The organism is Bacillus sp. FSL R10-2201 (assembly GCF_038008665.1).
Lineage (GTDB): Bacteria > Bacillota > Bacilli > Bacillales > Bacillaceae_G > Bacillus_A > Bacillus_A mycoides.
The window spans coordinates 32,501-80,000 of the sequence record NZ_JBBOZP010000001.1; the positions used below are offsets into that span (position 1 = coordinate 32,501).

At 36.6% G+C, this 47,500-nt stretch carries 49 protein-coding genes, 2 tRNA genes and 2 rRNA genes (2 of these 53 cut by a window edge); 52 read left to right on the forward strand and 1 reads right to left on the reverse strand.

The features are described from left to right. From NSQ69_RS00165 to rsmI, 11 genes are all read left to right on the forward strand, one after another. Window positions 1–1,101, forward strand: a 23S ribosomal RNA gene (locus tag NSQ69_RS00165) (it extends 1,821 nt beyond the left edge of the window). A gap of 49 nt (window positions 1,102–1,150) precedes the next feature. Then, a 5S ribosomal RNA gene (gene rrf, locus NSQ69_RS00170) occupies window positions 1,151–1,266 on the forward strand. Between the two features lie 199 nt (window positions 1,267–1,465). Further along, on the forward strand, window positions 1,466–1,645 hold the full coding sequence (locus NSQ69_RS00175; protein ID WP_002130199.1) for a sigma factor G inhibitor Gin: 180 nt from the start codon (window positions 1,466–1,468) through the stop codon (window positions 1,643–1,645). A gap of 79 nt (window positions 1,646–1,724) precedes the next feature. Beyond that, window positions 1,725–3,146, forward strand: a complete 1,422-nt coding sequence (locus tag NSQ69_RS00180) for an aminotransferase class I/II-fold pyridoxal phosphate-dependent enzyme (RefSeq protein WP_063225903.1) — start codon at window positions 1,725–1,727, stop codon at window positions 3,144–3,146. Window position 3,147: 1 nt separating this feature from the next. Next, window positions 3,148–3,774 carry a dTMP kinase gene (tmk, locus tag NSQ69_RS00185; RefSeq protein ID WP_341098859.1) on the forward strand — a complete coding sequence of 209 codons (627 nt, stop codon included), beginning with the start codon at window positions 3,148–3,150 and terminating at the stop codon, window positions 3,772–3,774. A gap of 35 nt (window positions 3,775–3,809) precedes the next feature. Beyond that, window positions 3,810–4,793 (forward strand): DNA polymerase III subunit delta', encoded by a 984-nt coding sequence (gene holB, locus NSQ69_RS00190; RefSeq protein WP_002009636.1) that lies wholly within the window; start codon window positions 3,810–3,812, stop codon window positions 4,791–4,793. A gap of 5 nt (window positions 4,794–4,798) precedes the next feature. Then, the gene (locus NSQ69_RS00195) at window positions 4,799–5,626 is read left to right on the forward strand and encodes a PSP1 domain-containing protein (RefSeq protein WP_002009637.1); all 828 of its coding nucleotides are present in this window, start codon (window positions 4,799–4,801) and stop codon (window positions 5,624–5,626) included. Between the two features lie 14 nt (window positions 5,627–5,640). Continuing rightward, complete coding sequence (gene yabA, locus NSQ69_RS00200) at window positions 5,641–5,991, forward strand: DNA replication initiation control protein YabA (RefSeq protein WP_002009639.1); 351 nt, start codon at window positions 5,641–5,643, stop codon at window positions 5,989–5,991. A 120-nt stretch (window positions 5,992–6,111) separates the two neighbouring features. Next, complete coding sequence (locus NSQ69_RS00205; protein WP_002130206.1) at window positions 6,112–6,852, forward strand: tRNA1(Val) (adenine(37)-N6)-methyltransferase; 741 nt, start codon at window positions 6,112–6,114, stop codon at window positions 6,850–6,852. Next, entirely contained in the window at window positions 6,839–7,129 is a 291-nt protein-coding gene (locus NSQ69_RS00210; protein WP_002130207.1) for a GIY-YIG nuclease family protein, read from the forward strand. Before NSQ69_RS00205 ends, NSQ69_RS00210 begins: the two co-directional genes overlap by 14 nt. Continuing rightward, a complete protein-coding gene (gene rsmI / locus NSQ69_RS00215; protein WP_002130208.1) occupies window positions 7,098–7,973 on the forward strand; it encodes a 16S rRNA (cytidine(1402)-2'-O)-methyltransferase in 876 nt (291 codons plus the stop codon). The genes NSQ69_RS00210 and rsmI overlap by 32 nt, the downstream gene beginning before the upstream one ends. Window positions 7,974–7,993: 20 nt before the next feature. On the opposite strand, the gene NSQ69_RS00220 is transcribed toward rsmI, so the two are convergent. Continuing rightward, window positions 7,994–8,278 (reverse strand): AbrB/MazE/SpoVT family DNA-binding domain-containing protein, encoded by a 285-nt coding sequence (locus NSQ69_RS00220; RefSeq protein ID WP_000843037.1) that lies wholly within the window; start codon window positions 8,276–8,278, stop codon window positions 7,994–7,996. Between the two features lie 519 nt (window positions 8,279–8,797). Here NSQ69_RS00220 and metG point away from each other — a divergent pair. From metG to dusB, 41 genes are all read left to right on the forward strand, one after another. Beyond that, window positions 8,798–10,780, forward strand: a complete 1,983-nt coding sequence (metG, locus tag NSQ69_RS00225) for a methionine--tRNA ligase (protein ID WP_033728750.1) — start codon at window positions 8,798–8,800, stop codon at window positions 10,778–10,780. Window positions 10,781–10,945: 165 nt separating this feature from the next. Continuing rightward, entirely contained in the window at window positions 10,946–11,713 is a 768-nt protein-coding gene (locus tag NSQ69_RS00230) for a TatD family hydrolase (protein WP_002009645.1), read from the forward strand. Between the two features lie 260 nt (window positions 11,714–11,973). Next, a complete protein-coding gene (gene rnmV / locus NSQ69_RS00235; protein ID WP_002029323.1) occupies window positions 11,974–12,531 on the forward strand; it encodes a ribonuclease M5 in 558 nt (185 codons plus the stop codon). Next, window positions 12,528–13,406 carry a 16S rRNA (adenine(1518)-N(6)/adenine(1519)-N(6))-dimethyltransferase RsmA gene (gene rsmA / locus NSQ69_RS00240; protein WP_002091590.1) on the forward strand — a complete coding sequence of 293 codons (879 nt, stop codon included), beginning with the start codon at window positions 12,528–12,530 and terminating at the stop codon, window positions 13,404–13,406. The genes rnmV and rsmA overlap by 4 nt, the downstream gene beginning before the upstream one ends. Window positions 13,407–13,523: 117 nt before the next feature. Continuing rightward, on the forward strand, window positions 13,524–14,387 hold the full coding sequence (gene yabG / locus NSQ69_RS00245; protein ID WP_002009651.1) for a sporulation peptidase YabG: 864 nt from the start codon (window positions 13,524–13,526) through the stop codon (window positions 14,385–14,387). A 238-nt stretch (window positions 14,388–14,625) separates the two neighbouring features. Beyond that, complete coding sequence (veg, locus tag NSQ69_RS00250) at window positions 14,626–14,889, forward strand: biofilm formation stimulator Veg (protein ID WP_002009653.1); 264 nt, start codon at window positions 14,626–14,628, stop codon at window positions 14,887–14,889. A gap of 91 nt (window positions 14,890–14,980) precedes the next feature. Next, entirely contained in the window at window positions 14,981–15,160 is a 180-nt protein-coding gene (gene sspF, locus NSQ69_RS00255; protein WP_002094215.1) for an acid-soluble spore protein SspF, read from the forward strand. Between the two features lie 196 nt (window positions 15,161–15,356). Continuing rightward, the gene (gene ispE / locus NSQ69_RS00260) at window positions 15,357–16,226 is read left to right on the forward strand and encodes a 4-(cytidine 5'-diphospho)-2-C-methyl-D-erythritol kinase (RefSeq protein ID WP_012260164.1); all 870 of its coding nucleotides are present in this window, start codon (window positions 15,357–15,359) and stop codon (window positions 16,224–16,226) included. 54 nt (window positions 16,227–16,280) lie between these two features. Beyond that, on the forward strand, window positions 16,281–17,129 hold the full coding sequence (gene purR, locus NSQ69_RS00265; RefSeq protein WP_002091587.1) for a pur operon repressor: 849 nt from the start codon (window positions 16,281–16,283) through the stop codon (window positions 17,127–17,129). A gap of 123 nt (window positions 17,130–17,252) precedes the next feature. After that, entirely contained in the window at window positions 17,253–17,627 is a 375-nt protein-coding gene (locus tag NSQ69_RS00270) for a RidA family protein (RefSeq protein WP_000869819.1), read from the forward strand. 152 nt (window positions 17,628–17,779) lie between these two features. Beyond that, complete coding sequence (gene spoVG / locus NSQ69_RS00275) at window positions 17,780–18,073, forward strand: septation regulator SpoVG (protein WP_341098860.1); 294 nt, start codon at window positions 17,780–17,782, stop codon at window positions 18,071–18,073. Window positions 18,074–18,402: 329 nt separating this feature from the next. Next, on the forward strand, window positions 18,403–19,782 hold the full coding sequence (gene glmU, locus NSQ69_RS00280; protein ID WP_002091584.1) for a bifunctional UDP-N-acetylglucosamine diphosphorylase/glucosamine-1-phosphate N-acetyltransferase GlmU: 1,380 nt from the start codon (window positions 18,403–18,405) through the stop codon (window positions 19,780–19,782). 18 nt (window positions 19,783–19,800) lie between these two features. Next, on the forward strand, window positions 19,801–20,754 hold the full coding sequence (locus NSQ69_RS00285) for a ribose-phosphate diphosphokinase (protein ID WP_002091580.1): 954 nt from the start codon (window positions 19,801–19,803) through the stop codon (window positions 20,752–20,754). Window positions 20,755–20,826: 72 nt separating this feature from the next. Then, window positions 20,827–21,387, forward strand: coding sequence for an aminoacyl-tRNA hydrolase (gene pth / locus NSQ69_RS00290; protein ID WP_087943057.1), 561 nt, complete (start codon window positions 20,827–20,829; stop codon window positions 21,385–21,387). Between the two features lie 70 nt (window positions 21,388–21,457). Beyond that, window positions 21,458–21,682 (forward strand): anti-sigma-F factor Fin family protein, encoded by a 225-nt coding sequence (locus NSQ69_RS00295; protein WP_002091576.1) that lies wholly within the window; start codon window positions 21,458–21,460, stop codon window positions 21,680–21,682. A 105-nt stretch (window positions 21,683–21,787) separates the two neighbouring features. Continuing rightward, complete coding sequence (mfd, locus tag NSQ69_RS00300; RefSeq protein WP_002130216.1) at window positions 21,788–25,318, forward strand: transcription-repair coupling factor; 3,531 nt, start codon at window positions 21,788–21,790, stop codon at window positions 25,316–25,318. A 135-nt stretch (window positions 25,319–25,453) separates the two neighbouring features. Next, window positions 25,454–25,990: a stage V sporulation protein T gene (gene spoVT, locus NSQ69_RS00305; protein ID WP_002009670.1), complete on the forward strand. Its 537-nt coding sequence runs from the start codon at window positions 25,454–25,456 to the stop codon at window positions 25,988–25,990. Window positions 25,991–26,221: 231 nt separating this feature from the next. Then, window positions 26,222–27,823 (forward strand): putative polysaccharide biosynthesis protein, encoded by a 1,602-nt coding sequence (locus NSQ69_RS00310; protein ID WP_002130218.1) that lies wholly within the window; start codon window positions 26,222–26,224, stop codon window positions 27,821–27,823. Window positions 27,824–27,835: 12 nt separating this feature from the next. Then, window positions 27,836–29,296 (forward strand): nucleoside triphosphate pyrophosphohydrolase, encoded by a 1,461-nt coding sequence (gene mazG / locus NSQ69_RS00315; protein ID WP_002009675.1) that lies wholly within the window; start codon window positions 27,836–27,838, stop codon window positions 29,294–29,296. A 14-nt stretch (window positions 29,297–29,310) separates the two neighbouring features. Continuing rightward, window positions 29,311–29,586 (forward strand): RNA-binding S4 domain-containing protein, encoded by a 276-nt coding sequence (locus tag NSQ69_RS00320; protein WP_002009677.1) that lies wholly within the window; start codon window positions 29,311–29,313, stop codon window positions 29,584–29,586. Window positions 29,587–29,665: 79 nt separating this feature from the next. Further along, window positions 29,666–29,953: a sporulation protein YabP gene (yabP, locus tag NSQ69_RS00325; protein ID WP_003186823.1), complete on the forward strand. Its 288-nt coding sequence runs from the start codon at window positions 29,666–29,668 to the stop codon at window positions 29,951–29,953. Next, window positions 29,950–30,603, forward strand: coding sequence for a spore cortex biosynthesis protein YabQ (gene yabQ, locus NSQ69_RS00330; RefSeq protein ID WP_002091573.1), 654 nt, complete (start codon window positions 29,950–29,952; stop codon window positions 30,601–30,603). The genes yabP and yabQ overlap by 4 nt, the downstream gene beginning before the upstream one ends. Then, window positions 30,600–30,959, forward strand: coding sequence for a cell division protein DivIC (gene divIC / locus NSQ69_RS00335; protein WP_002091572.1), 360 nt, complete (start codon window positions 30,600–30,602; stop codon window positions 30,957–30,959). The genes yabQ and divIC overlap by 4 nt, the downstream gene beginning before the upstream one ends. Window positions 30,960–31,046: 87 nt before the next feature. After that, window positions 31,047–31,532, forward strand: coding sequence for a S1 domain-containing RNA-binding protein (locus tag NSQ69_RS00340; protein WP_002009683.1), 486 nt, complete (start codon window positions 31,047–31,049; stop codon window positions 31,530–31,532). 159 nt (window positions 31,533–31,691) lie between these two features. Continuing rightward, window positions 31,692–31,765, forward strand: a tRNA-Met gene (locus NSQ69_RS00345). A 13-nt stretch (window positions 31,766–31,778) separates the two neighbouring features. Next, a tRNA-Glu gene (locus tag NSQ69_RS00350) sits at window positions 31,779–31,850 on the forward strand. 261 nt (window positions 31,851–32,111) lie between these two features. After that, window positions 32,112–34,583 carry a stage II sporulation protein E gene (gene spoIIE, locus NSQ69_RS00355; RefSeq protein ID WP_002091571.1) on the forward strand — a complete coding sequence of 824 codons (2,472 nt, stop codon included), beginning with the start codon at window positions 32,112–32,114 and terminating at the stop codon, window positions 34,581–34,583. 203 nt (window positions 34,584–34,786) lie between these two features. Further along, on the forward strand, window positions 34,787–36,217 hold the full coding sequence (gene tilS, locus NSQ69_RS00360; RefSeq protein WP_002107305.1) for a tRNA lysidine(34) synthetase TilS: 1,431 nt from the start codon (window positions 34,787–34,789) through the stop codon (window positions 36,215–36,217). Next, complete coding sequence (gene hpt / locus NSQ69_RS00365) at window positions 36,214–36,756, forward strand: hypoxanthine phosphoribosyltransferase (protein ID WP_002124550.1); 543 nt, start codon at window positions 36,214–36,216, stop codon at window positions 36,754–36,756. Before tilS ends, hpt begins: the two co-directional genes overlap by 4 nt. Window positions 36,757–36,841: 85 nt before the next feature. Further along, window positions 36,842–38,743 carry an ATP-dependent zinc metalloprotease FtsH gene (ftsH, locus tag NSQ69_RS00370; RefSeq protein ID WP_002091565.1) on the forward strand — a complete coding sequence of 634 codons (1,902 nt, stop codon included), beginning with the start codon at window positions 36,842–36,844 and terminating at the stop codon, window positions 38,741–38,743. Window positions 38,744–38,964: 221 nt separating this feature from the next. Continuing rightward, entirely contained in the window at window positions 38,965–39,753 is a 789-nt protein-coding gene (locus tag NSQ69_RS00375; RefSeq protein WP_002009692.1) for a type III pantothenate kinase, read from the forward strand. Between the two features lie 6 nt (window positions 39,754–39,759). Then, window positions 39,760–40,635 (forward strand): redox-regulated molecular chaperone HslO, encoded by an 876-nt coding sequence (gene hslO, locus NSQ69_RS00380; protein ID WP_341098861.1) that lies wholly within the window; start codon window positions 39,760–39,762, stop codon window positions 40,633–40,635. Window positions 40,636–40,752: 117 nt separating this feature from the next. Then, the gene (gene cysK / locus NSQ69_RS00385; RefSeq protein WP_341098862.1) at window positions 40,753–41,676 is read left to right on the forward strand and encodes a cysteine synthase A; all 924 of its coding nucleotides are present in this window, start codon (window positions 40,753–40,755) and stop codon (window positions 41,674–41,676) included. A gap of 223 nt (window positions 41,677–41,899) precedes the next feature. Then, the gene (gene trpE / locus NSQ69_RS00390) at window positions 41,900–43,297 is read left to right on the forward strand and encodes an anthranilate synthase component I (protein WP_341098863.1); all 1,398 of its coding nucleotides are present in this window, start codon (window positions 41,900–41,902) and stop codon (window positions 43,295–43,297) included. 5 nt (window positions 43,298–43,302) lie between these two features. Beyond that, window positions 43,303–43,890 carry an aminodeoxychorismate/anthranilate synthase component II gene (gene pabA, locus NSQ69_RS00395; protein WP_002130225.1) on the forward strand — a complete coding sequence of 196 codons (588 nt, stop codon included), beginning with the start codon at window positions 43,303–43,305 and terminating at the stop codon, window positions 43,888–43,890. Then, a complete protein-coding gene (gene pabC, locus NSQ69_RS00400) occupies window positions 43,884–44,756 on the forward strand; it encodes an aminodeoxychorismate lyase (protein WP_340950902.1) in 873 nt (290 codons plus the stop codon). The genes pabA and pabC overlap by 7 nt, the downstream gene beginning before the upstream one ends. Continuing rightward, window positions 44,731–45,591, forward strand: a complete 861-nt coding sequence (folP, locus tag NSQ69_RS00405; RefSeq protein ID WP_341098864.1) for a dihydropteroate synthase — start codon at window positions 44,731–44,733, stop codon at window positions 45,589–45,591. The genes pabC and folP overlap by 26 nt, the downstream gene beginning before the upstream one ends. Beyond that, window positions 45,592–45,954: a dihydroneopterin aldolase gene (folB, locus tag NSQ69_RS00410; RefSeq protein ID WP_002130228.1), complete on the forward strand. Its 363-nt coding sequence runs from the start codon at window positions 45,592–45,594 to the stop codon at window positions 45,952–45,954. It begins immediately after the preceding gene. Beyond that, the gene (folK, locus tag NSQ69_RS00415) at window positions 45,951–46,466 is read left to right on the forward strand and encodes a 2-amino-4-hydroxy-6-hydroxymethyldihydropteridine diphosphokinase (protein ID WP_002130229.1); all 516 of its coding nucleotides are present in this window, start codon (window positions 45,951–45,953) and stop codon (window positions 46,464–46,466) included. The genes folB and folK overlap by 4 nt, the downstream gene beginning before the upstream one ends. After that, window positions 46,418–46,621 (forward strand): helix-turn-helix domain-containing protein, encoded by a 204-nt coding sequence (locus tag NSQ69_RS00420; RefSeq protein WP_002009706.1) that lies wholly within the window; start codon window positions 46,418–46,420, stop codon window positions 46,619–46,621. Before folK ends, NSQ69_RS00420 begins: the two co-directional genes overlap by 49 nt. Before the next feature lie 23 nt (window positions 46,622–46,644). Then, window positions 46,645–47,500, forward strand: the 5' portion of a protein-coding gene (gene dusB, locus NSQ69_RS00425) for a tRNA dihydrouridine synthase DusB (protein ID WP_002009708.1). It continues 143 nt past the right edge of the window; 856 of the gene's 999 nt are visible here — the first part of the coding sequence; its start codon is at window positions 46,645–46,647; its stop codon lies off the right edge, out of view.

Consider the following 47,500-nt stretch of genomic DNA (forward strand, 5'->3'; position numbering starts at 1 on the left):
GCGAAGCCGTAAGGCGAAGTATAGGGGCTGACACCTGCCCGGTGCTGGAAGGTTAAGGAGAGGGGTTAGCGTAAGCGAAGCTCTGAACTGAAGCCCCAGTAAACGGCGGCCGTAACTATAACGGTCCTAAGGTAGCGAAATTCCTTGTCGGGTAAGTTCCGACCCGCACGAAAGGTGTAACGATTTGGGCACTGTCTCAACCAGAGACTCGGTGAAATTATAGTACCTGTGAAGATGCAGGTTACCCGCGACAGGACGGAAAGACCCCGTGGAGCTTTACTGTAGCCTGATATTGAATTTTGGTACAGTTTGTACAGGATAGGCGGGAGCCATTGAAACCGGAGCGCTAGCTTCGGTGGAGGCGCTGGTGGGATACCGCCCTGACTGTATTGAAATTCTAACCTACGGGTCTTATCGACCCGGGAGACAGTGTCAGGTGGGCAGTTTGACTGGGGCGGTCGCCTCCTAAAGTGTAACGGAGGCGCCCAAAGGTTCCCTCAGAATGGTTGGAAATCATTCGTAGAGTGCAAAGGCATAAGGGAGCTTGACTGCGAGACCTACAAGTCGAGCAGGGACGAAAGTCGGGCTTAGTGATCCGGTGGTTCCGCATGGAAGGGCCATCGCTCAACGGATAAAAGCTACCCCGGGGATAACAGGCTTATCTCCCCCAAGAGTCCACATCGACGGGGAGGTTTGGCACCTCGATGTCGGCTCATCGCATCCTGGGGCTGTAGTCGGTCCCAAGGGTTGGGCTGTTCGCCCATTAAAGCGGTACGCGAGCTGGGTTCAGAACGTCGTGAGACAGTTCGGTCCCTATCCGTCGTGGGCGCAGGAAATTTGAGAGGAGCTGTCCTTAGTACGAGAGGACCGGGATGGACGCACCGCTGGTGTACCAGTTGTTCTGCCAAGGGCATAGCTGGGTAGCTATGTGCGGAAGGGATAAGTGCTGAAAGCATCTAAGCATGAAGCCCCCCTCAAGATGAGATTTCCCATAGCGTAAGCTAGTAAGATCCCTGAAAGATGATCAGGTTGATAGGTTCGAGGTGGAAGCATGGTGACATGTGGAGCTGACGAATACTAATAGATCGAGGACTTAACCATATAATATGAAGCAAATGTTATCTAGTTTTGAAGGAATATACCTTCATAGTTTGGTGATGATGGCAGAGAGGTCACACCCGTTCCCATACCGAACACGGAAGTTAAGCTCTCTAGCGCCGATGGTAGTTGGGACCTTGTCCCTGTGAGAGTAGGACGTCGCCAAGCAAGATAAAAACACAAGTCTTTTGACTTGTGTTTTTTTGTTTTTAAACAGTACATGAAAGAAGTAAAGGGAATACATAAGTAATACAAACACGTTGCCCAAGAATAAATCATATTATATAAAAAATTGATGTATATTTTCCGGAAATTTGTTAAGGAATAGAGGTATAAAATATGTTTATTTAAAAAGGGAGGAAAGATTATGAAATTACCAAGTGAAATTTGCATCGTTTGTGAGACAAAAAGAGGGGAAGGAATATATGTATATAATAATTTAATATGTTACGAGTGCGAAAGAAATCTGGTGAATACTGAGACAACTGACCCGAAGTATATACATTATTTAAAACAACTGCGAAAATTAGAAGTATCATATTTTTAAATAGGCATTATGCCTATTATTTTTTTTGCCCTAATATCTGTATAATAGATACAGAATGAATAATAAGGAAGAGATATATATGAATCAAAATCGTATGCCTTTATATGAGGCGCTAATGGAATTAAAAGAAAGGCGACTACTATCTTTTCATGTTCCGGGTCATAAGAATGGTTTAAACTTCCCTCAGAAAGCTTCAGGGGGGTTTAAGGACATATTATCAATTGATGTAACAGAGTTAACAGGATTAGATGATTTACATAGCCCGTTTGAATGTATAGATGAAGCACAGCAATTATTAGCTGAAGTATATGGCGTGCACAAAAGTTATTTTTTAATTAATGGTTCAACAGTTGGAAATTTAGCAATGATTTTGTCTTGCTGCGGCGAACATGATATTGTCCTCGTACAAAGAAATTGTCATAAATCGATCATTAATGGTTTGAAATTAGCAGGGGCTAATCCGGTCTTTTTAAATCCATGGATTGATGAAGTACATAACGTACCAGTAGGTGTTCATGATGAAATTATTAAGGAGGCAATTACAAAGTATCCAAATGCAAAAGCACTTATTTTAACACATCCTAATTACTATGGTATGGGAATTGATTTAGAGGCAAGTATCGCTTACGCACATGCACATAAAATTCCTGTTCTAGTAGATGAAGCCCATGGGGCGCATTTTTGTATAGGGGACCCCTTCCCGAAGTCAGCATTAGTTTATGGTGCGGATATTGTGGTTCATTCCGCACATAAAACATTACCTGCGATGACAATGGGATCTTATTTACATATAAATAGCCGTTTGGTGAGCGAAGAAAAAGTTTCCTCCTATTTAAGTATGCTACAATCTAGTAGCCCATCGTATCCAATTATGGCTTCTCTTGATATAGCACGTTTTGCAATAGCTGTTATAAAGGAAGAAGGTCATGATGAAATCGTTGAGTTTTTACGCCGATTTAAAGAAGGATTGCGATCTATCCCACAAATAGCTATTTTACAATATCCATCGCAAGATGAATTAAAAGTTACGGTGCAAACTCGCTGTCAGTTATCGGGGTATGAATTACAGTCTGTATTTGAAAAAGTCGGTATATATACGGAAATGGCAGATCCATATAATGTCCTATTTATATTACCGTTACAAGTAAATGAGGGGTATATGAAAGCTATAGAGATCATTCGATTAGCTATGCAGCAATATAAGGTAAAAGACAAGACAGCATCAATTCGTTATACTTATAAAGGGGAGATTTCCCCTTTACCGTATACGTATAAACAATTAGAGAGATATGAAACGAAGTTAGTATCTATAGAAGAAGCCGTTGGTATGATAGCTGCAGAAATGGTGATTCCGTATCCACCTGGAATTCCATTGATCATGTATGGAGAGAGAATTACTCAAGAACATACAAAGCAAATTACTCATTTAGAGAAAACAGGGGCTCGTTTTCAAGGTAGTACGAAATATATGAACGTGTATGATATAGAAAGTAGGTTTTAGGATGAAGGGATTATTTGTAACAATTGAAGGGCCAGAAGGTTCGGGTAAAACAACATTAATTAAAAGTTTATTAACATATTTTGAGCAAAAGGAACAAAAGGTAATGGCGACCAGAGAACCAGGTGGTATTGCAATTTCTGAAGATATTAGAACAATTTTACATAAAAAAGAGTATACGATGATGGAAGCACGTACAGAGGCGCTCTTATATGCTGCTGCACGTAGACAACATTTAGTGGAAAAAGTTATGCCAGCACTTGAGGAAAACTATCTTGTGCTATGTGATCGTTTTATAGATAGCTCTTTAGCATATCAAGGATATGCAAGAGGCTTAGGTATGGATAAAGTATTTGAAATTAATCGTTTCGCAACGGAAGATTGTATGCCTAGTTTAACAATCTATTTAGATATTGAGCCAGAGGTAGGTTTAGCACGAATTGGAAAAGATGCAGGACGTGAAGTAAATCGACTAGATATGGAAGATATCTCTTTCCATAAACGTGTGCGTGAAGGGTATTTACAAGTTGTAGAGCGTTTCTCTAATCGCATTGTATTAGTAAATGCTGATCAACCAATGAAAAAACTTATAGAAGAAGTTGTTCAGATTATAGAAGATAAATTGTTATAATAGAAGGAAAGAATGAAATAAGTGAGGTATGCAGTATGATAAATACGTGGGAGCAGCTTTCTGCTATACAGCCCATCGGTGTCAAAATGTTGATGAATAGCATTGCAAAAGAGCGTATATCCCACGCTTACTTGTTAGAGGGAGGGAAAGGGACTGGGAAGTTCGCCACAGCAATTCAAATGGCAAAAAGTTTTCTCTGTTCACAAAGAAATGGTGTAGAGCCTTGTCATGTATGTACGAATTGTCGCCGAATTGATTCAGGTAACTATCCAAACTTACATATTGTAAAACCAGATGGATTATCTATTAAAAAACAGCAAATTCATGATTTACAAGAAGAGTTTTCAAAAACAGGATTAGAAGCAAATAAAAAAGTATATATTATTGAGCATGCAGATCGTATGACAGCAAATGCAGCGAATACGCTCTTAAAGTTTTTAGAAGAACCAAGTAGTGATACAACAGCTATTTTACTTACTGAACAAAGTCATCAGATTTTAAATACAATCTTATCTCGTTGTCAAGTTGTTACGTTTAGGCCGTTGCCTACAGAATCTTTAATTAAGAGGTTAGAGGAAGAAGGTATTACAGTTTCTTTATCTACACTTGCTGCGCAGCTTACAAATAGTTTTGAAGAAGCTTTATTAATGTGTAATGATGAATGGTTTGCACAAGCGAGAGCTTTAGTGATAAAATTATGTGAAGCGCTCGAAAAAGATAAGGCCTCTATTTTTTTTGTACAAGAAAAATGGGGGAAGCACTTTGGAGAGAAAGAACAATTACAGCAAGGCTTAGATATGTTACTCCTTATTTATAAGGATTTATTATATGTTCAACTTGGAGAAGAAGATCGTCTTGTTTTTCATGAGCAGAAAGAGATGTTTGAATCCTTTTCTTATGCTCAGAAGCGCATTGTATCAGCTCTCTTTAATATATTAGAGGCAAAAAATAGAATCAACGCTAATGTAAATGCGCAGCTTGTGTTCGAACAGTTAGTGTTGCGGTTGCAGGAGGGATGACCGTTTTGTATGATGTAGTAGGTGTTCGCTTTAAGAAGGCCGGAAAGGTATATTACTTTGATCCAAATCAGTTCGATATCTCAGAAAATGAGTTTGTAATTGTAGAAACGGTAAGAGGTATTGAGTATGGAAAAGTAGTTATTACCAAAAAGCAAGTTGATGAAAATGACGTTGTATTACCGCTAAAAAAAGTTATTCGTATTGCAAATGAAAATGATCGTACCATTGTTGAAGAGAATAGGCATGCTGCGAAAGAAGCATATCAAGTTTGTCAACAAAAGGTAGGAGAACATAATCTTGATATGAAGCTTGTAGATGTAGAGTATACGTTCGATCGTAATAAGATTATTTTTTACTTTACTGCGGATGGTCGGATTGATTTCCGGGAACTAGTGAAAGACTTAGCGGCAATTTTTAGGACAAGAATTGAGCTGAGACAGATCGGCGTTCGTGACGAAGCAAAAATGCTTGGTGGTATTGGTCCATGTGGTCGTATGCTTTGTTGTTCTACTTTTTTAGGAGATTTTGAACCTGTATCCATTAAAATGGCAAAAGATCAAAATTTATCATTAAATCCTGCAAAAATCTCTGGTTTATGTGGTCGCTTAATGTGTTGCTTAAAATATGAGAATGATGAATATGAGGCAGCAAAGGAACAACTTCCTGATTTAGATCAACGTATACAAACACCGCACGGTACTGGCCGTGTTATCGGATTAAATATTTTAGAAAGATTAATTCAAGTGGAACTAGTAGACAAGGAACGGATAGTAGAATATACGTTAGATGAATTAATGAATAAAGGGGTCGTTTCGAGTCAAACCACAGATTAATGAGGTGGGTGCTTGTGGAGAAAAAGGATATTTTTGCATCGGTTTCTAGTATGGAAGAGCAAATTGGACATTTATACAAACAGTTGGGAGAATTAAAACAACATCTTGCAGAATTATTGGAAGAAAACCAACATATAAAAATGGAAAATGAAAATTTGCGACATCGTTTTGAAGAAGTGCAGAACAAGGAAAAACAAAAAACTCAAAAACGCAAAGAAATGAAGGCGAAGACAGATATTGGTGAAGGCTACGATAATCTAGCGAGACTATATCAAGAAGGTTTTCATATTTGCAATCTACATTATGGAAGTGTACGTAAAGAGGGAGATTGTTTATTCTGTCTGTCATTTTTAAATAAAAAGTGAGATTACCTTTCCAATATAATTGGAAAGGTAATTTTTTATACATGAGAGTAGAATGAAATTTATTTTTACATTAATAGAAGATGAAATAGGGTAGGTTAAGTGTAAGAAAGGGAGCAATATATGAATTTATATGAAGATGAGCGTTTAGATTACTTATTAGCGCAAGATATGAAGATTGTACAAAGTCCATCAGTATTTAATTTTTCTTTGGATGCTGTTTTACTTGCAGATTTTGCTTGGGTGCCAATTCAAAAAGGTAATTTACTTGATTTGTGTACAGGTAACGCAGTTATCCCTCTTTTATTAAGTACAAGGACAAAAGGGAAAATTACAGGTGTAGAAATTCAAGAGCGCTTATATGATATGGGAATAAGAAGTGTTCAATACAATAATTTAGTAGAAAGAATTCATTTAATCCATGGAGATTTGAAAGATATGCCGGAGAAACTTGGACGTCATCAATATGATGTTGTAACATGTAATCCTCCTTATTTTCAAACACCACAAACTTCTGAGAAGAATATGAATGAACATTTAGCGATAGCTCGTCATGAAATTATGTGCACACTAGAAGATGTTGTATACGCAAGTAGTCAGCTAGTGAAACAGGGTGGGAAAGTAGCATTTGTACATCGTCCAGGTCGTTTGCTCGACATCGTCACATTAATGCGTAAATACAAAATTGAACCGAAACGTGTGCGATTTGTTTATCCTAAGGCTGGTAAAGAAGCGAATACATTGTTAATTGAAGGAATTAAGGATGGGAATGCAGATTTAAAAATCTTACCACCTCTTTTTGTATATGAAGAAAACAATGAATATACAAAGGAGCTTCGTTCAATTTTATATGGAGAAGAATAAGCATTGTTTTTATGTGGTGGAGTGTTCTGATGGAAGTTATTATGCTGGATACACGAATCATATAGAAAAACGGATTCAGACCCATAATAGTGGAAAAGGTGCTAGATATACACGCGCTAGACTTCCAGTTGTTTTAAAATATGTAGAGGATCACGAGGATAAACGAACGGCTATGCAAGCTGAGTATCACTTTAAGCAGTTAACGAGGAAAAAAAAAGAAGAATATATGCAAAAAGGAGAACGCTATGTGGCAGCAAAAAAGCTTTCAGCAAAATGAAAAGGGAGTTTTATATTTAGTACCGACTCCAATCGGAAATTTAGAGGATATGACATTTCGTGCAATCCGAATTTTAAAAGAGGCAGACATTATTGCAGCGGAAGATACAAGGCAAACGAAGAAACTTTGTAATTACTTTGAAATTGAAACACCAGTTATGAGTTATCATGAGCATAATAAAGGAGTAAGTGGACGGAAAATTTTAGATAAGTTAGAAGAAGGTAAGACTGTAGCCATTGTGAGCGATGCTGGTATGCCATGTATTTCAGATCCTGGTTATGATATCGTTGTAGAGGCTGTAGCAGAACAATATCATGTTATCCCGCTTCCTGGGGCAAATGCAGCCCTTACAGCATTGATTGCATCAGGACTTGAGACAAAACATTTTTATTTCTATGGTTTCCTGCAAAGAAATAAAAAGGGACGTAAGCTTGAATTAGAAAAACTACGCTATATTCCAACTACAATGATGTTTTATGAGGCGCCACATCGTTTAGATGATACTTTAATCTCTATGCAAGAAGTATTAGGAAATAGGGAAATCGTATTATGTCGTGAGCTAACGAAAAAATTTGAAGAGTTTATTCGTGGAACAATTGAAGAAGCGATTGAGTGGACGAAGCAAAATGAAGTTCGTGGTGAGTTTTGTATTTTAGTAGCAGGTTCAACAGAAGAACCTACTCCAGAAGAACAATGGTGGGAAGCTATTTCAGTATATAATCATATTGAACATTATATAAATGAAAAAGGTATGAATTCAAAAGAAGCGATAAAAATAGTCGCTAAAGACCGAGATTTGTCGAAACGCGACGTATATCAAATCTATCATGTGGATAAAAAATAAGCTTCTCATAATTGAGAAGCTTATTTTGCTGTTTCGATATAATCTTGAAGTTCGTTTAAGACTTGTTCAGCGCCTTCTTTACTTAAGATAATTTTACCTTCAGCTAAAGATAGGTTACCATCAGATACTTCACCAGTTACTTGGCAAGTCATGTTTGGTTTATATTTCTTTAAGATGATTTTTTCATCATCAACGTAGATTTCAAGAGCATCCTTTTCTGCAATACCTAAAGTACGGCGTAATTCGATTGGAATTACAACACGACCTAATTCATCAACTTTACGAACGATACCAGTAGATTTCATAATTCTTTTCCTCCTAAATAAATAGTTTATAAGTTTCGAGTCTATTTTTTTGATTCGTCATTTTTCGACAAAATACCCTATGGACATATGATACCAATCATTTACATTTCCGTCAATTATTAAATTCTATATTTTTAAAAAAGATTTATAGATTTTTATACTTCTTATATATGATAGAATGTAAGTCATTTCTACAATTGTTTTGTATTATTTTTTGTAATGTTTATACTTTTCGGGAAATATATTGTATATTTTTTTTGAATATGAGTAATAGATGATAAAGATATCGAGCATTAACTCGTTTTTATCCCGCATTAACGAGCAGTAAGACTCCCACTTCAAAATTTAGCCGGAGCAAAGAAGTTAAGTGGGAGTCGGGCTGCTCGTAAAAGCCCGATTGGTTCAACTAATAATCCATGGGGGATGAACCCTCTCCACGGATTAAAGTTTCACTTTATATATGAGTTTTTGATATACTGTTTATAAATACATATGAGGTTATTCGGGAGGTCCAAAACGATGAAAGAGGAAAATAAGTCCTTTTATATTACTACCCCAATTTATTATCCAAGTGGAAAGTTACACATTGGACATGCTTATACGACAGTAGCAGGAGATGCGATGGCACGATATAAGCGTATGCAAGGATACAATGTTCATTATTTAACAGGAACTGATGAGCATGGACAGAAGATCCAAAAGAAAGCAGAAGAACTAAATGTTACACCACAGGCATATGTGGATAACATTGTATCAGGGATTAAAGAACTTTGGGAGAAGATGGATATCTCTTATGATGATTTTATTCGTACAACTGAAGATCGTCATAAAGATGTTGTTGAGAAAATCTTCAAGCAGCTAGTAGATCAAGGCGATATTTATCTTGATGAATATGAAGGTTGGTATTCTGTACAAGATGAAACATTCTATACAGCGCATCAATTAGTAGATCCAATTATGGAAGGTGACAAAGTAGTTGGTGGAAAAAGCCCAGATAGTGGTCACGCTGTAGAACTTGTTCGTGAAGAGTCTTATTTCTTTAGAATGGGTAAATATGTAGACCGACTATTAAAGTTCTATGAAGATAACCCACATTTCATTCAGCCGGAGTCCCGTAAAAATGAAATGATTAATAACTTCATTAAACCAGGATTAGAAGATTTAGCTGTTTCTCGTACTTCATTTGACTGGGGAGTTCGTGTTCCAGGTAACCCAAAACACGTTATTTACGTATGGGTAGATGCGTTGTCTAATTACATTACTGCATTAGGATATGGAACAGAAAATGAAGAGAAGTATAAAAAATTCTGGCCAGCAGATGTCCATTTAGTTGGGAAAGAAATCGTTCGTTTCCACACAATTTATTGGCCAATTATTTTAATGGCTTTAGATTTACCACTTCCGAAGAAAGTCTTTGCTCATGGCTGGATTTTAATGAAGGATGGAAAAATGAGTAAGTCAAAAGGAAACGTAGTAGATCCAGTTACACTAATTGATCGTTACGGATTAGATGCATTGCGTTACTACTTACTTCGCGAAGTTCCATTTGGATCTGATGGAGTATTCACACCAGAAGGATTTGTTGAACGAATCAACTTTGATTTAGCGAATGATTTAGGTAACTTATTAAATCGTACAGTAGCTATGATTGATAAATACTTTAACGGGGAAATCCCTGCATTTAAAGCAAATGTAACTGAGTTCGATGAAACGTTAGTGGCATTTGCCAAAGATACATTGAAAAAAGTAGAAGAGGCAATGGAGAATATGGAATTCTCTGTAGCGCTAAGTTCCATTTGGCAATTAGTTAGCCGTACGAACAAATATATTGATGAAACGCAGCCGTGGGTATTAGCGAAGGATGAGAATGATCGCGAAAAACTTGCGTCTGTAATGGCCCACTTAGCTGAGGTACTTCGTCAAACAGGTATTATGCTTATGCCATTCCTAACAGTAGCACCAAGTAAGATGTTTGCTCAACTTGGACTTACTGAAGAGGCGCATAAATCTTGGGAAAGCCTATCTACAATTGGATGTATTCCAGCTGGAACAAAAGTAGAAAAAGGAAACCCAATCTTCCCTCGTTTGGAAATGGAAGTAGAAGTGGGGTATATTAAAGAACAAATGCAAGGTTCTGCTCCTAAAGTAGAAGAGAAAAAAGCAGAAGAACCAAAGGCAGAAGAAATTACAATTGATGATTTCTTTAAAGTAGAATTACGAGTAGCTGAAGTAATATCCGCTGAACCTGTGAAAAAAGCAGATAAGTTGTTAAAAATTCAACTTGATTTAGGTACAGAGAAGCGCCAAGTGGTTTCTGGGATTGCTAAATTCTATTCCCCAGAAGAACTAAAAGGTAAAAAGGTTATTTGTGTAACGAATTTAAAACCTGTAAAATTACGTGGTGAATTATCACAAGGTATGATTTTAGCAGGTGAAGAGAATGGCGTATTGTCATTAGCATCAATTGACCAGAATTTACCAAATGGTACAAAAATCAAGTAATTGAGACAAGAAAAGAGATGTTTCACGTGTAACATTGGTGAAGCATCTTTTTTCTTTTTACATTCCGTTTTTTGCATTAAAATTGAAGTATTGTTATCGTTAAGTTAGAAAGAGTGTAGTTTTTCTATGAGAGAATTGATTTCAATATAAAAGGAGTTATTTATTATGTTGTTTGATACACATTCACATTTAAATGCAGAGCAATTTGAAGAAGATTTACAAGAAGTTATCGCGAGAATGAAAGAAGCGGGAGTTACATATACAGTTGTTGTTGGATTTGATGAAGTAACGATAAAGAAAGCAATTGAATTAGCAGAGGCTTATGATTTTATTTACGCTGCAGTTGGATGGCATCCTGTTGATGCAATCGATATGAAAGAAGAACATTTAGCTTGGTTAGAAGAATTAGCGGCTCATCCTAAAGTAGTTGCAATTGGGGAAATGGGATTAGATTATCACTGGGATAAGTCTCCAAAAGAAATACAGAAGGAAGTATTCCGTAAACAAATTGCATTAGCGAAAAAGGTGAAATTACCGATTATTATACATAACCGCGATGCAACTCAAGATATTGTTGATATCCTAGAGGAAGAGAATGCAGCTGAAGTAGGGGGCATTATGCATTGCTTTAGCGGTAGTGTAGAAGTAGCGCAGCGATGTGTCGATATGAACTTTTTAATTTCATTAGGTGGGCCAGTAACATTTAAAAATGCCAAGAAACCGAAAGAAGTTGCTATGGAGATTCCGTTAGAAAAATTATTGATAGAGACAGATTGCCCGTATTTAACACCACACCCATTTCGAGGGAAACGAAATGAACCTAGTTATGTAAAACTGGTAGCAGAAGAAATTGCGAATTTAAAAGGAATTTCTTATGACGAAGTAGCGCAAGTAACAACAAAGAATGCCAAATCCTTATTTGGTGTTGAATAAAAAAGAATGGGGAGTCCCATTCTTTTTTTGTTTTTTGAGAAGAGAGATAGTAGAAGTGATAAGAACCCACTATTTACTCATAACATAAGTGTAGAAATATTGCGGATAAATTAAGATGGAGATAGAAGTGTTACAATAAGGATAGTGAACAAAGATTTTTCTCTTCTACTTTTTAAAATGTACGATTGGGAAAATAATAATGGAAAAGTCGTCATTTTTTTGTTTTACTAAGTAGAGATGAAAAGAGTGTGGAGGCAAGCATGAAAATTAAAGAGATTATCGTTGTAGAAGGTAAAGATGATACAGTTGCGATTAAACGTGCTGTTGATGCGGATACAATCGAAACGAACGGTTCAGCAATCGGTGATCACGTTATTGAGCAAGTTAAATTAGCGCAGCAAAAACGAGGCGTTATTATTTTCACAGATCCGGATTATCCTGGAGAGCGTATTCGAAAAATTATTTCTGACAAGGTTCCTGGATGTAAGCATGCTTTTTTAACGAAGGAAGAAGCACTTGCTAAAAGGAAAAAAGGTGTTGGAATCGAACATGCTTCTAATGAGTCGATTCGCCGTGCTTTAGAGAATATACATGAAGAAATGGAAGCTTACACAAGTGAAATTAGTTGGAGTGATCTAGTCGATGCGGGCTTAGTGGGCGGAGAAATGGCAAAGAGTCGCAGAGAAAGAGTGGGTAAGCTATTAAAGATTGGTTATACAAACGCAAAACAGTTACATAAACGTTTACAAATGTTTCAGGTTTCAAAGGAATCATTTGCAGAAGCTTATAAGCAAGTAATACAGGAGGAAAAAAAATGAAGGATATCGCAACACCAAATCGTACGAAAGACATTGTTGAAAAGTATGGATTTTCATTCAAAAAAAGTTTAGGACAAAATTTTTTAATTGATACGAATGTATTAAATCGTATCGTTGATCACGCAGAAATCGGTTCAGAAAGTGGCGCAATTGAAATTGGACCAGGTATCGGTGCGTTAACAGAGCAATTGGCAAAGCGTGCTAAAAAAGTAGTGGCTTTTGAAATTGATCAGAGATTATTACCAATTTTAGACGAGACGTTAGCTCCATATAGCAACGTTACAGTTATAAATAAAGATGTACTAAAAGCAGATGTACATGAAGTGTTTAGTGAGCAATTTGAAGAAGGACAAGATGTAATGGTAGTAGCTAACTTACCATACTATATTACAACGCCAATTTTATTTAAATTGCTCGAAGAAAAATTACCGGTTCGTGGATTTGTTGTTATGATGCAAAAAGAAGTTGGGGATCGTTTAGCTGCTAAACCAGGAACGAAAGAGTATGGTTCTTTATCAATTGCCATTCAGTATTATACAGAGGTAGAAACAGTTATGACTGTACCGCGTACAGTGTTTGTGCCACAACCAAATGTTGATTCTGCGATTATCCGTCTTCTAAAGCGTCCTAAACCAGTTGTAGAAGTGACAGATGAAACTTTCTTCTTTGAAGTAGTACGAGCAAGTTTCGCACAGCGTCGTAAAACTTTAATGAATAATTTATCAAATAATTTAAATGGTTTCCCGAAAGATAAAGAGCTGTTGGATCGAATTTTGACAGAAGTAGGAATTGATCCGAAGCGAAGAGGCGAAACGCTATCTATCGAAGAGTTTGCAACATTAAGTAATGCATTAATTCTTCATAAATTGTCATAAGAATATGAAAGGGACAGTTCAACTTGAGCTGTCCCTTTTGTCACCTTTCCTTTCCTAAATTCATACTTTAAAAACAGGTAAGATGGCCTAACGAGTTTGGAGTTTGGAGGTAGGAGAATGGATTTACATGTTGGAGAATTAGTTGAACGATATTCTCATAATAGGGATATTCTTTTTCGTATTATAGAAATAAAAGGCGATATGGCAATATTATTTGGAGAGGAAATTAGACTTGTGGCGGATGCACCACTTGCAGATTTAGTTAGTATAGATCAACGAGAACATAAAAATAGAGTGAAGCGTGAAAAAGAAACGATGGAGCGTACTTACCGGTTGTTTCAGCAAGATTACGTGTTGATGAAACAAAGACATGAACATAATTCAACTGGTGGATATACAAGTGAAGTGAATTATTTTCAAATGCCAGGACGTGTATTGCATATAGATGGAGATCCTTTATATTTGCGCAAGTGCTTGGATTTATATAATAAAATAGGCGTTCCTGTTCAAGGTATTCATTGTAAGGAAACGGAGATGCATGAAAAGGTAGTAGACTTAATAGATCATTTTCGCCCAGACATTTTAGTTATTACAGGACATGATGCATATACAAAGTCAAAAGGAGTTATGGGAGATTTAGCAGCATATAGACATTCTAGACATTTTGTACAGGCCGTTCGAGAAGTGCGGAAAAAGTATCCATCGTTAGATCAACTCGTTATTTTTGCTGGGGCTTGTCAATCACACTTTGAGGCGTTGATTCGGGCAGGTGCTAATTTTGCTAGTTCACCGTCTAGAATTAATATTCATGCTCTAGATCCTGTATATGTAGTTGGCAAAATTAGTTTCACTTCATTTATGGAAAGAGTAAATGTATGGGACGTTGTGCGTAATACAATTACTGGCGAAAAGGGACTAGGCGGAATTGAAACAAGAGGGATTTTACGAACAGGATTGCCCTTTCAACATTATGACGAATGAGCAAGGTACATACGTATCTTGCTTTTTTATGTGGAAATGATTTAAATGAGTCTGGATAAAAAGCGGCAAGAACGTGCAGACTATACAATGATACTTTTAGAATATAGTATTTCTTCTATCTATTTGAACGCATGATGCTTTTATAATGATATTGTCTGTGAATTGCGGTTAATAATTGGGATAGATATATCGTGTTTTAAGTGTTCAATCTAAATTACAGCGAGGTGTAGCAAAGTATATGTCAAAACGTTTAGATGAAATTAAAAGCGAATTAGATCACCATCTTGGACAGCGACTTATGTTAAAGGCAAATAGTGGGAGAAGAAAAACTGTGGAGCAATCAGGTGTACTTGCAGAAACGTATCGTTCTGTGTTTGTTGTACAATTAGACCAGCAAGAAGATGCATTGCAACGTGTATCTTATAGTTATGCAGATGTTTTAACAGAGACAGTAGAGCTAACATTTTACGATGAATCTCAAAATGAAGTATTTTATAATTAATGTATTTTTCGTTACATATATTCCCATAAATGAAAAGCTATATTATTTTGCATACTAATTATACCGTAGCAAAATAAGGAGGGACTCTGCATTGAGTAGACGAAGAGGAGTCATGTCAAATCAATTTAAAGAAGAGCTTGCAAAAGAGCTTGGCTTTTATGATGTTGTTCAGAAAGAAGGATGGGGCGGAATTCGTGCGAAAGATGCTGGTAATATGGTGAAACGTGCTATAGAAATTGCAGAACAGCAATTAATGAAACGAAACCAGTAGTTGTAAGATACTTTCTATGCTACGGTAGCCGAGGAGAGATTCCTCGGCTTTTTGCACGCTAAAAGGTGCCGTCATTTGACATAAGTAGTTTCATTCTGAATGCTTTTCGATATAATTAGGGAAGTGTCATCGTCTTACTATAAATTTATGGTAAAATAAACGATAAAAGATTGAGTACATAGAGTGGGTGAATAGATTGAAGCTACTAGTGAAAGCACCAGCAAAGATTAATCTGTCGTTAGATGTACTGGGAAAAAGACAAGATGGATATCATGAAGTGAAAATGATTATGACAACAATCGACTTGGCAGATCGTTTAGAGCTAACGGAATTAGCAGAAGACCGTATTGAAATTTTGTCCCATAATCGGTATGTCCCAGACGACCAACGCAATTTAGCTTATCAAGCAGCGAAATTATTAAAAGTGAAGTTTAATGTAAAAAAAGGTGTGTCTATTACTATTGAAAAAACGATTCCAGTAGCCGCTGGATTAGCAGGTGGAAGTAGTGATGCAGCAGCGACATTACGTGGCCTTAATAAGTTATGGAATTTAGGGCTAACAATCGATGAATTAGCAAAGCTTGGCGCAGAAATTGGTTCAGATGTATCGTTCTGTGTATATGGTGGAACTGCTATTGCCACTGGAAGAGGAGAAGAAATTGAACATATAAAGACTCCGCCTTCTTGTTGGGTTGTTTTAGCAAAGCCCCACATTGGTGTATCTACTGCTGACGTGTACGGAAATTTAAAATTAAATCGTGTTACTCATCCAAATGTAGATAAAATGGTTGAAGTCATTAACCATGGCGATTATAAAGGAATTTGTGATACTGTTGGTAACGTTTTAGAAGATGTGACGTTTGCGATGCATCCCGAGGTTGCACGTATTAAATCACAGATGAAACGCTTTGGGGCAGATGCCGTATTAATGAGTGGAAGTGGCCCAACTGTATTTGGTCTTGTACACCATGATTCGCGAATGCACCGCATATATAACGGGTTAAAAGGATTTTGCGAGCAAGTATATGCAGTGCGTTTATTAGGAGAGCGAGAAACGCTTGAATAAAGACGTATAATACGTTATGATTTGTTTAGAATATTCGTGATTTGAGGTGAGAGTATGAAAATTAGACGAAGTACAAGATTGGTCGATCTGACGTATTACTTGTTACAAAATCCTCGTCAGCTAGTTTCTCTCACTTTTTTTGCTGAAAGGTATCAATCGGCTAAATCTTCCATTAGTGAAGATTTAGTTATTATTAAGCAAACGTTTGAACAACAAGGTGTCGGCACATTGCAAACGGTACCAGGAGCAGCAGGAGGAGTGAAATATATTCCTTATATAAGTGAAGAAGAGGCAAATCTAATTATTAACGAGCTTTGTAGCTTATTTGAAAACCCAGACCGTATTTTGCCTGGCGGTTACTTATATATGACGGATCTTTTAAGTAATCCTCGCCAGATTAATGGCGCAGGTCGTTTATTTGCTTCTGTTTTTGCTAGGCAACCAATTGATGCGGTTATGACGGTAGCGACAAAAGGAATTCCGCTTGCTTATGCAGTAGCGAACTACTTAGATGTACCGGTAGTAATTGCGAGAAAAGATAATAAGGTAACAGAAGGACCCACTGTTAGTATTAACTATGTATCAGGTTCCTCTAAGCGAATCCAAACGATGACTTTAGCAAAGCGTAGCCTTCCAGAAGGGTCCAATGTTTTAATTATTGATGACTTTATGAAAGCTGGCGGAACCATTCAAGGTATGATGAGCATGCTAGAAGAGTTTAAAGCTAATGTTGTTGGGATTGGCGTATTAGTAGAGTCTACGGATATTGAAGAAAGACTTATTAATAACTTTGTATCATTAATTCGTCTGTCAGAAGTTGATGTGAAAGAAAAAGCGATTCAAGTGGAAAAGGGGAATTATGCACTTGCACCATTTGATAAAGGGCTTGTAGAGGCTGAGTAAAAAGGTAAAGCAGATAGCTTTACCTTTTTTTATTCCTATTTATAAATTACAAAATAGATGGACAAACTGCCTTTGGTACACTATTTTTAAAGAGTAAAAATAAATAATAAAAGGGTGAAAAGTATGAAAGTTGTTCAAACAAGCAAAGCACCACAGGCAATCGGACCATATTCACAAGGGATTATTGTAAATAATATGTTCTATAGTTCAGGACAAATTCCGTTAACGGCAAGTGGAGAACTTGTAACAGGAGATGTAACAGTACAAACAGAGCAAGTATTTGAAAATTTACAAGCGGTATTAGCAGAAGCAGGTGCTTCATTTGATACAGTGGTAAAAACAACAGTATTCTTGAAGGATATGGATGATTTTAATGCTGTTAATGAAGTATACGGTTCTTATTTCTCTACTCATAAACCAGCGCGTTCTTGTGTACAAGTAGCAAAATTACCGAAAGATGTTTCTGTTGAAATCGAAGTAATTGCCCTAGTTAAGTAACTCTTTGTAAGCGATAACCTCTACTAATCCTTATATTCAACTACAATAAAAATTTTTATCTTAAAAATTTTTAAAAAATTAAAGGGAAAATAGAAATTTTGTGGAATTTATACAAATATATCGCTTATTTAGAAAAGGGTGGTGAACACAAGATGGAAGTGACTGACGTAAGATTACGCCGCGTAAACACAGAAGGCCGCATGAGAGCAATTGCCTCTATTACTCTAGACCATGAATTTGTTGTTCATGATATTCGTTTAATTGATGGTAATAATGGATTATTTGTAGCAATGCCAAGTAAACGTACTCCAGATGGAGAATTCCGTGACATTGCACATCCAATTAATTCTAATACACGCTCTAAAATTCAAGATGCGGTTTTAACAGAGTATCATCGTTTAGGCGAGTTAGAAGAGGTTGAGTTTGAAGAAGCAGGCGCTTCGTAAAATTCGAATGAAAAGGGCTTTTGAAAGAAAGTCTTATAATTTTGTAGCAAACTCCTGTAAGCATTTACAGGAGTTTGTTTTTTTTTTTTTTGAATAATACACGTTTCTAATTATAAAAATTCATATTTTGAAAAAATAAAGATGAAAAACTTCTAATTTTTTCAAAATCATTTAAAATAGTATAGCTTATTCCTTAAAAAAGATACTAAAGAGTAAAACATCTTATAAGAATTATGGTAAAATTTAATAGTTATAATGTGTTTCTTGAAATATATGATGATTTAGGATAATATCGTTAATGGATAAATAGGTTGCGATGGAGGGTCTATATGTCAAACAGATTTGCAGTGATTCTAGCTGCAGGTAAAGGCACACGTATGAAGTCCAAGCTATACAAAGTGCTGCATCCTGTATGTGGAAAACCAATGGTACAACATGTAGTCAATGAAGTATCTCAATTAGGATTGCAGAAACTTGTAACAGTCGTTGGACATGGTGCTGAAAAGGTACAAGAACAGCTAGGAAACGTAAGTGAGTTTGCATTACAAGCAGAACAACTTGGTACAGCTCATGCTGTCGATCAAGCTGCAAGTGTACTTGCAAATGAAGAGGGAACAACTTTAGTTATTTGTGGTGATACACCTCTAATAACTGCTGAAACGATGGAAGCATTGCTTCAGCAACACGAAGAAGCGGGAGCAATGGCGACGGTACTAACAGCGTACATAGAAGAGCCTGCTGGATATGGCCGTATCGTTCGTAATGAGAATGGTCATGTTGAAAAGATTGTTGAGCATAAGGATGCGAATGAAAAAGAATTAGCTATTAAAGAAATCAATACAGGTACGTATTGTTTTGATAATAAAGCTTTATTTGCTTCACTTTCTAAAGTTTCAAATGATAATGTACAGGGCGAATATTACCTTCCGGACGTTATTGAAATTTTAAAAAATGAAGGTCATATTGTATCAGCTTATCAAACAGAGCACTTCGATGAAACGTTAGGTGTTAACGACAGAGTCGCTCTATCGCAAGCGGAAATTATTATGAAAAATCGTATCAACAGAAAGAACATGGTAAATGGTGTTACAATTATTGATCCAAGTAACACATACATTTCTGCGGATGCAATTATTGGTAGTGATACAGTTCTTCACCCAGGAACGGTTATTGAGGGGAACACTGTAATTGGTTCTGATTGTGAAATTGGACCGCATACAGTAATTCGCGATAGTGAAATTGGAGATCGTACGGTAATTCGTCAATCTACTGTACATGACAGCAAACTTGGTACAGAAGTATCAGTTGGTCCATTTGCACATATTCGCCCAGATTCAGTTATTGGAGATGAAGTGCGCGTTGGAAACTTCGTAGAAATCAAAAAAACTGTTTTTGGTAATAGAAGTAAAGCTTCACACTTAAGTTATATCGGGGATGCACAAGTTGGAGAAGACGTGAATCTTGGTTGTGGTTCAATTACGGTGAACTACGACGGCAAGAATAAATTTAAAACTGTAATTGGTAACGGGGTATTTATTGGATGTAATTCAAACCTTGTTGCTCCTGTAACAGTTGAAGATGGTGCTTATGTGGCAGCAGGCTCTACAATAACAGAGAATGTTCCATCAAAAGCATTATCAGTAGCACGTGCACGTCAAGTTAACAAAGAAGACTATGTTGATCAATTGCTGAATAAGAAAAAATCATAATGTGGAGGGTTAATCTAGATGTCGACTCAATATCTAAATTCTAATTTGAAAGTATTCTCTTTAAACTCTAATAAGGAACTTGCTGAGCAAATCGCAAAGCATATTGGAGTAGGACTAGGAAAATGTTCTGTTGATCGTTTTAGTGATGGAGAAGTTCAAATTAACATTGAAGAAAGTATCCGTGGTTGCGATGTATTCATTATTCAATCTACAAGCTTCCCAGTAAACGAACATATCATGGAATTACTTATTATGATTGATGCATTAAAACGTGCATCTGCAAAAACAATTAATATTGTTATTCCTTACTATGGTTATGCGCGTCAAGACCGTAAAGCGCGTTCTCGTGAACCAATTACATCGAAACTTGTAGCAAACTTGCTTGAAACAGCAGGTGCAACTCGTGTAATCACTCTAGATTTACATGCTCCGCAAATTCAAGGATTCTTTGATATCCCGATCGACCACTTAATGGGTGTACCGATTCTTTCAGACTACTTTGAAGCAAAAGGCCTTAAAGATATCGTAATCGTATCTCCTGATCACGGTGGTGTAACGCGTGCTAGAAAAATGGCGGATCGCCTAAAAGCGCCAATCGCTATTATTGATAAGCGTCGTCCTCGTCCGAATGTATCTGAGGTAATGAACATTATCGGTAACATCGAAGGCAAAACAGCAATTTTAATTGATGACATCATTGATACAGCTGGTACAATTACATTAGCGGCAAACGCTCTTGTTGAGAACGGTGCTTCTGAAGTATATGCTTGCTGTACACACCCAGTATTATCTGGTCCAGCAATTGAGCGTATTCAAAATTCGAATATTAAAGAGTTAGTTGTAACGAACTCTATTGTATTACCAGAAGAGAAGAAAATTGATAAAGTACATGAACTTTCAGTTGCTCCATTAATCGGAGAAGCAATCATTCGTGTATACGAAGAAGAATCTGTAAGTGTATTATTCAATTAATTGGATAGAATGAGACGTAACCAAGCTTGGTTACGTCTTTTCGTATCGAAAAAAGAAAGTAGTGGTACAAGAATGAAATTAATAGTAGGACTTGGGAACCCAGGTAGAGAATATGAATTAACAAGGCATAATATTGGATTTATGGCAATCGATGAACTTGCAAAACGTTGGAGTATTTCTTTGAATGAACAAAAGTTTAAAGGGGTATTTGGCGCAGGTTTTGTTAATGGGGAAAAAGTAATCTTACTAAAGCCACTTACATATATGAATTTATCTGGGGAAAGTATCCGTCCACTCATGGATTATTATAAAATTGATGTCGAGGACTTCATTGTTATGTACGATGATTTAGATATTCCTGTAGGTAAATTACGCCTTCGCATGAAAGGTAGTGCGGGTGGACATAATGGTGTGAAATCAACAATTTCACATTTAGGAACACAAGAATTTCAACGTATCCGCATGGGAATCGATCGTCCGAAAAATGGGATAAAAGTAGTGGATTACGTATTAGGACGTTTTACATCTGAAGAAATATCTGGCGTTAATCAATCCATTGAAAATGCAGCAGATGCATGTGAGGAATGGTTAAATAAACCTTTTCTCCAAATCATGAATACTTTTAATAGTTAAGCGCACAATCTGGAATATTTTATTTTGTTTTATCCCATACTAGTAGCAATTGGATATTTAGGAGGCTAGTATGGAAGGTTATTATTACTGTAGACATTGTGGAAGTAATGTGGGCTCCATTATCGCAGAAAAAGTATATAGCGACGTTTTGTTTCAACTAACAGAGCAAGAAGTAGTGGATATGATTCATTTTCATGAGAATGGAAATATATATATAAAAACGATTTGTGAATCGTGTCAAGAAACGCTCGCATCTTATCCTGAGTATTATGAATATGAAAAATTTCTGCAATAAAATGTTGTCGCTTTGGCATGTCCAAAGCATTTTTCTGTTTTCTTTTTCCAAAATATTTGCATAAAATATAGTAACTTGCTCTTTATGTTGAGAGGAGTTTTGAAAATGATAGGTTTATTAGAGCAATTTTATAAAAATGAAGAAATACAATCGGTTATTAATGGGCTAGAAGATGGGTTGAAAGAACAACTTGTATCGGGTATGGCAACATCCTCTCGTTCATTATTAATGGCAGCTTTATATAAAAAGACAAAGCAATCACAACTTATCGTGACGCACAATTTATACCAAGCACAAAAAGTACATGAAGATTTAGTGGCGTTACTTGGTGAAAAAGATGTTTGGCTATATCCGGTAAATGAATTGATAGCATCGGAGGTTGGTGTTGCAAGTCCAGAATTGAAGGCACAGCGTATTGAAGTGTTAAATCGCTTAGCTGCAGGAGAGAATGGGATTATTGTAGCGCCAGTTGCAGGGCTGCGTAGGTTTTTACCAATAAAAGAATTATGGAAGCAAAGGCAAATTGAAATCAATCTAGGGCAAGAGATTGATTTAGATGCACTCTTGCATACTTTACATCATATTGGCTACGAGCGTAAGTCAATGGTAGAAGCTCCAGGAGAGTTCAGTTTACGCGGGGGAATATTAGATATTTACCCATTAACGGAAGAATTACCGTTTCGTATTGAATTCTTCGATACAGAAGTCGATTCTATTCGATTGTTTGATGTGGATGAACAGCGTTCTCAAGATAAAAAGGAAAGTGTTAAGTTCGGTCCAGCAACAGAGTTTTTATTTTCACAGGAAGAATTGAAATCGGGAATTAAGCATCTTGAAGAAGGTTTGACTAAGACGATGCAAAAGCTTTCCGATGATAAATTAAAGACTACTGTGCTTGAGACGGTTAGTCATGAAATTGAAATGTTGAAAAACGGGCAGAGTATAGAACAAATGTTTAAATATTTATCTATTTTCTATAAAGAACCTGCTAGTCTGATAGATTATTTACCAGAAAATGGTGTTGTGATTTTAGATGAGATTTCCCGTATTCAAGAAACAGCATCACATCTTGAAACAGAAGAAGCGGAATGGTATATCTCACTTCTTGGCGAAGGAACAATTATTCAGGATTTATCTTTCTCCCACTCGTTTGAGGAGTTTCTTCATAATAAAAAAAGAAGTTTTGTATATTTAACGTTATTCTTACGCCATATAGCACACACACATCCTCAAAATATTGTAAATGTGACATGTAAAACGATGCAAGATTTCCACGGACAGATGCATTTGTTAAAAACTGAAATTGATAGATGGAATGAAGGTAATTTTACGACCGTTGTGCTTGGAACAGATGATGAACGTGTAAAAAAACTACAACATATTTTAAGTGATTATGATATTGATGCAGACATTGTAGAGGCGACAGATATCTTATTGCCTGGAAGGTTACAAATTGCTGTAGGTGATTTACATGCAGGCTTTGAAATGCCGATGCAAAAGTTTGTTGTCATTACTGAAAAGGAGCTTTTTCATAAGAAGGTTAAAAAATCACAACGTAAGCAAAAGTTATCTAACGCTGAACGTATTAAAAGTTATTCGGAATTAAAAGTTGGAGACCATGTAGTTCATGTAAATCATGGTATAGGTAAATTTTTAGGTATTGAGACATTAGAGATTAATGGTGTTCATAAAGATTATTTAAATATTAAATATCAAGGTAATGATAAGTTATACGTTCCAATTGAACAAATTGATCAAGTGCAAAAATACGTAGGGTCTGAAGGTAAGGAACCAAAAGTTTATAAATTAGGCGGAAATGATTGGAAGAAGGTCAAAACGAAAGTTGAAAAATCTGTACAAGACATTGCAGATGACCTAATTAAATTATATGCCGAGCGTGAAGCTTCGAAAGGTTATGCATATACACCAGATACGGCAGAGCAACAAGAGTTTGAATCTTTATTCCCATATCAAGAGACAGAGGATCAATTACGTTCTATTGAAGAGATTAAGAAAGATATGGAACGCGGACGTCCGATGGATAGGCTTCTTTGTGGTGACGTAGGATATGGAAAGACGGAAGTAGCTATTCGTGCGGCATTTAAAGCAATTATGGATGAAAAACAAGTTGCGATTTTAGTACCAACAACAATCCTTGCACAACAACACTATGAAACAATTCGAGAGCGTTTTCAAGATTACCCGATTAATATAGGGTTACTAAGTAGATTCCGCACACGAAAACAACAAAATGAAACGATTAAAGGTTTAAAAGATGGAACGGTGGATATTGTAATCGGAACGCATCGTATTTTATCTAAAGATGTTACTTATAAAGATTTAGGACTTCTTATTATTGATGAAGAACAAAGATTCGGCGTTACACATAAAGAAAAAATTAAACAATTGAAAGCAAATGTTGACGTGTTAACATTAACGGCAACTCCGATTCCACGTACACTTCATATGTCTATGCTTGGTGTGCGCGATTTATCTGTTATTGAGACACCACCAGAGAATCGTTTCCCAGTACAAACATATGTAGTAGAGTATAATCCAGCGTTAATGCGAGAAGCGATAGAGCGAGAGTTAGCAAGAGGCGGTCAAATTTACTTCCTATATAACCGTGTGGAGGATATTGAAAGAAAAGCAGATGAAATTTCGATGTTAGTTCCAGATGCTCGTGTAACATACGCACATGGGAAAATGAATGAAGGTGAATTAGAGTCTGTTATGCTATCGTTTTTAGAAGGGCAGCATGATGTTCTTGTAAGTACAACAATTATTGAGACGGGTGTAGATATTCCGAATGTAAATACATTAATTGTATTTGATGCAGATCGTATGGGACTATCGCAGTTGTATCAGCTTCGTGGTCGTGTTGGGCGTTCTAATCGCGTCGCGTATGCATACTTTGCATACAAACGTGATAAAGTGTTATCGGAAGTTGCAGAGAGGCGTCTGCAAGCAATTAAAGAGTTTACAGAGCTTGGATCTGGTTTCAAAATTGCGATGAGAGACTTATCAATTCGTGGTGCGGGTAATTTGTTAGGGGCAGAACAACATGGATTTATTGATTCTGTCGGATTTGATCTATATTCTCAAATGTTAAAAGATGCAATTGAGCAACGTAGAGGAACAGACGGAGTTGAAAATACCGTTAATGTTGAAATTGATTTAGAAGTAGATGCGTATTTACCGGATGCGTACATTTCAGATAGTAAACAAAAAATTATGATGTATAAACAATTTAGAGGTATTTCTGCAATTGAAGATATTGAAGAGTTGCAGGAAGAGATGATCGACAGATTTGGTGATTATCCACAAGAAGTTGGTTATTTATTACAAATTGCAAACATTAAAGTGTTGGCGATGAAAGAAAAAATTGAGTTAATTAAGCAAAATAAATTTGAAGTAACATTCCTGTTTTCTGAACAAGCGAGCCAAAATATAGATGGTGGAAAATTATTCATGCTAGGAAGTAGTTTTGGCCGTATGATCGGTCTTGGTATGGAGGGGTCACAATTGAAAATTGTGATGAAAACGAATGGATTAGAGACGTCGAAATGGTTAACAATTGCTGAAAATTTATTAAAAGGCTTGCCAGATGTAAAAAAAGAAGTAATAAATGCCTAATATAAGATAAAAAATACAATTCGACGTGCATAGAAGAACTAATGTGTAAAATACTATGTTTAATAGTTGGTGATTTTTACATGAACAGGTAAATTCACCACTTTGATCATCAGTAGAAAGTGAGGCAGCATTAGAATGAAAGCAACTGGAATCGTACGTCGAATTGATGATTTAGGCAGGGTAGTAATTCCGAAGGAAATTCGTAGAACTTTACGTATTCGTGAGGGAGATCCACTAGAAATATTTGTTGATCGCGATGGAGAAGTGATTTTGAAAAAATATTCTCCAATTAGTGAACTAGGTAATTTTGCAAAGGAATATACGGAAGCTTTATACGATAGCTTAGGACATAATGTGCTTGTATGCGATCGTGATTCTATTATCGCAGTAGCAGGCGCATCTAAAAAAGAATACTTAAATAAAAGTGTTGGCGATTTAATTGAGAAGACAATGGAAGAGCGTAAGTCTGTAATTATGACAGATGAAAGCGAAATTTCAATTATTGATGGAGTAACAGAAAAAGTGAGCTCTTATACAATTGGCTCGATTATTGCAAATGGAGATCCAATCGGAGCTGTCGTTATCTTCTCTAAAGAGGCTATTATAAGTGAAGTAGAGCATAAATCAGTAAATACAGCTGCAAGCTTTTTAGCGAAACAAATGGAGCAGTAGCGAAGTGTAATTTCTATAAGTAGCAATCTTTCCTAATTATGATATTTCTATTTGAGAAATTAACTATTTGGAGATATAAGTATATTGAACGAAGGTAGCGCTTTGCTACCTTTTTTCATTGAATATTTTTGCTGTTGAAAGAAGTCAGTGAATGTAAGGAATATGAAGGAGAGCCAGTTTTTCTTTGTGATATAATACGAGGGGTGAGAATAGAAAAAGGAGTTTTCTTGTATGGAAGCGAAGAAGTACCAAGCCTTTTGGCGTGGGGCTATTATATTAACAATCGCAAGTTTTGTTACGAAGGTATTAAGCGCTTTTTACCGTATTCCATATCAAAATATAGCGGGTGATGTTGGTTTTTATATTTACCAACAAATTTATCCGTTTTATGGATTTTGTTTGATTTTAGCTACTTATGGGTTTCCCATTATTATTTCAAAAATGGTCGCAGAAAGATTAGAACGAGGAAAACAAAAAGAAGCAGAAGAAATTATTTGTGTATCTTTTTGGTTTTTATTAGGAATTGGATTTATAGGGTTTTTTACATTATTCTTTGGGGCCGAAACAATTGCATCGGCTATGGGCGATATACATTTAGATAAATTATTACGTGTTATTTCGTTTTCATTCCTACTAATGCCATTTTTATCTGTAGCGAGAGGATATTTTCAAGGTTTCAATAATATGATGCCGACGGCTGTTTCGCAAGTAATTGAACAAACGATTCGTGTTTCTATTATTGTATTTTTATCACTATTCCTTATTGCTCATGGATTTGATTTATATACAGTTGGTGCGGGTGCCATGCTAGGTTCAATTGCAGGCGGGCTTATTGGGATTATCGTACTTTTACTTTATATGCGTCATGATTTCCATGCTATTTTCTTCAAAAGATGGAAGGGAATTAGAAATAAAAAAGGGATTGTTCGAATCCTTTTTTGGCAGGGATTAGCGATTTGTGTTAGTAATTTAGTCCTTATTTTTATACAAATGGCGGATTCTATTTCCTTGTATACTTTGCTTATTCGTGCGGGAGAGCAAGTTGAAAATGCAAAGGTACTAAAAGGTGTTTATGATAGAAGTATCCCGCTTATGCAATTAGGTACTGTTGTGACAACTTCTTTCTCATTGTCACTTATTCCTATTATTACAGCGGCGAAAGAAAGAGGAGATCTTTCATTTATTCAAGAAAAGGTAAAGTTAGCAATGAAAATAACATTTGTTATTGGATCTGCAGCTGCTATTGGATTAACTTGTATTATTCAACCTACAAATATTATGTTGTTTGAAAATAGTGATGGATCAGATGTGTTATCGATTTTATCTTTATCTATTTTATTTAGTTCATTGTCAATTACAACTGCTTCCATTTTGCAAGGAGTGGGACAAACATTAAAACCAGCAATATTCGTTGTATTTGGAGGTTGTTTGAAGTTAGTTTTAAACTATATATTAATGCCGTATTTTGGTGTAAAGGGAGCTGCAATTGCAACTTTAGTTGCGCTTATTGTAATTGCCTTGCTAAATAGTGTGTTACTTATGCGAGCTGTATCGGAGCCGCTTATTGATAGGCGGAATATGTTAGGTGTAGCTATTAGTGGTATCGGTATGGGGTTTGTATTAATAATCTTTATGCGTATGTTACGAATGTCCGGATTAGTAATTGATACAGGACATAGAGGAATTGCGACGCTTGAAGCGCTGTTAGGTGTAGCTATCGGTGGATTAGCATATATGTTTTTAATTTTAAAATTACGTGTATTTACAAAAGAAGAATTAGGAAACGTTATGAAACAAGAGAAAAAAGAAGGTTCATTGAAGAAGAGTGGATAGAGGTGACTGGTTGTGAGTGGAATCATTACTATTTTAGGATTAGGTGCTGGTGAGTTAGATCAGTTAACAATGGGTGTATATCGAAAGATAAAAGAAGCAGACCATATGTTTGTTAGAACGAAGGAGCACCCAGTTATAGAAGAATTGGAGAAAGAAGCTATAAAGTATACGGCCTTTGATAATGTATATGAGGCACATGATACATTTGAAATCGTATATGAAACAATTGCGAATACATTGCTAGAACAAGCTAAAGGCGCAGAAATTATTTATGCTGTTCCAGGTCATCCGCTTGTAGCAGAAAGAACAGTTCAGCTACTTTTGGAAAAAGGAGAAGCAGCAAATATTGAAGTGCGAATTGAAGGTGGACAAAGTTTCCTTGATCCGATGTTCGCAAGTCTAAAAATTGATCCGATTGAAGGGTTCCAATTAATTGATGCTACATCATTTGAAAGAGGACAATTAGAATTACGTCAACATTTAATCTTTTGCCAGGTGTATGATGCATTCGTTGCTTCAGATGTGAAGCTAACGTTAATGGAGATTTTGCCAGATGATTACGAAGTGTATATCGTAACAGCTGCAGGGACTTCATTCGAGCAAGTGAAAAAGGTATCGTTATACATGTTAGATCACGAAACAGAATTAAATAATTTAACGAGTGTGTATGTACCGCCAGTTAAGGAACGTGCGTCCTTATATCAGCAATTTGATGTGCTTAGAGCAATTATTGCTGATCTTCGTGGACCGAATGGTTGCCCATGGGATAAAAAGCAAACTCATCAATCTTTAAAGAAATACTTAATTGAAGAAGCGTATGAAGTGCTAGAAGCAATTGATGAAGAGGATGATGATCATTTAGTAGAAGAACTAGGTGATATATTATTACAAGTTATGCTTCATGCCCAAATTGGAGAGGATGAAGGTTGGTTCTCTATAGATGATATTATTCGGACTTTAGCTGAGAAAATGGTTCGTCGTCATCCGCATGTGTTTGGGGATACGGATGTAAATAATGCTGATGAAGTGATTGCAAATTGGGAAGAAATTAAAAAACAAGAAAAGGGATTCGTGAAAGAATCTGTTTTAGCGGGTATTCCAAAAAGCTTGCCACAACTAATGCGTGCTTATGAAATTCAGAAGAAAGCTGGAAAGGTTGGATTTGATTGGGTTGATGTGCAGCCGATGATAGAGAAGGCCTTAGAAGAATGGCAAGAATTCCAACAAGAAGTTGTAAACATGGATGAGAAAAAGATGCTAGGTGAATTTGGTGATTTACTATTTGCATTTGTGAATATAGCTCGTCATTATAAATTAGATCCAGAAGAAGCGCTACGTTCAACTAATGAGAAATTTATGGATCGCTTTTTATACATGGAAGCAAAAGTAGCTGAAATGAATAAGGAAATGCAAGATTTATCATTAGAACAGTTAGATATTTTATGGGAAGAGGCAAAACAAACAGAGCGTTAATAGGGGGATTTGATATGCGTCTAGATAAATTTTTGAAAGTATCACGTTTAATTAAAAGAAGAACATTAGCAAAAGAAGTGTCTGACCAAGGAAGAATTTCGATTAATGGCCAAGTGGCAAAAGCGAGTTCAGATGTGAAGGTAGAGGATGAATTAACAATTCGTTTCGGGCAAAAAATAGTAACTGTGAAAGTAAATGAATTGAAAGAAACAACTAAAAAAGAAGATGCAGCAAACATGTATAGTCTCGTTCGTGAGGAAAAGGTGAAAGCGGAAGAAGGCTTGTTCTAAAATAGGTTAGCCCTTCATACATTACTATTAGCTAGTATAAAGCTATGGGGGGATTTTCGTGAATAATGGTTACTCACCTATGTCTTCTAATCAACAAAATGTTTCGGTAGAGCATGATATTATTATGCGTGGCAGGCGTGTAATTGATATTACCGGTGTAAAGCAGGTAGAGAGTTTTGATAGCGAAGAGTTTTTACTCGAGACTGTAATGGGTTTTTTAACAATTCGTGGTCAAAATTTGCAAATGAAGAATTTAGATGTAGAAAAGGGTATTGTATCAATTAAAGGGAAAGTTCATGAAATGCTGTATATTGATGAGAACCAAGGGGAGAAAACTAAAGGCTTCTTTAGTAAGCTATTTAAATGAGCCTAACAATTCAGTTGTATACAATGCTTTCGATGATTGGAATGGGTGCTTGGATTGGTGCTTCTTTAGATACATACCAACGGTTTTTAAAGCGCCAAGAGCGTAAACGTTGGCTTGTATTTATACATGATATACTATTTTGGATTGTCCAAGCATTATTCGTTTTTTATGTATTACTGCGTGTAAATGAAGCCGAACTACGTATATATGTATTTTTGGCGTTACTATGTGGTTTTGCAGCATATCAAAGCTTATTGAAAGCACTATACATGAAGATGTTAAATTTTCTCATCTATATTTTTGTACAAACAACACAATTTTTTGTTCGAATTATACAGCTACTCATGATAAAACCTGTTATTATTATAGCACAGCTATTTATTGCATTTATATTATTCTTATTTCGTATACTGCTTTCAATTGGACATGTGTTATGGAAAATGGTGATTTGGATATTACTTTTCATATGGAAAGTTTTTTTCTCGCCTGTTCGGTTTATTGCTTCGCTCATATGGAAACTTCTCCCTAATCGTGTTAAACTTTTTATAATGAAGCATGTAGGGTTCCTGCAATATGTAGCAAAATTGAAGGGACATATCTTCCAATTATGGGTGCGTATAAAAAAGAAGTTAGGGGGACCTCGGAAATGAGGGAACTGAGACAAAGAACAATCGACAAACAGAGTCCAAATCCTGTTAAAGAACATATAATACAAACGGATGAGAACAGGAAGCGACTTTATCGCCGTTTAGCGGTTTTTCTTGTCTTTGCTTTTACAATTATTGCTAGTATTAGTGTGACGTTTTATCAACAAAACAGTTCCATTAAAGCAAAAGAAGCAAAAGTTAAGGACATGAAAAAAGAACTGGATTCATTAACGAAAAAAGAAAAGAATCTAAAAGATGAAGTTCAAAAGTTGAATGATGAAGAGTACGTTTTAAAGATTGCTAGAAGGGATTATTTCTTCTCCGGAAAAGGGGAGATAATTTTTCCTGTTTCTAAGTAGAGTATGTCTTATTGACACTGTATTTTAGGATTATATATAATAAAGTAAAATTTGACTTTTTAACCACTAAGGAGGAGCATTTTTTTTATGTCAATCGAGGTAGGCAGCAAGTTACAGGGTAAAGTAACAGGTATTACAAATTTTGGGGCTTTTGTGGAGCTGCCAGAAGGCTTAACAGGTCTTGTTCATATTAGTGAAGTTGCTGATAATTATGTGAAAGATATTAACGATCACTTAAAAGTAGGCGACCAAGTAGAAGTAAAAGTTATCAATGTTGAAAAAGATGGCAAAATTGGCCTATCTATTAAGAAAGCGAAAGAACGTGAAAAAACAGAAGGAGATCGTCCACGCGGTGAATACCAACGTGGTGGTGATCAACAACGTTCTGGACGTCCACAACGTAATAATCGTTCTTCCAACAGAGATAACCGCGGTGGCGGTAACGAACGAGCTCCAAAAGAAACATTTGAGCAAAAGATGGCACGCTTTTTAAAAGATAGTGAAGATCGTTTAACTTCTTTAAAGCGTAACACAGAATCTAAACGTGGTGGCCGTGGCGCACGTCGCGGATAATAAGTCCGTTTAATTCTTAACATATAGAGAGGTACCCAGAGTAATTACTCGGGTACTTTTTTATGTGAGAGAATATATTTTTAAAAAAGTTTTTGAGATGTATTGACTTTAAAATATATCTGATGTAATATACTAATTGTCCGTTAAATACGACGACATGGCGGTGTAGCTCAGCTGGCTAGAGCGTACGGTTCATACCCGTGAGGTCGGGGGTTCGATCCCCTCCGCCGCTATATTTAATTTAACGGCCCGTTGGTCAAGTGGTTAAGACACCGCCCTTTCACGGCGGTAACACGGGTTCGAATCCCGTACGGGTCATCTAAAAAGATCATGCAAATTTGCATGGTCTTTTTTTGTTAAATATAAATTAAGACGTACAATACTTCTACAAAATCACCCTATATTTTCTGAACATTCTTTCAACTCTCTTTAAATAAATTAAATACTATGTATATATGTAGATTTATTTCGAATAAAAAGTCGAACGATTATAAAAGTCAAAACTGTTGTTTTGACAAAAAAACCAATAATCATCTTTTATAATAACAGTAATTAAACTATGCAGGTGGTGTTAAAAATATGCCTAAAGCAGGAAGGAATACTATGAATACAAGTGCATTGGCGATGAATGAAAGTCAGCTTGGAACAATAAAGTGGACGAGTAAGTTGCGAATGAAGTTTGAAAAAGTTTTCTTTAGATGGGGATTCATTATTGCTGTTATTGGTTTTCTTTTGGGACGAGCATATATATTAACAAACATTTTACCGTTTGCATTGCCGTTTTTTGCTGCTGTTTATGTTATGAAGCGAGATAAAATGCCGCTCGCGTTCTTAGCCCTAATGGGGGGAGCACTTTCAGTTTCAATAGATAATTTATTTTTTACTTTTGCATCTATCTTTACCTTCTTTATTTATAATATCTTCTTTAGTCGGTTTACACGTAAAACTGTTGGACTTGTACCATTCCAAGTATTTATCTCCGCATTAACCGCACATTTAGTTGTTGTATATTTTGCACAGCAAACCGTCACCATGTATGATCTGCTCGTCAGTACGATCGAAGCGGGGCTTAGCTTCGTATTAACGATGATATTTTTACAAAGTGTTCCGCTTTTAGTGGAAAGGAAAGGGAAGCAACAAGCGTTAGAAACAGAAGAAATTGTTTGTTTAATTATATTACTAGCATCTGTTTTAACGGGCACAACGGATTGGTTTGTTTATGATGCTTCTATTCAACATATTTTCACTAGATATTTAGTATTAGTATTTGCCTTTATTGCAGGGGCAGCTACAGGGTCCACGGTAGGAGTTGTCACTGGGTTAATATTAAGTTTAGCAAATGTGGCGAGCTTGTCTCAACTTAGTCTCCTTGCCTTTTCAGGATTGCTTGGGGGATTGTTAAAAGAAGGGAAGCGTATAGGAGTTAGTTTAGGTTTATTAATTGGTACAAGCTTAATTACATTATATGTAGACAAGCAAACAAGTATTGTAACAACTTTAATTGAATCTGGTGTAGCGATTGTTTTCTTCTTATTAACACCGAAGCTTGTTATGGATCGTATTGCTAAATTTATGCCGGGTACACAGGAACATTCACAGGATCAACAACAATATTTAAGAAGAGTGCGCGATGTTACAGCAAACAAAATCAATCAATTTGCTAATGTATTTGCTGCTTTGTCTAATAGCTTTTCTGTATACGGGTATGTGGAGGAGGAAGATAAAGAAACAGAAGCTGATTTATTTTTAAGTACAATTACTGCAAAAACATGTCAAACATGTTTTAAGAAGGATCAATGTTGGGTAGTTAATTTTGATAAAACATACGATTATATGAAACAAATAATGAGTGAAACAGAAGAAGGAACGCTGCAGCATAATCGGAAGTTAGTTCGTGAATGGGACAAGCATTGTGTGAGAGGGAAGAAAGTAACGGATTTAGTAGCGGGTGAATTAGATCACTTCTATGAGGGGCAGAAATTAAGAAAACAAATGAAGGAAAATCGTAGAATTGTAGCGGAGCAATTACTAGGTGTATCAAAAGTGATGGAGGATTTCGCTAAGGAGATACAACGAGAAAGAGAGAACCATCAAGCGCAGGAGGAGCAAATTTTACAAGCGTTTCGTGATTTTGGTGTCGAAGTGGAGCATGTTGATATTTATTGTTTAGATAGAGGAAGTATTGATATTGAAATGTTGATTCCGGCTGCATCTAATGAACATGGGGAATGTGAGAAGTTGGTTGCTCCAATGCTTTCAGATATTTTAAAAGAGAATATCGTCGTTAAGCATGAAGAGAAATCCTCATATCCAAATGGGCACAGTTTAATATCATTTGGTTCAGCGAAGACATATTCTCTTGATACAGGATTGGCCACAGCTGCAAAAGGTGGTGGGTTTATTTCAGGTGATTCCTACGCGATGATGGATTTGAGCGTTGGTAAATATGCACTTGCGATTAGTGATGGTATGGGAAATGGACAAAGGGCTCATATGGAGAGTAGGGAAACGGTAAAATTATTACAAAAGATACTTCAATCAGGTATTGATGAAGAAATAGCGATTAAGTCCATCAATTCGATTCTTTCTTTAAGGACGACAGAGGAGATGTATACAACGCTTGACTTGGCTATGGTAGATTTGCGGGATGCGAGTGCGAAGTTTTTAAAGATTGGATCGACGCCGAGTTTTGTTAAACGCGGAAATAATATTTTGAAAATTGAGGCAAGTAATTTGCCGATGGGAATCATTGAAGATGTTGAAGTTGATGTGGTTGGTGAGCAATTAAAAACGGGTGATCTTCTTATCATGATGAGTGACGGCATCTTTGAGGGAGCGCAACATGTGGAGAATCACGAATTATGGATAAAACGTAAAATTAAAGAACTACAAACAGAGGACCCACAGGAAATCGCTGATATTATTATGGAAGAAGTAATTCGCTCTGGTGATGGTTATATAAATGATGATATGACTATTGTGGTGGCGAAAGTAAAGAAAAATATGCCGAAGTGGGCTACGATTCCAATAGTAGGAATGCAGGCGCAATAAAATAATCAAAAAACCTAGGTAGATGCCTAGGTTTTTTTGATTAAAAAGGTAATGTTATTACTTTGTTAAATATACAGGAGGGATGTAAGATAAAAATATGGATTTTGTACATCTTTTTTTTGCACAATGTTTGTAAAAGTTGTACCATTATATACAAGGTAACTAATGTTGTTGTTCTTGTTTAATGAAAGGTGATTGCGAAGTTGAAAGATGCATTTGTTGAAAAAGTAGATGACTTTGTAAAGCAGCATGATGTATTAAAGAAACATTCAACAATTGTTGTAGGGGTTTCTGGTGGTCCTGACTCTTTGGCTCTTTTATATTATTTGTTAGAAAAAAGGGCAGAAAAACAGCTAGAAATTGTAGTAGCACATGTGGACCATATGTTTAGAGGTAATGAATCTTATGAGGATTTACAGTTTGTACAGGGTCTTTGCAAAGAGCTAGGAGTTATTTGTGAAACGCTAAGGATTAATGTGTCGCAATATCAACAGCAATATGGAATGAATGCACAAGTTGCAGCTAGAGAATGCAGATATGCATTTTTGGAAAGAATAATGAAGAAATATGATGCGAGATATGTAGCTCTTGGTCACCATGGAGATGATCAAGTAGAGACGATTTTAATGCGCCTTGTACGAGGGAGTACTCCGAAAGGATACGCAGGAATTGCAGTGAAGCGATCTTTTCATAATGGATATTTAATTAGGCCGTTACTTGGGGTAACTAAGGAAGAAATTGTTGATTACTGTAATAAATTAAAAGTTATTCCGCGTATAGATCCGAGTAATAAAAAAGAAGTATATACAAGGAATCGATTACGTAAATATGTCCTTCCTTATTTGAAAGAAGAAAATCCACAAATGCATGAGAAATTCCAAAAATTTAGCGTGCAGATGCAAGAGGATGAGGCTTATTTGCAGGAATTAGCTTTTGAGAAAATGAATAAAGTAATTACAAAAAAAAGCGATAAACAAATTAGCTTATCAATTCCTGCCTTTGAATCCATGTCTATGCCTTTACAAAGAAGAGGGATTCAACTAATATTAAACTATCTTTATGAATATAAGATTCCATCTTCGCTTTCTTCTATACATATTGACAAGGTGATTGAATTTTTTAAGCGGGCACAACCTTCAGGTTCACTAGATTTTCCAGGTGGTTTGAAAATTGTTCGCACATACGAAGAATGTGGTTTTGGATTTAAACAAGAAATTGTTTCTCCTTTTTCGCAAGATTTATCAGTACCTGGGACAATTATATTGCCGAATGGGGATAAACTTGTAACAGAGGTGAGCGAAGATATACCGAGTAACATGAATGAAACAGTATTTGTTGCTAAGTATAATGATATATCGTATCCACTTCGTATTCGGTCTAGGGAAAATGGAGATCGCATGTCAATGCAAGGTATGGATGGTACAAAAAAGATAAAAGCTGTTTTTATCGAAGCGAAAGTACCAAAAGAAAAAAGAGAAGAATGGCCGATCGTTTGTGACGCAAGTGGAAATATTATTTGGGTACCCTTGTTGAAACGATCTGCGTTTGCTACTTCGAAAGAGCTAGCAAAGAAGGGTAAATACATGATTATTCACTACAAAAGCAAGGAGTCTTCCGGGAGGATAATGAAATGATGAATCAAGATATCGAAAAAGTATTAATTTCTGAAGAACAAATACAAGAAAAGGTGCACGAACTAGGTGCAGTTATTGCAGAGGATTACAAAAATACAGTACCTCTTGCGATTGGTGTACTAAAGGGTGCAATGCCATTTATGGCAGATTTATTAAAGAGAACAGATACATATCTTGAAATGGATTTTATGGCTGTATCTAGCTACGGTCACTCTACAGTTTCGACAGGCGAAGTAAAAATCTTAAAAGATCTTGATACTTCGGTAGAAGGTCGCGATATTTTAATCGTTGAAGATATTATTGATAGCGGTCTTACACTAAGCTATTTAGTGGATCTGTTTAAATATCGTAAAGCGAAATCTGTAAAAATTGTTACTTTATTAGATAAGCCAACAGGCCGTAAGGTTGATCTGAAAGCAGATTATGTTGGATTTACTGTTCCTCATGAATTTGTTGTAGGATATGGATTAGATTATAAAGAGCAGTACCGTAATCTTCCTTATGTAGGAGTATTAAAACCAAGTGTTTACTCAAATTAATTAAATATAGGCGTTACAATTGTATAGGAAATTTTTTTTATGTTACGATTTACTATAGTGTTTATGCCGTGAGAGGAGGTTAGGAATGAATCGTATCTTCCGTAATACCATCTTTTATTTACTGATATTCTTAGTAGTAATTGGAATCGTGAGCTATTTTAATGGTTCGACGCAAAAAACGACATCAGTTAGCTACGATAAATTCATTACTCAACTTGAAAAAGGTGAAGTGCGTAATGTGCAGCTTCAACCGAAAAATGGTGTGTTTGAGGTAAAGGGACAATTCAAGACTTCTAGCCAAGGAGAACAATTTGTTACTTATGCACCAAATACTGAGGAATTACAAAAGAAAATTAATGATAAAGCGCAAGGGGCTGAAGTTAAGTATCAACCAGCAGAAGAAACAAGTGCTTGGGTAACGTTCTTTACTTCTATCATTCCGTTTGTCATTATCTTCATTTTATTCTTCTTCTTATTAAACCAAGCTCAGGGCGGCGGTAGCCGTGTTATGAACTTCGGGAAAAGTAAGGCGAAGCTATACAATGATGAAAAGAAAAAAATTCGTTTCAGAGATGTTGCTGGAGCGGATGAAGAGAAACAAGAACTTGTTGAGGTAGTTGAATTCTTGAAAGACCCTCGTAAGTTCGCTGAAGTTGGTGCCCGTATTCCGAAGGGTGTTCTATTAGTGGGACCTCCAGGTACAGGTAAAACTTTACTAGCACGTGCTGTTGCAGGTGAAGCAGGCGTTCCGTTCTTCTCTATTAGTGGTTCTGACTTCGTAGAGATGTTCGTCGGTGTCGGTGCATCCCGTGTACGTGATTTATTTGAAAATGCAAAGAAAAATGCTCCTTGTATCATTTTCATTGATGAAATTGATGCAGTAGGACGTCAACGTGGCGCGGGTCTTGGCGGTGGTCATGATGAGCGTGAACAAACGTTGAACCAATTGCTTGTTGAAATGGATGGATTCGGTGCAAACGAAGGTATTATTATCATCGCTGCGACAAACCGTCCTGATATTCTTGATCCAGCGTTATTACGTCCAGGTCGTTTTGACCGTCAAATTACAGTAGATCGTCCAGATGTAAATGGTCGTGAAGCTGTACTTAAGGTACACGCTCGTAATAAACCGCTTGATGAGAATGTCAACTTAAGAGCAATTGCAACTCGTACACCAGGATTCTCTGGTGCCGACCTTGAAAACTTATTAAACGAAGCTGCTTTAGTAGCTGCGCGTCAAGATAAGAAGAAAATTGATATGAGTGACATCGATGAAGCGACGGATCGTGTTATTGCAGGTCCAGCTAAGAAAAGTCGCGTTATCTCTGAAAAAGAACGTAATATCGTTGCATTCCATGAGGCTGGCCATACTGTAATTGGTGTTGTTCTTGATGAAGCAGATATCGTTCATAAAGTAACAATTGTCCCTCGTGGTCAAGCTGGTGGATATGCGGTAATGCTTCCGAAGGAAGATCGTTACTTCATGACAAAACCAGAGTTACTTGATAAAATCACTGGTTTACTTGGTGGTCGAGTAGCTGAGGAGATTGTATTTGGTGAAGCAAGTACAGGTGCTCACAACGACTTCCAACGTGCGACTGGTATTGCAAGACGTATGGTTACAGAATTCGGGATGAGTGATAAGCTTGGACCGATGCAATTTGGTAGCTCACAAGGTGGTCAGGTATTCTTAGGAAGAGACTTCCATTCAGAACAAAACTACAGTGATGCAATCGCGCATGAAATTGATGTGGAAATGCAAATAATTATTAAAGACTGTTATGCTCGCGCGAAACAAATTCTTACTGAAAAACGAGATAAGCTTGATATTATCGCAAAAACGTTACTTGAAGTAGAAACATTAGATGCAGAGCAAATTAATCATTTATATGATTATGGCAGATTACCTGAGCGTCCAACATCTTCAGATGATGTGAAAGTAAACATCAATATGAAGAAAGACGATGAAGATACAGAAGATAAGTAAGAAAAAAAGGAGTGACAATAGTCACTCCTTTTTTTGTGGAATGAATTTAAGTGGCAAAAAAAATTGAATGAAACTATTATTAAAAATTGAAATAGAGAGTAATCTTTTTGTACAATGATGAGTATAGAAAAACTGATTATATAAGTATGTGTGATATGATGTTTTTGTAAGTTTTATACATACTGCGCAAATATAGATTAAATAAGATAAGTGGTGAGAATATGATTTTTGTATTGGATGTAGGGAACACAAATGCGGTACTAGGTGTGTTTGAAGAGGGGGAACTTCGTCAGCATTGGCGCATGGAAACAGATCGTCATAAAACAGAAGATGAGTATGGGATGCTTGTAAAGCAGTTACTTGAGCATGAAGGTCTTTCTTTTGAAGATGTGAAAGGTATTATTGTGTCTTCAGTCGTACCGCCAATTATGTTCGCTTTAGAGCGTATGTGTGAAAAGTATTTTAAAATTAAACCGCTTGTAGTGGGGCCTGGGATAAAAACTGGCTTGAATATTAAATATGAAAATCCACGTGAAGTAGGCGCGGACCGAATTGTAAATGCAGTAGCAGGAATCCACTTATATGGAAGTCCGCTTATTATTGTTGATTTTGGTACGGCTACTACATATTGTTATATTAACGAAGAGAAGCATTATATGGGTGGCGTCATTACGCCGGGAATTATGATTTCGGCAGAGGCTTTATATAGCAGGGCAGCAAAGCTTCCTCGTATTGAAATTACAAAACCGGGTAGTGTTATCGGGAAGAATACAGTAAGTGCAATGCAATCAGGTATTCTTTATGGATACGTTGGACAAGTGGAAGGTATTGTTAAGCGTATGAAGGAAGAAGCTAAGCAAGAACCGAAAGTTATTGCAACAGGTGGATTAGCAAAATTAATTTCAGAAGAATCAAATGTAATTGATATTGTAGATCCGTTTTTAACGTTAAAAGGTTTGTATATGTTATATGAGCGTAATGCAAATTTACAACATGAGAAGGGTGAATAAATAAGTATGAAAGATTATTTAGTAAAAGCGTTAGCGTTTAATGGAGAGGTTCGTGCTTATAGTGTACGTACAACAAATACAGTAAGTGAGGCGCAAAAGCGTCATGATACATGGAGAACAGCTTCAGCGGCACTTGGTCGTTCTTTAACTGCGGGTACAATGATGGGTGCTATGTTAAAAGGCGAGCAGAAGTTAACGATTAAAGTAGAGGGTAACGGCCCGATTGGTCCTATCTTAGTCGATGCTCATGCAAATGGGGATGTACGTGGTTATGTAACGAATCCGCATGTTGATTTTGAAGGAACGGAACAAGGGAAATTACGTGTATATCAAGCGGTAGGTACAGAAGGATTTGTAACGGTAATTAAAGATATCGGTATGCGTGAACCGTTTATTGGTCAATCTCCCATTGTTTCAGGAGAACTAGGGGAAGATTTCACATATTATTTCGCGGTTTCTGAGCAGACGCCTTCTTCTGTAGGTGTTGGTGTTCTTGTAAATGGAGATGATAGCGTATTAGCGGCGGGTGGATTCATTCTTCAAATTATGCCAGGTGCGCAGGAAGAAACAATTTCATTTATTGAAGAGCGTCTTCAACAAATCCCGCCAGTATCACAATTAATCGAACAAGGTCTTTCTCCAGAAGAATTACTGTATGAAGTGCTTGGAGAAGATAAAGTGAAAGTTCTAGAAACAATGGATGTTCAATTTAATTGTACATGTTCACGTGAGCGTATTGAAAGTGTGCTAATTAGTTTAGGTAAAGCGGAGTTAGAACAAATTCGTGCAGAAGAAGAAGAGACGGAAGTTCACTGTCACTTCTGTAATGAACGACATAAATTCGCTAAAGAAGATATTGCAAGTCTAATTGAGAAGCTGTAATAAAGAAGTTTAGGTGGAGAATCAGCCGCCCAAATAGATTGACAAACAGGGAATTTTCTGACAAAATCTAAATATAGATAAAACCAATAAAAATACTCGGTGTTAGGAGTGACAGGAATGCGAGTGGCACAATCAGTTTCAGAATTAATCGGGAAAACGCCGATCGTTAAGTTGAACCGCATCGTAGAATCAGACAGCGCAGATGTATATTTAAAATTAGAATTTATGAATCCGGGGAGCAGTGTTAAAGATCGTATCGCGTTAGCTATGATTGAAGATGCTGAAAATAAAGGATTATTAAAAGAGGGCGATACAATCATTGAGCCGACAAGTGGTAACACAGGTATTGGCTTAGCGATGGTAGCAGCTGCTAAAGGATATAAGGCAATTTTAGTAATGCCAGAAACAATGAGTATTGAGCGTCGTAATTTATTACGCGCTTATGGTGCTGAATTAGTATTGACTCCAGGACCTGAAGGAATGGGCGGAGCAATTCGAAAGGCAACTGAATTAGCAGGAGAACATGGGTACTTTATACCACAACAGTTCCAAAATCAAGCGAATCCAGAAATCCATCGTATAACAACAGGTCCAGAAATTGTTGAACAGATGGGGGATCAATTAGATGCGTTTATCGCAGGTATTGGTACAGGTGGAACAATTACAGGTGCCGGTGAAGTGCTGAAAGAAGCTTATAAAAATATCAAAATTTACGCGGTAGAACCTGCGGATTCACCAGTATTATCTGGTGGAAAGCCAGGACCACATAAGATCCAAGGAATTGGAGCGGGGTTTGTTCCGGAGACATTGGATGTAGAGGTATATGATGAAATTATTCAAGTGAAAACGGAGCAAGCGTTCGAATATGCGAGAAGAGTGGCTAAAGAAGAAGGTATTTTAGTTGGTATCTCTTCGGGAGCAGTCGTTTATGCAGCGACAGAAGTTGCGAAGAAATTAGGTAAAGGGAAAAAGGTACTTGTTATTATCCCAAGTAACGGTGAACGTTATTTAAGTACACCACTTTATCAATTTGAGTCATAAGTGAATGTGATTTGAAAAGCATCCTTAAAAAAGGATGCTTTTTCTTTTTTGATTGGAAAAAGGAAAAGAGTGAATGACTAGAAAACTTCATGTAAAATAAGAAGTAGTATAACTAATTTATTTTCACTAGCCCTCAAGTATAATCATTCTCTATATAAATAATTTTATGTAGTTTGATTTGATTGGCTTAAGAGGGTGGGATAACAGAAGACGGGGTGTTGATATGCAACGAAGAAAATCTTTAGCGCTTTCTATTCCATATCAGTTAGATTTCTTTAAGCAATATAAATTTCTTTCTCAGGATAAGCCGCAACATATTTTGTTAGAAAGTGGACGTGGTGGTCGTTATAATATTGTTGGGCTGGATCCAGTAGCGGTAATTCAGGGTAAGAATGAGACGTTACATATAAGTGAAAGTGGCAAGGAAACAATAAAGCGAGGGAATCCGTTAGATTTAATGCAAGCGTATATGGAGAAATGGAAAACGGATTATAATCCGGAGTATCCACCTTTTCAGGGTGGGGCAATTGGATACTTTAGTTATGATTGTATCCGTTATATTGAAAAACTTTCTTCTCTTGCGAAGGATGATATTAATATACCTGACATATTCTTTTTGTTATTTGATGACGTGTTTGTGTATGATCAACAGGAGAGAGTATTATGGATTATTACGCATTATGTAGATGAGTGTGAAGAGGCAGAAGAACGATTAAATGAATGGAAGGGTCTTTGGATGAAAGAAGCCCCCGAAGTGACTATGCCGTTTGAATCTCCTGAAAAGAAAAATGAAGCAGTCGCTTTTACGGAAGAGGGCTTTATGAAGGCCGTTGAACGTATTCAAGAATATATTGGAGCGGGTGATGTGTTTCAAGTAAACTTGTCGACAAGACAAGAAAGAACATTACAAACACATCCACTAGAAATATATACAAGTCTTCGTGGAATTAATCCATCTCCATATATGGGTTACTTGGAGTTTGGAGATTTTCAAATTGTTAGTGCTTCGCCTGAATTGCTAATTAAAAAGCAAGGAAAAGAAGTGAGTACAAGACCGATTGCTGGTACGCGCTCTCGAGGAGCAAGTGAGCAAGAGGATGAAGAATTAGCGAAAGAATTAATTGAAAATGAAAAGGAAAGAGCAGAGCATGTAATGCTTGTGGATTTAGAACGAAATGACTTGGGCCGGGTTTGTAAATATGGCACTGTTGAAGTAGATGAATTTATGGTAATTGAAAAATACTCACACGTTATGCATATTGTTTCTAATGTGCGTGGTGAGGTGGAAGCAGATAAAGATGCTTTCGATTTGGTGAAGGCTGTATTTCCTGGTGGGACAATTACCGGTGCCCCGAAAATACGTACGATGGAAATCATTGAAGAATTAGAACCTGTTCGCCGAGGAATTTATACGGGTTCAATTGGTTGGATTGGTTATTCTGGAGATACGGAATTGAATATTGTAATCCGAACACTACTTGCTAAAGATGGGCAAGCGCATGTGCAAGCTGGAGCGGGTATTGTAATTGATTCAAATCCAAAAGATGAATATAAAGAGTCGTTAAAAAAAGCAATCGCTTTATGGCGTGCAAAAGAAAGTAGCGAAGAAACGGTTAGGTGAGAGAAATGATATTAATGATTGATAATTATGATTCTTTTACATTTAATTTAGTGCAATTTCTTGGAGAACTTGGACAAGAGCTTGTTGTTAAGCGTAATGATGAAGTGACTATTTCGGATATTGAGAATATGAAACCAGATTTTTTAATGATTTCGCCAGGTCCATGTAGTCCTAATGAGGCGGGAATCAGTATGGAGGTTATTAAATATTTTGCAGGTAAGCTTCCGATTTTTGGGGTCTGTCTTGGACATCAATCAATTGCGCAAGTATTTGGAGGGGATGTTGTCAGGGCAGAGCGTTTGATGCATGGAAAAACATCTTTAATGCATCATGATGGGCAGACGATTTTTTCTGATATCCCAAATCCATTTACCGCGACACGTTATCACTCTCTTATCGTTAAAAAAGAGACGTTACCGAATTGTTTAGAGATAACATCTTGGACTGAAGAAGGTGAAATTATGGCGCTTCGTCATAAAACGTTGCCGATTGAAGGGGTACAATTCCATCCGGAATCTATTATGACTTCTCATGGGAAAGAGTTGCTACAGAATTTCATTCGCAAATATAGCCCAAGTGTGACATCGTGTTAATTTACGTAAATGGCGCGTATGTAGAAGCGAGTGAAGCGAAAATTTCTCCTTATGACCACGGTTACCTATATGGACTTGGGGTTTTTGAGACATTTCGTATTTATAATGGTCATCCCTTTTTATTGGATGATCATTATGAACGCTTAATGGATGCGCTAGATATATTGCAAATCAAATGGACAATGACAAAAGATGAAGTGATGCTTATTTTAAAGAATCTACTTGTTAAGAATGGGTTAAAGCATGCATATGTGCGCTTAAATGTATCGGCGGGTATAGATGAAATAGGATTACAAACGGAAGTATATGAAGAACCGTCTGTTATTGTTTTTATAAAACCTTTAGCATCTCCAGGGAATGTAGTGGAAAAAGAAGGAGTTATTTTAAAGCAAGTGAGAAATACACCAGAGGGTGCATTTCGCTTGAAGTCCCATCATTATTTAAATAATATTTTAGGGAAACGCGAAATTGGAAATGTTGTGAATAAGGAAGGTATTTTTCTTACCGAAACAGGTTATGTTGCAGAGGGTATTGTTTCGAATCTCTTTCTTGTTAAAGGAGATATTTTATATACTCCTTCATTAGAAACAGGGATTTTAAACGGAATCACTCGTGCGTTTATTATAAAGGCTGCTGAAGAGCTAGATATAGAAGTAAAGGAAGGTTTCTTTACAAAAGATGAATTGCTTTCAGCGGATGAAGTGTTCGTAACGAACTCTATTCAAGAGATTGTCCCTCTTTATCGTATAGAGAAGAAAGATTTCCCGGGTAAAGTGGGAGTGGTTACAAAAAGACTTATGGATCTTTATGGAGTGCAGAGAGAGAAATTGTGGAGCAGAAATGAATTGCGAAGAGGAGATGTGTAGTTTGAAGTGGGATTATGATTTGCGCTGCGGCGAATATACATTGAACTTAAATGAAAAGACATTAATTATGGGGATTTTAAATGTAACGCCAGATTCATTTTCTGATGGTGGGAGTTACAACGAAGTAGATGCTGCGGTGCGACATGCGAAAGAAATGAAAAGTGAAGGTGCCCATATTATTGATATTGGCGGCGAATCTACCCGCCCGGGTTTCGCTAAAGTTTCAGTAGAAGAGGAAATAAAGCGAGTTGTTCCAATGATTCAGGCAGTGTCAAAAGAAGTAAAGCTACCTATTTCTATTGATACGTATAAAGCTGAGGTTGCGAAACAAGCGATTGAAGCTGGTGCTCATATTATTAATGATATTTGGGGAGCGAAGGCGGAACCGAGGATTGCTGAAGTTGCAGCCTATTATGATGTGCCCATTATCTTAATGCATAACCGAGATAATATGAATTACCGCAATTTAATGGCCGATATGATTGCTGATTTGTATGAAAGTATTAAAATTACTAAAGATGCTGGTGTGCGAGATGAGAATATTATTTTAGACCCAGGTATCGGTTTTGCGAAAACACCTGAGCAAAATTTAGAAGCGATGCGCAATTTAGAACAGTTAAATGTACTGGGTTACCCAGTTCTCTTAGGTACTTCAAGAAAGTCCTTTATTGGCCATGTGTTAGATTTGCCAGTGGAGGAACGTCTTGAAGGAACGGGAGCTACCGTTTGTCTTGGTATTGAAAAGGGCTGTGAGTTTATCCGTGTTCATGATGTGAAAGAAATGGCGCGTATGGCTAAGATGATGGACGCGATGATTGGTAAGGGGGCAAAGTAATTGGATAAAATTTATATCCATGATATGGAGTTTTACGGTTATCATGGTGTATTCCCAGAAGAAAATAAATTGGGTCAGAGATTTAAAGTGGATTTAACGGTGGAGTTGGATTTAAAACGTGCAGGAGAAAGTGACGACTTAGAGTATTCTGTCAATTACGGGGAGCTTTTCGAACTATGTAGAAAAGTGGTTGAAGATAGAACGTATAAGCTTGTAGAGAGTATTGCTGAAAATATCGCTACAGATATATTGAAACAATATGAGAGTATTTCACAATGTACAATTAAGGTAATTAAACCGGATCCGCCGATACCGGGACATTATCGTGCTGTAGCGGTAGAAATTACGAGAGAACGTCCATGAATAATATAGCGTACATTGCATTAGGTTCCAATATTGGGGAGCGTTATACTTATTTAACTGAAGCAATTCAGTTTTTAAATAAAAACCAGCATATCCAAGTTGATGATGTTTCGTCTGTATATGAAACTGATCCGGTTGGCTATACTGACCAAAATTGCTTTTTAAATTTAGTTATAAAAATTTCTACCAATTTATCACCGCAAGAATTATTGAAAGTAACACAAAAGGTAGAGAATGACCTAGGAAGAAAAAGGGAAATTAGATGGGGCCCGAGGACCATCGACCTTGACATTTTACTATATAATCAAGAAAATATTGAAGCAGAGAATCTGATTGTTCCGCATCCGCGGATGTTCGAAAGAGCTTTTGTTATCGTTCCGTTGTTAGAGATTAATCAAGATATAAAACAAAATATTTCACGTTCACAAGTAGAAGAAATGAAAAGGCGAGAGGGAGTAACGGTATGGAAGCAGAAAAATGGGGAAGACGCATTCGTGCTTTTCGAAAGCTAAAAGGCTATACGCAAGAAGGTTTTGCGAAAGAATTAGGGGTATCTGTATCGGTTTTAGGTGAAGTTGAGAGGGGCAATAGATCACCTTCCCAAGATTTTGTAGTAGAAGTCGCTAAAACATTAAACGTTTCAATAGACGAATTGATGCCAAAGTGACCGTAAAGGAAGGAGTAAGTCGGGTGTTAAAGATTGCAAATATTGAGATGAAAAATCCAGTTGTACTAGCACCGATGGCGGGAGTGTGTAACTCTGCATTCCGTTTGACGGTAAAAGAATTTGGTGCAGGTTTAGTTTGTGCTGAAATGGTAAGTGATAAGGCAATATTACTTAATAACAAAAGAACATTAGATATGTTATATATCGATGAGAGAGAAAAGCCATTAAGTTTACAAATTTTTGGTGGAGAGAAAGAAACTCTTGTAGATGCTGCGAAATACGTAGATAAATATACGACAGCAGACATTATTGATATTAATATGGGGTGCCCAGTACCGAAAATCACTAAGTGTGATGCAGGAGCAAAGTGGCTTTTAGACCCAAATAAAATATATGAGATGGTAGCGGCGGTTGTAGATGCTGTTGAAAAGCCAGTTACAGTTAAAATGCGTATTGGTTGGGATGAAGAACATATTTTCGCAATAGAAAATGCTAGAGCTGTTGAGCGTGCTGGTGGACAAGCGATAGCGGTTCATGGGCGTACACGAGTGCAAATGTATGAAGGTAAAGCGGATTGGAATATTATTAAACAAGTAAAGCAGGCTGTAAATATTCCGGTTATCGGAAATGGTGATGTCGAAACACCACAAGATGCAAAGCGTATGCTTGATGAAATTGGTGTAGATGGTGTTATGATTGGTCGCGCTGCTCTTGGAGATCCGTGGATGATTTATCGTACGGTAAAGTATTTAGAGACAGGTGAGTTAATGCCGGAACCAACAGTGCGTGAGAAAATTGATGTATGTATGTTGCATCTAGATCGTCTTATCGATTTAAAGAACGAAAATGTTGCCGTAAGAGAGATGAGAAAGCATGCAG

What these genes read in the sequence shown, in the direction of transcription:
- divIC (WP_002091572.1), top strand. Translation starts at nt 30,600, where the DNA reads ATGAGGGAACTGAGACAAAGAACAATCGACAAACAGAGTCCAAATCCT.
- NSQ69_RS00220 (WP_000843037.1), bottom strand. Translation starts at nt 8,278, where the DNA reads ATGAAATCTACTGGTATCGTTCGTAAAGTTGATGAATTAGGTCGTGTT.
- spoIIE (WP_002091571.1), top strand. Translation starts at nt 32,112, where the DNA reads ATGCCTAAAGCAGGAAGGAATACTATGAATACAAGTGCATTGGCGATG.
- NSQ69_RS00310 (WP_002130218.1), top strand. Translation starts at nt 26,222, where the DNA reads ATGGAAGCGAAGAAGTACCAAGCCTTTTGGCGTGGGGCTATTATATTA.
- veg (WP_002009653.1), top strand. Translation starts at nt 14,626, where the DNA reads ATGTCAAAACGTTTAGATGAAATTAAAAGCGAATTAGATCACCATCTT.
- holB (WP_002009636.1), top strand. Translation starts at nt 3,810, where the DNA reads ATGATAAATACGTGGGAGCAGCTTTCTGCTATACAGCCCATCGGTGTC.
- rnmV (WP_002029323.1), top strand. Translation starts at nt 11,974, where the DNA reads ATGAAAATTAAAGAGATTATCGTTGTAGAAGGTAAAGATGATACAGTT.
- ftsH (WP_002091565.1), top strand. Translation starts at nt 36,842, where the DNA reads ATGAATCGTATCTTCCGTAATACCATCTTTTATTTACTGATATTCTTA.
- NSQ69_RS00205 (WP_002130206.1), top strand. Translation starts at nt 6,112, where the DNA reads ATGAATTTATATGAAGATGAGCGTTTAGATTACTTATTAGCGCAAGAT.
- NSQ69_RS00210 (WP_002130207.1), top strand. Translation starts at nt 6,839, where the DNA reads ATGGAGAAGAATAAGCATTGTTTTTATGTGGTGGAGTGTTCTGATGGA.
- NSQ69_RS00230 (WP_002009645.1), top strand. Translation starts at nt 10,946, where the DNA reads ATGTTGTTTGATACACATTCACATTTAAATGCAGAGCAATTTGAAGAA.
- NSQ69_RS00180 (WP_063225903.1), top strand. Translation starts at nt 1,725, where the DNA reads ATGAATCAAAATCGTATGCCTTTATATGAGGCGCTAATGGAATTAAAA.
- tmk (WP_341098859.1), top strand. Translation starts at nt 3,148, where the DNA reads ATGAAGGGATTATTTGTAACAATTGAAGGGCCAGAAGGTTCGGGTAAA.
- trpE (WP_341098863.1), top strand. Translation starts at nt 41,900, where the DNA reads ATGCAACGAAGAAAATCTTTAGCGCTTTCTATTCCATATCAGTTAGAT.
- pabA (WP_002130225.1), top strand. Translation starts at nt 43,303, where the DNA reads ATGATATTAATGATTGATAATTATGATTCTTTTACATTTAATTTAGTG.
- folP (WP_341098864.1), top strand. Translation starts at nt 44,731, where the DNA reads ATGAATTGCGAAGAGGAGATGTGTAGTTTGAAGTGGGATTATGATTTG.
- metG (WP_033728750.1), top strand. Translation starts at nt 8,798, where the DNA reads ATGAAAGAGGAAAATAAGTCCTTTTATATTACTACCCCAATTTATTAT.
- hpt (WP_002124550.1), top strand. Translation starts at nt 36,214, where the DNA reads ATGATGAATCAAGATATCGAAAAAGTATTAATTTCTGAAGAACAAATA.
- rsmI (WP_002130208.1), top strand. Translation starts at nt 7,098, where the DNA reads ATGTGGCAGCAAAAAAGCTTTCAGCAAAATGAAAAGGGAGTTTTATAT.
- NSQ69_RS00295 (WP_002091576.1), top strand. Translation starts at nt 21,458, where the DNA reads ATGGAAGGTTATTATTACTGTAGACATTGTGGAAGTAATGTGGGCTCC.
- yabP (WP_003186823.1), top strand. Translation starts at nt 29,666, where the DNA reads ATGTCTTCTAATCAACAAAATGTTTCGGTAGAGCATGATATTATTATG.
- spoVG (WP_341098860.1), top strand. Translation starts at nt 17,780, where the DNA reads ATGGAAGTGACTGACGTAAGATTACGCCGCGTAAACACAGAAGGCCGC.
- cysK (WP_341098862.1), top strand. Translation starts at nt 40,753, where the DNA reads ATGCGAGTGGCACAATCAGTTTCAGAATTAATCGGGAAAACGCCGATC.
- pth (WP_087943057.1), top strand. Translation starts at nt 20,827, where the DNA reads ATGAAATTAATAGTAGGACTTGGGAACCCAGGTAGAGAATATGAATTA.
- glmU (WP_002091584.1), top strand. Translation starts at nt 18,403, where the DNA reads ATGTCAAACAGATTTGCAGTGATTCTAGCTGCAGGTAAAGGCACACGT.
- yabQ (WP_002091573.1), top strand. Translation starts at nt 29,950, where the DNA reads ATGAGCCTAACAATTCAGTTGTATACAATGCTTTCGATGATTGGAATG.
- purR (WP_002091587.1), top strand. Translation starts at nt 16,281, where the DNA reads ATGAAAATTAGACGAAGTACAAGATTGGTCGATCTGACGTATTACTTG.
- NSQ69_RS00175 (WP_002130199.1), top strand. Translation starts at nt 1,466, where the DNA reads ATGAAATTACCAAGTGAAATTTGCATCGTTTGTGAGACAAAAAGAGGG.
- NSQ69_RS00320 (WP_002009677.1), top strand. Translation starts at nt 29,311, where the DNA reads ATGCGTCTAGATAAATTTTTGAAAGTATCACGTTTAATTAAAAGAAGA.
- NSQ69_RS00270 (WP_000869819.1), top strand. Translation starts at nt 17,253, where the DNA reads ATGAAAGTTGTTCAAACAAGCAAAGCACCACAGGCAATCGGACCATAT.
- hslO (WP_341098861.1), top strand. Translation starts at nt 39,760, where the DNA reads ATGAAAGATTATTTAGTAAAAGCGTTAGCGTTTAATGGAGAGGTTCGT.
- NSQ69_RS00420 (WP_002009706.1), top strand. Translation starts at nt 46,418, where the DNA reads ATGGAAGCAGAAAAATGGGGAAGACGCATTCGTGCTTTTCGAAAGCTA.
- NSQ69_RS00285 (WP_002091580.1), top strand. Translation starts at nt 19,801, where the DNA reads ATGTCGACTCAATATCTAAATTCTAATTTGAAAGTATTCTCTTTAAAC.
- NSQ69_RS00375 (WP_002009692.1), top strand. Translation starts at nt 38,965, where the DNA reads ATGATTTTTGTATTGGATGTAGGGAACACAAATGCGGTACTAGGTGTG.
- NSQ69_RS00340 (WP_002009683.1), top strand. Translation starts at nt 31,047, where the DNA reads ATGTCAATCGAGGTAGGCAGCAAGTTACAGGGTAAAGTAACAGGTATT.
- spoVT (WP_002009670.1), top strand. Translation starts at nt 25,454, where the DNA reads ATGAAAGCAACTGGAATCGTACGTCGAATTGATGATTTAGGCAGGGTA.
- folK (WP_002130229.1), top strand. Translation starts at nt 45,951, where the DNA reads ATGAATAATATAGCGTACATTGCATTAGGTTCCAATATTGGGGAGCGT.
- rsmA (WP_002091590.1), top strand. Translation starts at nt 12,528, where the DNA reads ATGAAGGATATCGCAACACCAAATCGTACGAAAGACATTGTTGAAAAG.
- mfd (WP_002130216.1), top strand. Translation starts at nt 21,788, where the DNA reads ATGATAGGTTTATTAGAGCAATTTTATAAAAATGAAGAAATACAATCG.
- yabG (WP_002009651.1), top strand. Translation starts at nt 13,524, where the DNA reads ATGGATTTACATGTTGGAGAATTAGTTGAACGATATTCTCATAATAGG.